Genomic DNA, 52,493 nt, shown 5'->3' with positions numbered 1-52,493 from the left:
GTCGTAGGTCTCGTAGCGGGCGACCAGGCGGTCGAGCCGGTCGTATTCCTGGTGGAACCAGCAGATGCCGAACACCCGGCCGCCGCGGCCGAGCATGCCGGCGCTCTCCAGGCGGTGCTCGCCGGGGATGCGGAAGATGGTCTCGAAGGCGGGCGGCGCGCAACGCATGGCGGTCTCCGTCGCATCAACGTCGAGGGAGCGGCGCCGGGAAGCAGAGGGCGCCCAGGTGCGGCCCGAAGGCGGCCGGGCCGGAGAGTCGCGCCGGTCCCGGAAACTCCCGGAGACCACGCGTTAAATGTTCCTTAACAATTTGTGCACTGCAACTATCCGAGGGTCAAGCCCGCACGGGGCGCAGGCCGAGGCGGGCCTGCGCGCCGCCTCAGAACCTCGCCGGGCCTCACTGCCCCCGGGCCGCGATGGCCTCGGCCCAGGCGACGGCGCGGCGGGCCATGCCGATGTGCTGGCGCTCGAACATGCGGCCGTTGATCTGGATGGCGCCGCGCTTGGCGTTCTCGGGCCGGTCGAAGGCCTCGATCACGCTGCGGGCGACCGCGACCTCGTCCTCGGTCGGCGCGAAGGCGGTGTTGGCGAGCTCGACCTGGCTCGGATGGATCAGCGTCTTGCCGTCGAAGCCGAGGATGCGCGCCTGGCGGCACTCCTCGCGGCAGCCCTCGACGTCGGAGAAGTTGTTGTAGACGCCGTCCAGGATGGTCAGGCCCTCCGCCCGGGCGCCGGCGAGCGCCGTCATCAGCCACGGCATCATCGGGGCGCGGCCCGGGACGATCTGGGTCCAAGTGTCCTTGGCGAGGTCGTTGGTGCCGAGCACGAAGCAGGTGAGCCGGGTGCCCGGGTTGCGCCGCGCCGCCGCGATCGACTGGATGTTGAGGATCGCCGCCGGGGTCTCGATCATCGCCCAGACCTTGATCCCGGGCGCGGCGTCGAGGGCCTCGAGGCGGTCGGCGATGTTCTCGAGCACCGCCGGGGACGAGACCTTCGGCATCAGGATCGCGTCGGGCTTCGCCTCCACCGCCGCCCGCAGGTCCGCCTCGCCCCACGGCGTCTGGGGGGCGTTGACCCGGATGATCAGCTCGCGCTCGCCGTAGCCGCCCTGGCGCACCGCGGCGCAGACCTGCTCGCGCGCCGTGTCCTTGGCGTCGGGGGCGACGGCGTCCTCGAGGTCGAGGATGAGCGCGTCGGCCGCGAGCGTACGCGCCTTCTCGAGGGCGCGCTGGTTCGAGCCCGGCATGTAGAGCACGCTGCGGCGGAGGCGGAGGTCGGTCATCGCGAAGTTCCCCAGAAACATCGTCCGGACGCGCGTCGTCCGGCGCGGTTGAAGCCGGCTCGTCGCGGACGGTGCGGCACGAGCGAAGGTTCGAGGCAGCGCACCCTCGTGCTGCCCCAGAGGCAGGGAGAAGCCCCGGGCCGTCCTCGCCGGATTACCGCGGGGAGTTCTCGCAGCCCTGCTTAGCCGATCGGGCCGGCGGCGCCAGCCACGGCGATCATCGATGAGCGTCCTACTCGGCGGCGATGCGCCGGGGGCCGAGGTCGAGGGCGGCGTGCCCCAGGGTCTCCGCCACCTCCGTCAGGGTCCGCGATAGCGCCTCGAAGCCGGGCCGGGGCAGGAGCTTGCGCTCGTCCATGTAGAGGGCGCGGTTGACCTCGATCTGCAGGGCGTGACGGCCGAGCGCCGGCTCGCCGTAATGCTCGGTGATGAAGCCGCCCGCGTAGGGCTTGTTGCGCACCACCCGGAGGCCGTGGCCGCGGAACGCGGCTTCCGCGCAGTCGATCAGGTCCGGCGCGCAGGAGGTGCCGAAGCGGTCGCCCAGCACGACGTCGACCATCGGCCCGTCGTCCCGGGCGAGGCTCGTCGAGGGCATCGAGTGGCAATCGATCAGGACCGCGTGGCCGAAGGCCCGGGCGGTGCGCGCCACCAGCTCCTTCAGGGTACGGTGATAGGGCTTGTACAGCTCCTCGATGCGCGCCAACGCCTCCTCGACGGGCAGGCGGCCGCGATAGATCTCCTGGCCGTCGGCCACCACCCGCGGCACCGTGCCGAGGCCGCCCGCCACCCGCATCGAGCGCACGTTGACGAAGGACGGCAGGCGCCCGTCGAACATGCGCGGGTCGAGCTCGTAGGGCTCCCGGTTCACGTCGAGATAGGCTCGCGGGAACGAGGCCTGCATCAGCGGCGCGCCGAGGCCGACGACGGGCGCGTAGAGCCGGTCGACGAAGGCGTCCTCCGAACGGCGCAGGGCCACTGCGTCGAGGCGCGAGGCCGCCACGAAGGAGGCCGGATAGACCGCCCCCGAATGGCCGGTGTTGTACACGAACGGCAGGGTCTGCCGCTCCGGCTCGTCCACCCGGAAGGGCGGCGTGAACAGGCTGGCGGGGGGAACTCGGCTCATCCGGTCGCCCGGGGCAGGGGAGCGGGGCCTGGGGCGGGACGCGATCGCACCATCATCCGGCTAATCTGGCGCCACGGCCCAGGCCTGTCCACTGCCGAGAGCGGCCGCCGCCCCTGCGATTCCGGCCTGCCGCCAGCGGCATCAACCCTCTGTTTACCAAGGCGCCGCTTTATGGAATGAACGCACCGAATCGGCATCCGGGACTTTCGTTCATGAAGATCCTCCTCGCGGAAGACGACAACGACATGCGTCGCTTCCTCGCCAAGGCGCTCCAGAACGCGGGCTACGACGTGGCCTCGTTCGACAACGGGCTCTCGGCGTATAACCGCCTTCGCGAGGAGCCCTTCGAGCTCCTGCTGACCGACATCGTGATGCCGGAGATGGACGGCATCGAGCTGGCGCGCCGCGCCACCGAGCTCGATCCCGACATCAAGGTGATGTTCATCACCGGCTTCGCCGCGGTGGCGCTGAATCCCGACTCCAAGGCCCCGAAGGACGCCAAGGTCCTGTCGAAGCCCTTCCACCTGCGCGAGCTCGTCACCGAGGTCGAGAAGCTGATGGCGGCCTGACGGCCGCTCCGGGTCGAGAACCTGATGGCGGCCTGGCGGCCGCCCTGGGTCGAGACACCGATGACGGCCCGAGGTCGCCGCTGGCGGCACGACCGCCGGGCGCCTATATCGGGCGATCCCCTCAGCGCACGAGCCGACGGATGCAGCCGGTCACGATCTACACCACCAGCTGGTGCCCCTACTGCACGGCGGCCAAGTCGCTGCTGCAGGAGAAGGGCGCCGCCTTCACCGAGATCGACGTCGAGGCCAAGCCCGGCGCCCGGCGCGAGATGGTGGAGAAGGCCGGCGGTCGCACCAGCGTGCCGCAGGTCTTCATCGGCGAGACCCATGTCGGCGGGTGCGACGACCTCTACGCCCTCGACCGCTCCGGCCGCCTCGACCCGCTGCTGGCCGGCTGACCTCCGGCAGGTCGCGGGCTCCTGACAGGTCGGGCTCCTGGCGGATCGAGCCCCTGGCGGGGCCTGGCCGTTCGGGCGTAAGCTCGCGGGGTCTTCCGGAGTCCGACGCCCATGACCGCTCCCCGCTTCGTCGCCGCCTGCGTGCAGATGCGCTCCGGCCGCGATCCCGCGCGCAACCGCGACGCCGCGGTGGCGGGCATCCGCGAGGCGGCCGAGCGCGGCGCGCACTACGTGCAGACGCCCGAGATGACCGCGCTCCTCGAGCGCGACCGGCCGAGCCTGTTCGAGAAGATCCGCGAGCCGGAGCACGATCCGACCCTCGGCGCCCTGCGGGACGTCGCCCGCGAGCGCGGCGTCGTGGTCCATGTCGGCTCGCTGGCCGTGCGGAACGGCGACAAGGTCGCCAACCGCGCCTTTGTGATCGACCGCGAGGGTGCCGTGACCGCGTCCTACGACAAGCTCCACCTCTACGACGTCGACCTGCCGAACGGCGAGAGCTACCGGGAATCGGCCACCTATACCGGCGGCGCCCGGGCGGTGGTGACAGACCTGCCCTGGGGCCGCCTCGGCGTCGCGATCTGCTACGACGTGCGCTTCCCCGCCCTCTACCGGGCGCTGGCCGAGGCGGGAGCCGAGATCCTGTCGGCGCCGGCCGCCTTCACGCGCCAGACCGGCGAGGCGCACTGGCACGTGCTCCAGCGCGCCCGGGCGATCGAGACCGGCTCGTTCATGATCTCCGCCGCGCAAGGCGGCCGGCACGAGGACGGGCGCGAGACCTACGGCCACTCCCTGATCGTCGACCCCTGGGGCCGGGTGCTGGCTGAGGCCGACGGTGCGGAGCCGGGGGTGATCCTGGCCGAGATCGACATGGCGCTCGTCGCCGACGCCCGCGCGCGCATCCCGGCCCTGCGCCACGCCCGGCCGGTGGTGGTCGAGACCGCTCGCGGTTAGACGCTTCCCAGCGGGGCGGATTTCCGCCACACGGGGCGGCTGAAGCGTCGCACAGACCTCGCAGCCGCGCGCCCGCCCACCGATATCCCGATCATGATCCGCTACGCCCTGTCCTGCGATTCCGGCCATAGCTTCGAGAGCTGGTTCCCCTCGAGCGCCTCCTACGACGAGCAGGAGCGGGCCGGGCTCGTGACCTGCCCGTTCTGCAACAGCCCGAAGGTCGCCAAGCAGATCATGGCGCCGTCCCTCGGCCGCGCCGCGGACCTGCCCGCCCCGGTCGAGGCGCCGAGCACGCCCGCGGCACCGCCCCCCGCTGAGGCGCCGGTCAGCCTGGTCTCCGAGCCCGAGCGGCAGCTGCGCGCGATGATCCGCGCCCTGCACGAGCACGTCGCCCGCACCGCCGACCATGTCGGGGAGAACTTCGCGACGGAAGCGCGGCGGATGCATTACGGCGAGACCGAGCAGCGGGCGATCTACGGCGAGGCGAGCCTCACCGAGGCGCGCTCGCTCCTTGAGGAGGGCATCGCCGTGCAGCCGCTACCGTCGCTCCCCGACGACCGCAACTGATCGTCGGCTCGCCGGATCGTCAGCTCGCCAGGAGCAGCGCCGAGCGGTCCGAGGCCTCCAGCACCGCCTCGGCGAGAGGCCCGAAGGCGGCGCCGTCGCCGGACCGGCGGGTCACCCCCATCACGATCAGGTCGTGGTCGCCGGCCTTCGCCTGGCGCAGGATCTCCCGCTCCGGCGCTCGGGCGTGGCGAAGCTCGGTCCGCACGCGCACTCCGTTCTGCTCGGCATGGTCGAGCACCTCCCGCAGGGCTGCAGCATCACCCTGGCGCAGGCCCGCGAGGCGACGCCCGGTGCCGGCGGCCTCGGCCAGGAAGAGCACCGTCAGCGGCGCGCCCGTGCCCCGGGCCAGGGTGACGGCGATCTCGGCGCCCCGGCGTGCGGCCTGCGTGCCGTCCACCACCGCCAGCAGCGAGAGCGCGGCACGTTCCGGGTCGGCGCGGTGCACTCCCCGCGCGACCGCGACGGCGAGGGGACCGTCGAAGCGCTCGGCCGCGCCGGCCACGCTCTCGGCGAGGCCGGCATGCGGCGCCACGGCCGGGTCGATGCCGACGATCAGGAGATCGTAGCCCTTGCGGGCCTCCGCGCTCAGCGCCTCGGCCGCGGGCTCGTCGCGGGTGAGTTCCGTCACCTCGACCGTCCGCGTCTCCCCATCGCCTGCTCCCTCCTGCGCTGCCTCGACCACCGCGCCGGACAGCGCCCCGCCGTCGCCGCCGCGGCCGAGCCGCACCACGGTCACCGGCATGCCGCGCGAGCCGGCGACGAGGCCGGCGATCCGGGAGGCGAAGCTCGCCGACGCGCGCTCCTCGGGACCGCCCTCGGCGGCCACCAGCAGGCGCTCGAGATTGGCGACGAAGCCGCGCTCCTCCGCCGCCTCCCGCTCCAGCCGCTCCTTCTCCTCGCCCTTGAGCGGCAGGCGGTGCAGGGCCCAGCGCAGCATCGGCGGCATCGCGAGCGTGGTGATAAGAGCCATCGCGACGATCATCGTGAACAGGTCCTGGCTCAGCGCCCCCATGCCCAGCCCGATCGAGGCGACGATCACCTCGGTCGAGCCGCGCGCGTTCATGCCGCAGGCGAGGGCCAGGGACTCGGCCGTCCTCAGGCCGCCGAGCCGCCCGCCCGCGAAGGCGCCGGCGAACTTGCCGAGGCTCGCGATCGCGATGAGCCCGAGGGTGAGGAGCAGGAGGCGCGGGTCGCGCAGGATGGTGAGGTCGGCGCTCAGGCCCGCGAGCCCGAAGAAGATCGGCGCGAACAGGGCCGTGACGACGCCGCGCAGCTGCTCGTCGATCCGCCGGGTCAGGATCGGCGACTGGCCGACGAGGAGGCCGGCCACGAAGGCGCCGAGCACCGTGTGGACGCCGAGCCCCTGCGTGACCAGCGCCAGCGCCCCCATCAGCACCAGGATCGCGGTGACGACCGCGGCCTCGCTCTGCAGGGTATCGTTGGCCCAGCGGATCAGCAGGAAGACGAGGCGCCGCCCGATCGTCAGGCTCAATCCCAGGAAGACCATGGTGCCGGCGAGGCTCCGGCCGATCTCCCACGGGTCGACGGTGCCGGCCTGGGCCAGGCTGAAGATCACCGCGATGATCACCCATCCGATCGTGTCGTCGATGATCGCCGAGGCGACGATCACCTGGCCGACGTTGCGGCGCAGGAAATTCATCTCGCGCACCACCATGGCGACGATCTTGACCGAGGAGATCGCCAGCGCGGTGCCGAGGAAGAGCGAGGTGACGAGGCGCAGCTCCGGCCGCGGCAGCATCGCGGCGGGCAGCATCTCGCCGAGGAGGAAGCCGCAGGCGAACGGCACCGCGACGCCGGTGACCGAGACGCTGAGCGCCGCGCGCCGGACCTTGCGCACCAGGGCGAGGTCGGTCTCCATGCCGGTCATCAGCAGCAGGAGCAGGACGCCGAGCTGGGCGATGCCGTCGAGCATCGCCTTCTGGTCGCGCCCGGGCGGAAACAGCCAGTGCTGCGCCTCCGGCCACACCGCCCCGAGGAACGAGGGGCCGAGGAGGAGGCCGGCCAGCAGCTGCCCCATCACTGCCGGCTGGCTGACCCGCAGCATCGCCTCGCCGAGCAGGCGCCCGGCGGCGAGGAGCACGACGATCTGGACGAGGAGCACGACCTCGGACGGGCCGCCGCCGGAGCCGATCCCGGCGGCCTGCGCAGCGGTGCCGGCCGCGACGAGCATCAGGGCGGGGAGGATCGGCCTCAAGCGGTAAGTCCGCCGGGCCGGCCTGGGGAGGAGGGCGTTGCCACGCTGCGTCGCTCGGCCTTGCTTCGTGCGAGCGTCAACCGGGCCGCGCCGACCGGGTTCCTGGGGAGATCACGGAGCGGAGGCGAACCGCCGGCCGCCGTTCCGGCCGGGGCGATGGTGGTGGGGGCTGCGGAGCGGATGCAGCCTGACGAGGCGTCCGCGCGGCAGGTCCGGCGCCCGCTCCGCCGCGGGATCCGGCGGCGCGTCCGGCCGGGCCGCGCCGCCAGGCCGGTCGATCCAGGCCACGAGGGCGGCCGCGACCGCCGCGCTGGCCACGCCGGACACCACCGCGCAGAGCGCCGCGGGCAACGGCGCGACGTGAATCAGCCACGCTCCCGCCGTCGTGGTCCCGGCGATCGCCGCCGTCGTGATGAAGAACATCCGCCGCCCCGCATTCCGTAGGGTAAGTCGGCGGGCCGCCTCCGGTTCGCACTGCCCTAGGGACATGGTGTGCGGGACCTGAACGGCGGTCCGGAGGTCGAGGGGATCGTTAAGGGGTCGGCGCCTAGGCTCCCGAATGGTCAAACGTCCCGAGTCTCCGGCCGTGTCCCTGCGTAGCAACCTCATCCTCGCATCGATCGCAGCCCTCGGCTTCGCCACGGTCTGCGCCGTCTGCTCGGCCCAGCTCGAGCGCGAGCCGCCCCGCCCGGCGCAGCTCGTCGCCGCGGCGAAGCCCGTCCCCCTCGACGAGCCCGTCACCACAGGCTCGATCGTGCCCACGCCGCCCGCCGCCAAGGTCGCCCGGCTGGCCAAGGCCGAGACGAAGCCGGAACCGCGAAAGGAGGCGAAGCCGAAGCCGGAGCCGGCGCTCGATTCCGAGCGCCTGGCCGCGCTCCTCGCCGACCCCGGCTCGATGAAGCCGAAGCGCTGATCCGCGCGGTTCAGCCGCGGCGCAGCCCCCGCAGGGCCGCCGTGCCGGCGAGGGCCGCGAGCGCCAGGCTGATCACCGCGTTCCAGCCGGCGAGCGAGATCCCGAGGAAGCGCCAGGCCGCCGCGGTGCAGTCGACCGGGCGGGTCGTCTCCAGGGACTTGAGGAAATCGTTGACGCCGGCCGGTGCAGGGCCGGCGCCGCCGCCGCAATCGCTCGGGCCGGGCCAGAATCCCCACTCGGCCCCAGCGTGGTAGAGGCCGAGGCCGGCGCCGACGAGGAAGATCACCGCCACCAGCCCGAGGAGCAGGCCGGCGAGGCGTCGCGGCAGCAAAGCGGCCGCCGCCGCGACGGGAAGGGCGAGGTAGTAGGGCTGGCGCTCGGTCAGGCAGAGCTTGCACGGCACGTAGCCGAAGCCGTGCTGGAAGATGAGCGCGCCGCCCACCGTGGCGGCGGCGCCGAGGAGCACCAGCACGGCCGCCGTCCGGGGGGTGGTCAGCCGCGCGGCGAGGGCGTGGGCCATGGGAAGAACCCTCGGAAGGACCGTCAGAACAGGTAGCGGAAGCCGACGAAGCCGAGCACGCCGACGGCCACGAACACCGCCGCCACCGCGTTCAGGTGCCGGTCGAGGACGGTGCGGATGCCGACGCCGTAGCGGCCGACCAGGCCCGCCAGGATGAAGAACCGCGCCCCGCGGGTGATCAGCGACAGGACCGTGAACCAGAACAGGTCGTAGCCGGCGAAGCCCGACGTGATGGTGACGAGCTTGTAGGGGATCGGGGTCAGGCCCTTGAGCAGGATCACCCAGTGCCCGTAATGCGCGTAGGCCTCCCGGAAGGCGTCGGCCCCCTTGTCGAGCCCGTAGAGATGGAAGAGCCAGGCACCGACCGAATCGTAGAGCAGCGCCCCGATGGCGTAGCCCGCGAGACCGCCGGCCACCGAGGTCAGGGTCGCGATGAGCGCGTAGGTCCAGGCCCGCTCGGGCCGGGTCACCGCCATCGGCACCAGCATCACGTCCGGCGGGATCGGGAAGAACGAGCTCTCGGCGAAGGAGACCGCGCCGAGCGCGTAGGGGGCCGAGGGGCGCGCGGCGAGCGCGAGGATCCACTCGTAGAGGCGGCGCAGCATCGTGGGGGAGGGCTCGTCTGGCGTGAGGTCGCCGCCCTTTGAGCACAGGATTGCGGCGCTGGCGAGGGCGCCCTCCGCGCCCCCTGGTAACGCCCGATGGCCGCGAGGATGTTACAGGCAGCAGAACGTCTGCCGGAGCGGCACAGGATCGTCCTTTCCGAACCCAGCGCATCATCCAACCGGCGGCGCGACTCGGCCGAACGGATTAGGCCCCGACGCAAACGCGGGTTTCTGCTTGACGGAACTGCACGAATCCGTCCGATCCGCGCCACGATTCTTTGTTACGAAGCAATCCAGTTCACCGAGGCCCCGCGTGATGTCGCTCCTGCGTTCGTCCCTCTTTCTCGCCCTGCTGGTCGCGGCCGCCGCTCCGGCCGCCGCGGGCGATCTCGTCTCGCGCTGGCAGCGGGCCGACGCGGCCTGCGGCCTGCCGGCCTCGCCGCTGGCCAACCAGGCCTGCGAGGACCGCGACCGTCTCGCCACGGCCCTGCACGGCCAGGGCTGGTGCGAGGCGCGCGCCGCGACCGCCTACGAGCACTGGGGCTGGCAGCGTTGCGCCCCCGCCGCCCTGACCCGGACCGCGCCGCGGCGCCGGGCCCGGCGGCACGCCTGAATCCTTACTGCAAACAGAGGATGCGGCGCCCGCACGGGCGGCACTAAGCTCGGGCTCTCTGGACCTCGACTTCAGCCCCGCCCGGCCCCCGCCGCGGCGGGGCTTCTCTCGTGGGGAGCCCTCCTCCCGCGGAGGAGGGCCGGTCGGACCGCTACACCACCCGCAGCAGCACGTGCTTCTTGCGGCCGAAGGACAGCTTCACCACGCCCTCCGGGGTGACGTCCTCGGGCCCGATCACCGCGCGCTCGTCGGTGACGGGCGCGTCGTTGACCTTGAGGCCGCCGCTCTTCACCTGCCGGCGCGCCTCGCTGGTCGAGGGAACGAGCGCCGCGTGCTCGGGCCCGAAGGCCGAGAGCACGCCGAGGCCCGCCTCGATCGCCGCGCGCGCCACCTCGACGGTCGGCAGGCTCTCGGCCAGCGCGCCCTCCTCGAAGGTGCGCCGCGCCGTCTCGGCGGCGCCTTGCGCCGCCTCGCGGCCGTGCAGCAGGGCGGTGGCCTCGGTCGCCAGCACCTTCTTGGCCTCGTTGATCTCCTGGCCGCCGAGCGCCTCGAGCCGGGCAACCTCGTCGAGCGGCATCAGGGTGAACAGGCGCAGGAAGCGGCCGACATCGGCATCCTCGGTGTTGCGCCAGAACTGCCAGTAATCGTACGGGCTCAGCATGTCCGGGTTGAGCCAGACCGCGCCCGACGCCGTCTTGCCCATCTTGGCGCCGGAGGCCGTCGTCATCAGCGGGCAGGTCAGGGCGTGGAGCTGCGGCGTGCCGAGGCGCCGGCCGAGATCGATGCCGGTGACGATATTGCCCCACTGGTCCGAGCCGCCCATCTGCAGCGTCACGCCGTAGCGACGGTTCAGCTCGACGAAGTCGTAGGCCTGCAGGATCATGTAGTTGAACTCCAGGAACGACAGCTCCTGGTCGCGCTCCAGCCGCAGCCGCACGCTGTCCATCGACAGCATCCGGTTGACCGAGAAGTGCCGGCCGATCTCGCGCAGCATCTCGATGTAGTTGAGCGTGGTCAGCCACTCGGCGTTATCGGCCATCAGCGCGGCATTGGCACCGTCGCCGAAATCGAGGAAGCGCGCGAAGGTCTTGCCGATCTCGCCCTTGTTGGCCTCGATCTGGTCGAGGGTGAGGATCTTGCGGCTCTCGTCGCGGCCAGACGGGTCGCCGACCCGGGTGGTGCCGCCGCCCATCAGCGCCACCGGCTTGCCACCGGTCGCCTGGAGCCAGTGCAGCATCATGATCGAGAGCAGGTGGCCGATATGCAGCGACGGCGCCGTGCAGTCGTAGCCGACATAGGCCGTGAGCCGGCCCTCGCGGGCGGCCTCGTCCACGCCCGCGAAGTCGGAGCACTGGTGGACGTAGCCGCGCTCCAGGAGGACGCGGAGGAAGTCGGATCGCGGCGCGAAGTCGGTGGGCACGGCCATGGAACTCTCAATCAGTCTCGCGAGGGCAATCTGGCGAGGGCAATCTGGCGGGGGAGTTGGGCGCGACAGCGACCCGCCGCCATGCTAGCTCCGTCGGATTCGGAACAGGCCGGCTCATAGCAGTGCCGGCCCCGAAAGGCACGGGGGCGATTCGGGATGGCGATGCGGCGGGCGATCGGGCTGATGAGCGGCACCTCCCTCGACGGCGTCGACGTCGCCCTGATCGAGACCGATGGCGAGACGATCCGGGTCGAGCGCAGCCACAACGGCTACCTCGAGCCCCTCGGGCCGACCGGCTACCGCGCCTATTCCGACGACGACCGGGCGCTGCTGCGCCAAGCGCTCGTCGACGCCGAGGCGGTGACCGAGCGCAGCGAGCGCCCGGGCTGCCTGCCCGAAGCCGAGGAGCTGGTCACCCGCCTCCACGCCGAGGCGGTCGAGAACTTCCTCGCCGAGAACGGGTTGAGCGCCGCCGACATCGACGTCGTCGGGTTCCACGGCCAGACCGTGGTGCACCGGCCCGACCAGAAGATGAGCGTGCAGATCGGGGACGGCGGCGCTCTCAGCCGGCGCCTCGGCATCAAGGTGGTGTCGGACCTGCGCAACGCCGACATCGAGGCGGGCGGGCAGGGGGCGCCGCTGGTGCCGGTGTTCCACCGGGCGCTGGCCCAGGCCTCAGGCTTCACCGACAGCCTCGGCATCCTCAACATCGGGGGCGTGGCCAACGCCACGCTGATCGCCCGGGATGGCCGGATCCTGGCCTTCGACACCGGCCCGGGCAACGCGCTGATCGACGACTGGATGCGCGAGCGCACCGGCCACGCCCTGGACGACAACGGCCGCACCGCTGCCCGCGGCCGGCCCGACGAGCCGCTGCTGGCCTGGCTCCTGATCCACCCGTTCTTCTCGCGCCGGCCGCCCAAGTCGCTGGACCGGAACTGGTTCTCGCACAAGCTCGCCGGCCAGCTCTCGACCGAGGACGGGGCCGCGACGCTCACCGCCTTCACGGCCCGGGCCGTCGCCCGCGCCCTCGACCACGCCTCCGACCCGCCGACCCGCTGGATCGTCTCGGGCGGCGGCGCCCGCAACGGCGAGCTGCTGCGCCAGCTGAACTACCACCTGCGCGCCGAGATCACGACCGCCGACGCCATCGGCTGGTCCTCGGCCTTCCTGGAGGCGCAGGCCTTCGCCTACCTGGCGGTGCGCTCGCTCACGGGCCTGCCGATCACCTTCCCGTCGACCACGGGCGTGCGCGAGGCGATCACCGGGGGCGTCCTGGCGCGGCCGGAGGAGTGACGGCGCGCCCGTGGATCGCGCGAGCCGGGCCGGTGCGGCACCGCAGGACGTTGCGCACCCCGCATCCCCGCCGCTAAGCGGGCGCGCATGAGCAGCACCTCCACGATCAGCATCGCTCCGCAAGCGGCGCCCGCCGCCGCGGCACCCCGGTCCCGCCGCGCCGTGCGGACCTGGCTCTTCGTCATGGCCGCCATGGTGGTCGCGATGGTGGCGGTCGGGGGCGCGACGCGGCTGACCGGCTCGGGCCTGTCGATCACCGAGTGGAAGCCCGTGACCGGCGCGATCCCGCCGCTCTCAGGCCAGGCCTGGGCCGAGGAATTCGCCAAGTACCAGGCGACGCCGCAGTACCGGCTGCTCAACCAGGGCATGAGCCTGTCCGATTTCCAGTTCATCTACTTCTGGGAGTGGGGCCACCGGCTGCTCGGCCGGCTGCTCGGCCTGGCGTTCTTCCTGCCGCTCCTGTTCTTCTGGTGGCGCGGCCAGCTCGACCGGCGCCTGTCCCTGAGCCTCCTCGGCCTCGGGCTGCTCGGCGGCCTGCAGGGCGCCGTGGGCTGGATCATGGTCGCGTCCGGCCTGCAGCCGGGCATGACCGCCGTGGCGCCCCTCAAGCTCGCCCTGCACCTGACCCTGGCGAGCGCGATCTACGCCGGCCTCGTCTGGCTCGCCTCCGGGCTCGACGCCAAGCGCGACGAGGTCGTGCCGGCGCGGCTGTCGCGCACCGCGCTCGCCCTGATGGCGCTGGTGCTGGTGCAGATCGCGCTCGGCGGCCTCGTCGCGGGCTCGAAGGCGGGGCTGACCTACAACACCTGGCCGCTGATGGATGGCGGGTTCGCCCCCGGCGGCCTGTTCGCCGTCACGCCGTGGATCGAGAACTTCGTCGACAACGTCGCCCTGGTGCAGTTCAACCACCGCCTGACCGCCTACGCGCTGCTCGCGCTCGCGGCGTTCCACGCCTTCGACGCCCGGCGCACCGCACCCGGCACCGGCGCGGCGCGGCGTGCCACCGCGCTCGTCGGCCTCGTCGCCGCGCAGGCGGTCCTGGGGATCGTCACGCTCCTCCTGGTGGTGCCGCTCTGGGCGGGCCTCGCCCACCAGCTCGCCGCGATGCTGGTGCTCGGCATGGCGAGCGCCCATGCCCGCCTCTCTCTTGCCCGGCTCTGCCGCGCGCCCGCTCCCGCCGCGCTGCGTGCGGCCTGAGCGTCGCGGGAACGTTCGTCCTACGTTCATGCTTGGAGCTTAACCTCGGTCAACCGGGAGGGGTCTCCCGGCCCGAGGAGCGGAGGCCTGATGACTGCGCAGGATCAATCCCTGGACGCTTCCTCAGTTCTGAACGCGCGCTTCGCGCCCGACGGCCGGCCCCTGAGCCTCGCCTGGACCTACACGCCGCGCGAGTTGCTCGCCGACGGCGTCATCCACGTGGTCGGCGTGAGCCTCGGCGTGATCGGCGCCCTGGCGCTGACGATCAGCGCCGCACTGTCGAACCTCGCTCCCGCCGAGCAGGTCGCGGTGGGCGTCTACGCTGCCGGCCTCGTGGCGATGCTCGGCACGTCGGCGGCCTACAACATGTGTCCGGTCGGCCGGCTCAAGTGGCGCCTGCGCCGGGCCGACCACGCGACGATCTTCCTGATGATCGCCGGCACCTACACGCCGCTCGTGACCCTCGTCGGCACCGACAGCTTCGCCTTCGGGCTGCTCGCCGGGATCTGGCTGGTGGCGACGGCGGGAGCGGCGGTGAAGCTGACGCTCCCGGGGCGCTTCGACCGGCTCGCGATCGGGCTCTACCTGGCGCTGGGCTGGAGCGGGCTGATGGCCTACGAATCGGTCATCGCCGTCCTGTCTCCGCCCGCCCTGTGGCTGCTCGCCGCCGGCGGCCTGCTCTACTCCCTCGGGGTGATCTTCCACGTCTGGCGGCAGCTGCCGTTCCAGAACGCGATCTGGCACGGCTTCGTGCTGGCGGCCGCCGCTTGCCACTACGGCGCGGTCTTCCGCAGCGTGCTCGACGCCGGGGCGTGAGGCGTCACGGGGACGGCGATACCGGGATGTCGAAGTGGTGCACGTCCTCGCGCCGGCCGAGCCCGGTGTAGAGCGCGATGGCGGGCGCGTCCCCCGGATCGGCCTGGACGAAGATCACCCAGGCGCCGCTCGTCGCCCGCAAGTGATCGATCAGGGCCGTGGCGATGCCCTGCCGCCGGTGCGAGCCTGCGACGGCCAAGTCGTAGACGTAGACTTCCCGCCGCGCCTGCTCGATCTTGTCGAGGGCGTAGGCGACGAGGCCGCCTCGCACCTCCCCGTCCGCGAGGGCCGCCAGCACGAAGACGTGCTCCTTCGCCAGCAGGCCTGCCAGGTAGGCGTCGTCGGGCGGGGCGCCCGCGTACGTGTCGGGATCGTCGAAGGCTTCGCCGAACAGCCGGTTGAGATCGCGCAGGAGCGCGAGGTCGGCGGGAGCGAGGCGGCGGACCGAGACGGGCATCCGGGCTCCTTCCGCGTCACGCCGTTCAGAAGGGCGTGTAGTCGCCGCCGTCCGTGATCGTGTCGAGGGCGCGCTCGATCGCCGTGACCGCGTCGAGCACCATCTGCACCGTGCGCTCGGCCTCCGTGCGCGGCCGGCCGAGATCGGCAGCCCGGGCACCGATGTCGTGCAGCTGCTCGGCGATCGTCACCAGGTCGGAGACGATCGCCGCGGTGGCGCGGGCGGCGGCATCGGGCGCCGGACGCGGGCGCAGCAGGGGAACGACGTTGCTCATCGGCGCGGACTCTCGCGCAAACCCGGGGCGTCCGCCAGCCGGAGAATCGCGGCCCTCCACACATTCCGCCGGCCGCGGCGCGGCGGGCACAGGGGAGGGGATTCGTCTCGGGGCGAGCCGCGGACCCCGCCCAAGAATGCACCGGACCCGGGGACACACCGGCCCGTGAACCGACCGGCCCGGCCGCCGACGCCTTGACGGGCGGGCGGGAGCCGGGCACCCCGGCTCGTACCGTCAGAGCCAGGACCCCCTCATGCGTTTCCTCCGTGTCGCCGCGGCGCTCACCCTCGCGGGCCTCGCCGCCGCCTGCACCAGCACCGATCCGCGCGGCACCGGCCTCGCCGAGACCTTCGACACCAAGAACTACGTGCGCTCGAGCGACACCAACGGCACGCAGCGCCGGCCGGACGTGAACCGCGCCTTCACCCAGCCGTCGATCCCGAGCATCTCGAACCGCGGCTTCTGACCGCCTCCCGGCGGCTCTCGCCGCCGGCCCGTCAGCGCCCGCGGAACAGCGGGTGCTCGACCCTGTCGCCGGCGCGCAGCCCGAGGCGAGCGGCGGTGCCGGCATTGAGCTCGAGCACGGCGAGAACCGGCTCGCCGGAGGAGATCGTGCGGGTGGAGAGCGGCTCGGTATCGGCCGCGATGCGGGCCACCGTGCCGTCGGCCCGGATGAACAGCATGTCGAGCGGCAGGTAGGTGTTCTTCATCCACATCGACACCGGGGCGGTGCGCTCGAAGTCGAACAGCATGCCCCGGTCCGGCGCCATGGCGCGGCGGAACATCAGGCCCTGCGCCCGCCCGGCATCGTCCCGCATCACCTCGACCTGAAAGCTGTGCTGGCCGGTGCGAGAGGCGATCGTCAGGGGCTCGAACGGCCCGTCGGCCAGCGCCCCGGAGGGCGCCAGCGCGGGCAGGAGCAGAAGGACGAGCACGGCGAGGAGCCGGCGCGGAAGGGCGGCCACGGGCCGTGCGGAGCGGAGCGACATGGAGCTGAGCTAGGGTCTCGACGGGCGACGGGGAGCCCGGGCCGTCACGGAAACGCGCGGCCGGGCCGGACGGCCTCAATGCGAGGAGGGCGGCCCACCCTCGGCCAGGCGCACCTCGGCTGCCATCAGGCCTTTCGACCCGTCGCCGTAGCGCACCATGACGTGCTCGCCCGGCTTCAGCTCGGCGATGCCGTAGCGCCGCAGGGTCTCCATGTGCACGAAGATGTCCGGCGTGCCGTCGCCCCGGCTGAGGAAGCCGAAGCCCCGCAGGCGGTTGAACCACTTCACGACCGCGCTCTCCAGCCCGCTGGTCGGCACCACGGTCACGTGGGTGCGCGGCATCGGCAGCTCGGCCGGATGGGTCGCCGTCGACTGGTCGAGGGAGACCACCCGGAAGGCCTGCCAGCCCCGCGGGCGCTGAACCGCCTCGACGACGATCCGGGCGCCCTCGCTGGCGCTCTGATGGCCGTCGCGGCGCAGGCAGGTGACGTGGAGCAGGACGTCGGGCGCGCCGCTGTCCGGAACGATGAAGCCGAATCCCTTCGCGACGTCGAACCACTTGATGCGGCCGCTGACCTCGACGAGTTCGACCGGCCGTTCCGCCGCCTCGAGCCCGGCCCGGGCCTCGCGCATGCCCTCACCGAACGGGCCTCCCGACCGCTCCCCGGCAGGGCCTGAACCGAACTCGTCCGACATCGTAAGCAACCCACTCGAATCGCGTCGCGCGCTTCACCGGCAGATTAACAAAGTCATGACTTCGGGGAAGCCCGAATCCGCCGAGTTGAGACGCCGATCCCGCATGTCCTCGCCGGATTCGCCCTTCCGCCGCGCATTCTGCAATTCGCAGAGGCAGCTTCGCAGGGCAACGCGCACCGGTTGAGGCTCCATCCGCGGCCGCGGCCCCACGCCTGCGCGTTTTCGCCGCAGGCACCGGCGCGGAGGCCGGGCTCGGCTATGACGGCACCGGTGCCGCCGTCCCGGAGAGACCCGATTCCGACCCCGACCCCCAGTGCCGCGCCGGCCCGGCGCCTCGCGATCATCGATCTCGCCCGGGGCCTCGCCCTCCTGGCAATGGCCCTCTACCACCTGACCTGGGACCTCGGCTTCCTGCGGCTGACGCCCGAGAACGCCGCCCTGTCGCCGGCGGGCCGGGCGGCGGCGCACGGCATCGCCGCGAGCTTCCTGATGCTCGTCGGGGTGAGCCTCGTGCTCGCCCGGGGACGCAGGTCAGGGTGGTGGCGCCCCTATCTCCGGCGGCTCGGCCGCATCGCGGCGGCGGCCGGGCTGATCTCGCTCGCGACCCTCTGGGCCTTTCCCGGCTCCTGGATCTTCTTCGGCATCCTGCACTGCATCGCCGTCTCGAGCGTGCTGGCGCTGCCGGCCCTGTCGGCGCCGCTGCCGCTCGTCGGGCTCGCCGCGGCGATTGTCCTCGCCGGGCCGGCGCTCGCCGCGGCGGCGGGAGTGCCGGGCTTCCTCGACACGCCGGCGCTGCTCTTCCTCGGTCTCGGCGCCACGGTGCCGACGACGAACGACTACGTGCCGCTGTTTCCCTGGTTCGGCTTCGTGCTGGCGGGGGTGGAGCTCGGGCGGATCGGGCTGCCGCGCCTCGCGGCCTCGCGGCTCGGGACCTGGGCGCCACGGCGCCCGGCGGCGCGGCTCGCGGCCGCGGCGGGGCGGCACAGCCTCGCGGTCTACCTCGTGCACCAGCCGGTGCTGCTCGGGCTGCTCTACGGGGTCGCGGCGCTCACCGGGCCGCATCCGCGGGCCGGGGAGGCCCAGTTCCTGCGCGAGTATCGGGCGAACTGCGCCGAGGCCGGCGGCGGCGAAGCGGCCTGCCGGGTGGCGGCGCGCTGCGTGCTCGAGCGGCTGCGCCGGGACGGCCTGTGGCAGGCGGCCGCGGGGAGCGCCTTCACGGCGGAGGACCAGGCGCGGGCGCTCGAGGCATCCCGGTCGTGCTTCCGGGCTGCGGGCGGCGCGTAGCCGCCCGGGGGAATCCTGCGGTCGGGCGGCGGCGCGCCGCCCGCCGGACCTCAGTCCTTGGCGCGCTCGACGTAGGAGCCGTCCGCCGTCATGATGACGACGCGGGTGCCGGTGGAGATGTGGGGCGGCACCAGGGTGCGCACGCCGTTCGAGAGCGTGGCGGGCTTGTAGGACGAGGACGCGGTCTGGCCCTTGGTCACCGGCTCGGTGTCGGTGATCTCCAGGGTCACGCGCTGGGGCAGCTCGATCGCCAGCGGCACGCCGTTATGGGTCGAGAGCATCACCGCCATGCCCTCCTGCAGGTAGGCGGCCTGGTCGCCGATCACGTCCTCCGGCACTGCGAGCTGCTCGTAGGATTCTGGATTCATGAAGTGGAACCCCTCGGCGTCGCTGTAGAGGTAGGTGTGCTCCCGGTCCTCGACGTAGGCGCGCTCGACCTGCTCGGTGGTGCGGTAGCGCTCCGAGATCTTCACCCCGTCGGTGATCCGGCGCATGTCGAGCTGGGTCACCGGCGTGCCCTTGCCGGGGTGGATGTTCTCGGCGGAGAGGATCACGTAGAGCCGGCCGTCCTTGTCGACGACATTGCCTTTGCGGAGAGAGCTGGCGATCACCTTCGGCACGGGGCGAATCCTGGTCTGAGAGCGTTGACAGGGAGCGGCGGCGTCCGCCAAGCCGCGGGCGCCTGTCTGCCGGGCCGCGGGCGCTCGGCCGCGCCGGCAGACGAAGCCTTCGGCCCGCCCTATCGCATCTCAGGCGCCACCGCCAGTCGCCCGCCACCCGATGATCGCCTCGCGCAGTGACCTCAGCATGACCGCCGCCTCGCCCTGGTGGGCCCCCCACGTCCACGCCGACCGCCGGCCGCGGCTCCTCCTGCGCAACCGCATCGCCGCGTCGCTGCGGGGCTGGTTTTCGGCCCGCGACTTCGTCGAGGTCGAGGCCGCCGCCCTCCAGATCTCGCCGGGCAACGAGGCGCATCTCTCGGCCTTCGGCACCCGGGAGATCGGGCCGGACGGCGCGGAGCGGCCGCTCTACCTGCACACCTCGCCGGAATTCGCCTGCAAGAAGCTGCTGGCGGCGGGCGAGCGGCGCCTGTTCAGCCTCGGCCCGGTCTACCGCAACCGCGAGCGCGGACCCCTGCACCACCCGGAATTCACCATGCTCGAGTGGTACCGGGCGGGGGAGACCTACGACAGCCTGATGCGCGACTGCGCCGCCCTGCTCAGCCTCGCCGCCGAGACCGCCGGTACGCGGACCTTCACTTGGCGCGGGGTCGAGGCCGACCCCTTCGCCGAGCCGGAGCGCGTGAGCGTCGCCGAGGCCTTCGCCCGCTACGCCGGCATCGACCTCCTGGCGACGGTCGCGCCCGATGGGAGCACGGACGGCGCGGCGCTCGCCGCGGCGCTCGGGCGGGCGGGCATCCGGACCGCCCCCGACGACACCTGGGCCGACCTCGTGAGCCGGGTGATGGTGGAGCGGGTCGAGCCGATGCTCGGCCGGGGCCGGGCGACGATCCTGTGCGAGTACCCGATCCCCGAGGCGGCGCTCGCCCGGCCGAGCCCCGGCGACCCGCGGGTGGCGGAGCGCTTCGAGCTCTATTGCTGCGGCGTCGAGCTCGCCAACGCCTTCGGCGAGCTGACCGATCCGGCAGAGCAGCGCCGGCGCTTCGCCGCCGAGATGGACGAGAAGGAGCGGATCTACGGCGAGCGCTACCCCCTCGACGAGGATTTCCTCGCCGCCCTCGGCCGGATGCCCGAGGCGAGCGGCATCGCGCTCGGCTTCGACCGCCTCGTGATGCTGGCGACCGGCGCCCGCCGGATCGAGGAGGTGATCTGGACTCCCGTGGCCGAGGGCCCGCGATGACCGGTGCGGTGCGCGCGCCGTTGCGCGGCCCGGCGGCGCTCGCGGAGCGGGGCCTCGTGACGGCCGAGCGGCTGCCGGCGCTGGAGCGGGTCGCGGCGCGCTACGCAGTGTCGATCACCCCCGCGATGGCGGACCTGATCGAGGACCCGGACGACGGCGTCGGCCGCCAGTTCGTGCCGCGGGCGGAGGAACTCGTCACCGCCCCGGAGGAGCGGGCCGACCCGATCGGCGACGGGGCCCATGCCCCGCTGCCCGGCATCGTCCACCGCTACCCCGACCGGGTGCTGCTCAAGCCGCTGCACGTCTGCCCGGTCTATTGCCGCTTCTGCTTCCGGCGCGAGGTGGTCGGGCCGGAGGGGCAGGGGAGCCTCACCGAGGCGGAGCTCGACGCCGCGCTCGCCTACATCGCCGACCACCCGGAGATCTGGGAGGTGGTGATCACCGGCGGCGATCCGCTCGTCCTCTCGCCCCGGCGGCTCGGCCGCATCGCCGCCGCCCTGCGGGTCGTGCCCCACGTCCGCGTGCTGCGCCTGCACACCCGCGTGCCCGTCGTCGATCCGGCCCGGGTCGACGCGGACCTGATCGGGGCGCTCAAGGCGTTCGGCGGCGCGGTGTTCGTGGCGCTCCACGCCAACCACCCGCGGGAATTCTCGGAAGGGGCCCGCGCCGCCATCGCCCGCCTCGTCGATGCCGGGATCCCGATGGTGAGCCAGTCGGTGCTGCTCAGCCAGGTCAACGACGATCCCGAGACCCTGGCGGCGCTGATGCGCGCTTTCGTCGAGAACCGGATCAAGCCGTACTACCTGCACCACGGCGACCTCGCCCCGGGTACGCGCCACCTGCGCACGACGCTCGAGGCCGGCCAGGCCCTGATGCGGTCCTTGCGCGGCCGGGTCTCGGGCCTCGCCCAGCCGACCTACGTCCTCGACATCCCGGGCGGATACGGCAAGGTGCCGGTGGGGCCGGGCTACCTGGCCGGCGGCCCCGCGGGCTGGACCGTCACCGACCCTCGCGGCGGGACGCACGCCTACCCGCCGCGAGACGATCCGAAGCAAGACGATCCGACGGGAGGGGACGCGGGATGCGCAGGCTCTGGGGACGGCTGAGCTCCGTCAACGTGCAGAAGGCGGTGTGGGGACTGGAGGAGCTGGGCCTCCCCTACGAGCGGGTCGAGGCCGGCGGCGCCTTCGGCCGGGTGGGAGACCCGGACTACCTGGCGCTGAACCCCAACGGCCTCGTGCCGGTGATGGAGGAGGACGGCTACGTCCTCTGGGAGTCGAACGCGATCCTGCGCTACCTCGCCCGCCGACACGGCACCGGCGGCCTCTGGCCGGAGGATCCGCGGGAGGCGGGCCTCGTCGACCAGTGGCTCGACTGGCAGGCGACCCGCTTCACCCCCTCGACACGGGACGCGTTCTGGCAGACGGTCCGCACCCCGCCCGAGCAGCGCGACCAGGCGGTCATCGACCGCTCGGTCGAGGCCTCGGAAGCCTGCGCAGGCCTCCTCGACGCCCATCTGGCGGGGCGCGCCTACGCGGTCGGCGACCGGTTCACGGCGGCCGACATCGCGCTTGGCGCCGCCACCCACCGCTGGCTCCACCTCGACGTGCCGCGGACCGAGCGGCCGGCCCTGCGCGCTTGGTACGAGCGCGTGCGGGCCCGGCCGGCCGCCGATGTTGCGCTGCCGCCGCTGAGCTGAGCCGGCACGGGCCGATCCGCGCGGCCATGCGCCCACGGCGTGGCCGCGCGCGCCAGGATCGGCTAGGTCTGACTTCGTCACTCCCCACGCCCCCGAAGGCCCGATGCCGCTCGACAAGACGCTCCTCGACGCCCTGCAGGCCGTCACCACCGCGACCCTCACCACCGTGCTCCTCAAGAAAGGCATCCGGCGCTGCTGGATGCGCGGGCCGATGCCGCGCTTCGCCGCCGGGCAGCGGGTGGTCGGCCCGGCCTTCACCCTGCGCTTCGTGCCGGCCCGCGAGGATCTGGCGACCCCCGAATCCTGGTCGAGCCCGACCTCGACCCGCGCGGCGATCGAGGCGATGCCCGAGGGCTGCATCGCGGTGGTGGACGCGATGGGCGTGCAGGATGCCGGCATCTTCGGCGACATCCTCTGCGCGCGGATGAAGAAGCGGGGCGTCGCGGCGCTCGTCACGGACGGCGTCGTGCGCGACGGCGAGGGTGTCGACGGCACCGGCCTGCCGGTCTGGTGCTCCGGCGTCGCGGCGCCGGCCTCGGTGGCGGGCCTGACCTTCGTCGGCTGGGGCGAGCCGGTCGGCTGCGGCGGCGTCGCGGTCTATCCCGACGACATCGTGGTGGCGGACGGCGACGGGGCGGTGCTGATCCCGGCGGCCCTCGCCGAGGAGGTGGCGCTCGCCGCCGTCGAGCAGGAGCGCCTCGAGCTCTGGATCATGCGCGAGGTCGACAAGGGCGTGTCCCTGCCGGGCCTCTACCCGCCGAACGCCGAGACCCGGGCCCGCTACGAGGCCGAGACCGGCAAGGCCTGACGATCGGCAAGGCCTGATCCGCGCCGGCCGGGACCATCCCGGTGTTCTTCGTGCTCTCGAAGGTGCTGTGGTTCCTCACGGCACCCTCGAACCTGCTCCTGCTCCTGGTTCTGACCGGGGCAGGGCTCAGCGTGCGCTGGCGGCGCCTCGGCCTCGGGCTCTGCGCCGCCTCCGGCCTTATCCTGCTCGCGGGCGGGCTCTCGCCCCTGGCGTCGCTCGTGTTCGGGCCGCTCGAGAACCGATTCCCGGAATTCCGCGACGACGGCGCCCCGGTCGCCGGGATCGTGGTGCTCGGCGGCGCCGTCGAGACCGGGCTGTCGGCGGCCCGCGGCCAGCTCGTCCTCAATGACGCCGGCGAGCGCATGGTGGCCCTTGGCGACCTCGCCCGCCGGTATCCGGAGGCCACGGTCGTCTTCGCCGGCGGCTCCGGCCGGCTCACCGGCGACGGCGCCGTCTCCGAGGCCGCGATCGTGCGCCGTCGCGCCGCGTCGCTCGGCGTCGCGCCGGAGCGGATCACCTACGAGGACCGCTCCCGCAACACCCGGGAGAACGCCGCCTTCAGCGCCGAGCTGGTGAAGCCGAAGCCCGGCGAGCGCTGGCTCCTCGTCACCTCGGCCTGGCACATGCCGCGGGCGATGGGCTGCTTCCGCCACGCCGGCTTCACGGTGACGGCCTACCCGGTCGACTACCGCACCAGCCCCCGCGTCGTCGCCATCCACTCCACCGCCGGGGACGGACTGTTCGAGCTCGACATCGCGGTGCGCGAGTGGCTCGGCCTCGTGGCCTACCGGATGTCCGGCTACACCGCGACGGTGTTTCCGGGTCCGTGAGTCCCGCTACCGCGGCAGCGACAGCCGGTAGACGCCCCGGAAGTCGTCCGGGTCCGGCACGACCTTGCCCTTGCGCAGGATGGCGATGCGGCCCTCCTTCATCAGCCGCACCGCCTGGCGGCGGATCGGCTGCATCAGCGGGCCCCATCCGTCCGGATGCGGCCCGCCGAGAGCCCGGGCGACCTCGGAAGGGCAGACGGTCTTGTCGGCGCCGCGATCGGTCACGAGGCGCAGGATGGTGAGCTCGAGCTCGTAATCGTCAGGGATCATCGTGGTCCTGCAGGGCGCGGCGGGCGTCGGAGGCGAACTGGCGCTGCCACATCACCGTGAGCACCATCGCGGTGGTGACGAGCAGCACGTAGCCGCTGACGAACCAGCCCAGATAGGCCAGCGCGAAGAAGAAGGCGCGCTGGCCGCGGTTGAAGTGGCCGCCCGCCACCACGTTCATGGCGGCGGCCCGGCGCGCCGCCCGGGCGATCCGCACCGGGTCGCCGTCATGGGGCGGCACGGCGCCGATCAGGATGGCGCCGTAGTTGAACAGCCGGTAGGCCCAGGCGAACTTGAAGAACGCGTAGACGAAGATCAGGGCGAGGCCCGCCACCTTGATCTCCCACACCGCCCGGGTCATCGGCGCCCCGAGCGGCAGGGTCGAGAACAGCGTCAGGGCGTCGTCGGCGGAGCGCGACAGGGTGAGCGCGCTGCCGAGCGCGATCAGCGCCGTCGAGGCGAAGAAGGCGGTCCCGTTCTGGAGCGAGGCGTTGATCGTGGTGTCGACCACCCGGTTCTCGCGCACCATCTGCTGGTCGGCCCAGGCGTGGCGGTAGCGGTTCATCATGCCGTTGAGGCTGCGCTTGCCGCCGCCGAGGTGCTCGACCGCGTAGGAGTAGCCGAACCAGGCCGAGAGGAAGCAGACGAGGGCGGCGGCATCGACGAGCGAGAAGCTGCTCAGGCCGAGATCAGGGAACATGCCGGGGGCCGTCAGGCCGTCGGCAGGATCTGCACGCCGCGCGGGCCAGCGGCGTCCGGGCGGTCGCTCGCGGCCAGATCCCCGACGGTGACGTCCTCGACCCTCGCCCCGGGCGGTCCCTCGCGGCAGGCCTCGATCATCGCCGCGACGGCGTCCTCCGGCCCGGACAGGCGGGCCTCGACGCTGCCGTCGCGCCGGTTGCGCACGGTGCCGGAGAGGCCCCGCGCCTCCGCCACGCCCTTGGTCCAGGCCCGGTAGCCGACGCCCTGGACGCGGCCCCGGACGATGATCTCCACGCTGCGGTGCCCGCTCACGATCGCCCGCTCCCCGCACGGCCTCTGCTCGGGCGGGCTCTAGAATACTTTTCGCCGCGAGGGGAGAGCGGATGCGCGGGCGCCGCCGCGATCAGGCGCTCGCCGCGACCAGCGGACGGATCGCGGGGGCGGGGCGCAGCGCGGGCGCGCGGGGGCGCACCAGGTCGGCGAGGGGTACGAACGCGTCCGGCGCCGCACCGCCCACCCGGGTGCCGAAGCCGAGGGCGAAGGAGAGCGTGAGCTTGCGGTCGGGCACGATGCCGAAGGCGGCGAGCGCCGCGGCGAAGGCCTCGCGGAAGCTGCGCACGCCGCACCAGCTCTTCTCAGAGAGGTGCAGCGGCCACTCCCAGTAGCCGTCGGGCCGCCGGGCGTCCAAGGCGTCGCGGTCGATGAAGTAGCCGGTGTCCCGGTGCTCCAGGCCGTCCGCATGGAGGCGCCAGTCCCGGTTCTCGAACAGCGGGGCAGCCTCGGCCGCGGCGTCGTCCAGGCGGATGGTCTCCATGCGGGTCTCCCGAGGTTCCACCGCGACGCCGCGCCGCCTCCCGGGTCGGCTCACCACGTGGAACATTACCGGAACACTGGGCTGATTTGCACAGGCCGTCAACAGGGCCGGACGAACATTTCTCGAACGCCGGCGCCGTTGCCAAAGCGCGGGCCGGATGCCACCTCAGGCCGATGACGACGAGGAGCGAGATGGAGCGCAGCCGCAAGGGGCAGGAGCCGCGGGACGCGAGCCCGGACGTCGAGGCGCTGCGCCGCCTCGAGGCGCTGCAGCCGGCCTACGAGCGCCTGCGGGCCGACCGCATCCGGGCCGAGAGCGACGTCGAGCGGCTGACCGCCGAGCTGGCGGCGGCCCGGGCCCAGGCCAGGGAGGAGCTCGGCACCGACGACGAGGCCGAGATCCGGCGCATGATCGAGGAGGCCCGGGCCGAGAACGCCCGCCGGGTCGAGGCTTTCGCGCAGGCCCTGCGGGCGGTGCAGGACCGCCTCGCCGCCCTCGACACGGCCCGCTGACCGGCCGGCCCCAGGCGTGACCCCGACCGACACCCAGGACGGCCTGCCTCAGGGCGGCGTCTCTCACGACGACCTCGCGCGCGCCGCCCGCATGCTCGCCCGCCTCGAGGCGGCCCGCGACCGCGACCGGGCCGACCTCGCGGCCCGGACCCGGGCGGTCGCGGCCGCCAAGGGCCGGCTCGCCCAGCGCGACGCCGTCGACACCTACCTGCGCGAGCTGCAGCAGGACGCCAACCGGCGCAGCGTCGCGACCTTCGAGACGCTGCTCACCGCCCTCGTCCGCGAGGTCCTGCCCGGCGAGAAGCCGGTGCGCCTCGACCTCACCACGGAGCGCGGCCTGCCGGCCCTCGACATCGCGGTCGAGCGCCCGGACGGCGGCCGCGAGGACGTGCTGGAGGACAACGGCGGCGCGATGACCAACGTGGTCGGCATGGCCCTGCGCCTGATCGCGGTGGTCAAGGCCGGCGTCGGCCGCTTCCTCGCCCTCGACGAGGCGGATTGCTGGATCGCGCCGGACCGGGTGCCGGCCTTCTACCGGGTGCTCGACGACGGCGCCGCCCGGCTCGGCGTGCAGTGCCTGGCGATCTCGCACCACGACGTCGCGGGGTTCGACGCCGGCCTGACGGTCAGCCGCATCGCCGGGCGGCCGGAAACCGGGGTCGCCATCGACGGGTCGGCGGCTTCCTGCGCGGCGGCGTGGTCGCCGGAGATGCCGGGCTTCCGCTTCGTGCGCCTCGTCGACGTCCAGGGCTTTTCCGACGCGACGCTGCCGCTCAGTCCCGGGGTCAACGCCCTGGTCGGGCCGAACAACCACGGCAAGTCGACGGTGATCCGGGCCCTGCGCGCAGTGTTCTACGGCGAGGTGCGCGACAGCCTGGTGCGGGCGGGCGCAAGCGCGGCGCGGGTCGAGATCGGCGTCGCCGGCGGGCGCATCCTGCGCTACGTCCGCCAGCCCAGGCGCACCCCGGTCAACCTGTGGTCGCTGCACGAGGCGGACGGCTCGCTGGTGCAGGAGAACGGCGCGACCCTCGAGACCGGCGGCCGCGACGTGCCCTCTTGGGTCGAGCGCCTGTTCGGCATCACCCGGGTCGAGGAACTCGACGTCCACGTGGCGCACCAGAAATTTCCGGTCTTCCTGCTCGGCGAGAAGCCGGCCCGGCGCTCGGCGGTGCTGTCGATCGGCCGCGAGGCCGGGCTGATCCGCGACATGCAGGCGCTCCAGCGCGAGCGCGTCACCGAGGACCAGCGCACGGTCCGCGAGGGCGAGCGCGAGATCACCCGCCTGCGGGAGAGGCTCGGTCACCTCGACGGGCTCGACGCCCTCGCGGAGGCGCTGCAGGACCTCCGGGCGCAGGCGGTCAGCCTCGATGCGGAGGCGGCGCGCCTGCGCGACCGCGAGGCGCTGCGCGACCGCCTCGCCCGCGCCGCCCGCCTCGCCGCCGGCGCCGCGGCCCGCGCCAGCGCGCTGGCGGCGCTGCCCGGCCCCGAGATCGGCGCAGAACTCGGGCGCGCGCTCGCGGAGGCGCGCCACCGCGAGGCGGTGGGGCGCCGGGTCCTCGGCGGCGCCCGCGACCTTGCCGCCGCGCAGGCGCGGCTCGCCGCCCTCGCGGAGCTGCCGCGGGAGGCGCCGGTGCCGCGGGACTCGCGGGCGGCCACCGCCCACGCCGCCCGGCTGCGCCGCCTGACGCGCGACCTCGCCGATGCCGAGGGCCGGGCGGCACTCCTCGAGACCCTGCCCGACGCGGCACCGCAGCCGGTGCTCCGGCCGGACGCCGCGGCGACGGCCCGGCGCCTCGCCGAGATCGGCCGCCGCCTCGCCGAGGCCCGGGCCCGGGCGGACGCGGCTCGAGACGGCCTCGCCGCGACGGAGGCCGCGATGGCGGAGGTGCTGGCCGCGACCGGCGGGCGCTGCCCGGCCTGCGGCACGCCCACGGCCCCGGCCGCTCTGCTCGCCGGGCATCGCCACGGCACCCGGCCGGAGGAAGCGGCGTGATCCTCGGACACGAGCGGCTCGACGCCGCGCCGGTTGAGTGCGCCGGCCTCCTGGTGATCGGCGACCCGCACGTCTCGTCGCGCCGGCCCGGCCGGCGCAAGGATCCCGACTGGCCGGCGCCGGTGCTGGCCAAGCTCGATCACTGCGTCGCGCTGGCCAATGCCCGGGACCTCGCGCCCCTGCTCCTCGGCGACCTGTTCGAGCGGCCGGTGGAGCCGGACGAGAGCCTGAAGTCGCGCCTCATCCGGATCCTCAAGGGGTTTCGCCACCGGCCGCTCGCCAATGTCGGCAACCACGACATCCGCCACACCCGCCTGTCGGACGGCGACAGCCTGGCGATGCTGGCGGTGAGCGACGTCCTCGACGTGGTTCCCGAATCCGGCCCGGCGGCGCATTACCGGGTCGACGGGCGCCACCTCGGCCTGGGTGCCACGCCGTTCGGCCAGGCGATCCCGGCGGATGCGCGCGGGCTCTTTCCCGCGGCGGACAAGGTCGTCTGGCTCACCCACCACGACCTCGCCTTCGGGGCCGGCTATCCCGGCGCGGTGCCGCCCGACGCGATCCTCGGCTGCGACCTCGCCATCAACGGCCACGTCCACAAGCGCCACGCGCCGGTGCGGGTCGGCGCGACGCTGTGGTTCAACCCGGGCAACATCACCCGGGCCTCCGTCGACCTGATCGCCCACGTCCCCGCCGCCTTCGTGCTCGCCGGCGACCTCTCCTTGAGCGAGGAGCGCCTGCCCTTCGCGGCTGACGTGTTCGACCTCACCGGCCGTCAGGTCGCCGTAGACATCGCCGCCGACGCCTCGCCGGAGGCCGCCGGCCGAGTCGAGAGCGCCTTCGTGTCCCTGCTGCGGGCCGAGACCGCGACGGACCTCGCCCGCAGCGACGATGGCGCCCTGATCCGCGAGGAGATCGAGGCGAAGTTCACGCGCGACGACACGCCGGAACCGGTGCGGGCGGCGATCCGCTCGCTCGTCGAGGCGGCGGTGGCGCGGCGGGGGACCTGACGGCGCTCAGCCCGCGGCCGCCAACCCCCTCATCCGAACTGAGCGGCATCCGGGCTGAAAGGACGAGACGCTCGTCATGAGGCTCTTCCCCTTTCCCGGACGACTGGGGCGTCGGCGGAAGGAGATTCGGGACAGGGGGTGCTTGGCTGGAGCACCGGTCCAGCGGGTTCTGGCCTCTGTCGTGTGCCGTGGCGTGCAACGCCGCGTCCGACCTGCTCAGAAGCCGAACGGATCCGGATAGGGCAGCGGGCGCCGGCGCACCGGGGTCTCGGGCAGGATCGGGCGGCTGATGTCGACCGCCACCAGCCCCTCGACGGCGAGCGCCAGCACCGCGGCGACGCCGTCCTGGGCGTTGATCGCCATGGCGGCGCACTCGACCAGGCGGCCGGTGCCGCACTCGTCGAGGTGGTGGAGGACCCGCACCCGGTCGCCGGCCGAGACGTAGGTGCGGCGGCAGGCCATGATCAGGCGCACGGTCGAGATGCGGGGCTCGGCCCGCAGGGTCGCGGCGCTCTCGATCACGAAGCGGCGGCCGTCCTCGGCCAGCACCGGCTCACCGGCCACGTAGGCGGTGCGAAACGGATGACGGCCGAGATCGGCCTCCGCCACCACGTCGATGAGGAGGCCCGGCTCGTCGGTCCGGACCTGCTCGAAATCGGCGGCGTGCTCGACCGTCGCGTCGCCGAGCTGCAGGCGGACCGGAGCCGGGGCGGCGCGCAGGCGCTCCACCACCGGGTCGAGGGCCGCGATGGCGAGGAAGTCGGCGACCAGGGCCGGGCGGGGCACCGACGGCGCGAGGGCGCCGCCGCGCCGGGGCGCAACGCCCCGCACCGCGCTGCGGCGCTGGCCGGGCCGCTCGAGCAGGGTCGCGGGGTCGAGGAGGGCAGGGGTGCTCATGCGGGGCTCCGGAGCGGCGGGCGGCGCGCACCGAGCGACCTGCTACAGTCTTGCTCGTGCGTCTCTGAAGGAACATTTAGCGAACGAGATCCTTGCGAGCAACGGCGCGGAAATCGACGTCACAACGGCGCGGCGGTTCTGATCGGGGACTCGTCGCCGCTCAGCCTCGGCACGCGGCGGCGATGCGACAAAACATCATCGCGGCCGGCCGCATCCTCTGGCCTTGCTGAGGCGAAAACGCTCGCGAATCGCCATATGCCGTGCTAGAGAGAACAAACAGGGAACCGGCCGTCCCGTCCAGCCCGGAGCCCGCTGTCAGCAGGTGAGATCGATCGACATGAGCGCAACCACGGACAAGCAGATCGCGGACATCCTCGCCACCTACGGCGAGCCCCTGGCCGGCAACGTCTGGCGCGTGCAGGGCACGGCCGTGATCTATCACAAGGCCCTGGAGCGGATCGCCGTGCAGGCCCGCATCCGCTTCGACGCCCCGGTGATCGTGCGGGCCGAGCGGGACGAGGCGGTGATCCTGGTGACCGGCCACATGCCGGGCCCGAACGGCGACCGCACCGAGTGGTCGATCGGCGAGGCCCTGATCGGCGTGAACTACCGGGTCTCCGGCAAGCAGGCGGCCTACGTCTTCGCCATGGCGGAGAAGCGGGCGAAGGACCGGGTGATCCTGAAGCTCGCCGGCCTGCACGGCCTGCTCTATTCCGAGGACGAGGCCGACGAGTTCAAGGCGAGCCGACCCGATCTCGTGGCGGCGAACACGCAGGCCCGCAAGGCCGGTCCGGCACCCGCGCCGGAGGAGGGCGAGGCGGCGGACGACGCCGAGGCGCCGCGGGCCGCGCCGGAATCGGCGGCCGGCTCGGCGGAGGCCGACCTGACGGCGCGCATCGACGAGGCGCAGTCGATCAACGCGGTGACCGACCTGATGCTCGCCCCCGAGACGCAATCCGCGCTCGCGGCGATGCCGTCGGGCCTGCGCGACGAGGTGCGCGAGCACGCCAAGGCCCGGCTCGTGGCCCTCGGCTGGCCCGCCCGCAGCGCCGCCAAGGCCCGCAAGGCCGCGGTAGCCTGACCGCGACCCGCCGATCGTGCCGAACGACAGGGCCGTCCGCCGCGCGGAGGGCCCTTCTTTCGTCGCGCCTGACTGGATCGTGACCGTGGACGGCGCATGTTCGCCCTTGCCCCCCGGGCGCCGGCACGCATGATCGCGCCCCGGCGCGAACCTGCGCCGGCACGGGGAGGGCAGGCGGATGGCGAACAGCGACGAGGCACGGGCGGGCGCGGCAACGGACCTCGAGCAGCTCGACGGCTTGGTGATCCCGCCCTTCTCCCGGCGCGGCTTCGTGATGACGGGCCTGATGAGCGGCCTGACGCTGGCCACCACCCGGGTCGAGGCGCAAGCGATCCGCACCGACGAGGCCGGCATCGTCGCCGGCGAGGTGCGGATCCCGGTCGGCGACGGGCCGATGCCGGCCTACCGGGCGATGCCGGAAGGGCCCGGGCCGTTCCCGATCGTCCTCGTGGTCGAGGAGATCTTCGGAGTCCACGAATACATCAAGGACATCTGCCGGCGGCTCGCCAAGGCCGGCTACACCGCGGTGGCGCCCGAGCTGTTCGCCCGCCAGGGCGACGTCTCGAAGATGACCGACGTGCAGGAGATCGTCCGCGAGGTCGTGTCGAAGACGCCGGACGCGCAGGTGATGGGCGACCTCGACGCCTCCGCCGCCTGGGCGGCCGCGGAGGCCAAGGGCGATCCGGGCAAGCTCGGCATCACCGGCTGGTGCCGCGGCGGCCGCACCGTGTGGCTCTACGCCGCCCACAGCGCCAGCCTGAAGGCGGGCGTGGCCTGGTACGGCAATTTCGGCGGCAACCGCACCGGCATCCAGCCGAAGACCGCTGCCGACGTGATCCCGGACATCCGCGCCCCGATCCTCGGCCTCTACGGCGCATCTGACGCCGGGATCCCGGTCGCCGACGTCGAGAAGGCGCGCGACGCGGCGAAGGCCGCCGGCAAGACCGTCGACATCGTGATCTTCCCGGACGCGCCGCACGGCTTTCACGCCGATTACCGCCCGAGCTACCGCAAGGGCCCGGCGGAGGATGGCTGGGCGCGGATGCTGGCGTGGTTCCGCCAGCACGGTGTCGCCTGATTTCCGATGCGATTCGACCGGGGCGTTGCGGCCGCCCTTGCATGGCCGCAACACCTCGGGTGAGATTGTTCCAGGGCCCCGGGAGCTATGCAACCACTGGGCCGTCCGCTCGTTCCCTGCTCATGACCGAGTCCAGCGCCGCCGCGAAGACCCAGCCCGTGATCCTGGTCGTCGAGGACGAACCGGAGGAGCGCTTCCTCGCGGCCACGCTGCTGGAGGAAACGGGCTTCCGCGTCATCGAGGCCGAGACGGCCGAGAAGGCCCTCGCCATCCTGCGCGAGCGGGGCGAGGAGGTGAACGTCGTCTTCTCCGACGTGCGCACGCCGGGCCAGATCGGCGGGTTCGAGCTGGCGCGGATCATCGGCGTCACCTGGCCGCGGGTCCACGTGCTGCTCACCTCCGGCGATGCCGGCGACCAGCCGAGCGACCTGCGCATGTCGGCCACCTTCATCCCGAAGCCCTGGCGCGCCCTCGACATCCTCACCCTCGTCGAGCAGGCGGCCGGCTACCACACCGGCCGCGCGACGGGCGACGCGCACTAACCCTCACCTCACCTCGAAGATCCCGTCGACCTCGACGCTGGCATTGGCCGGCAGGCTCGCGACGCCGATCGCCGTGCGGGCGTGGCGGCCGGCCTCGCCGAAGAGCTGCGCCATCAGGTCGGAGGCGCCGTTGACCGCCTTCGGCACGTCGGGCCAGCCTTGGTTCACCTGAACGAAGCCGCCGAGGCGGTGGCAGCGCACCACCCGGTCGAGTTCGCCGTCGAGGGCGAGGCTCAACGCCGCGAGCAGGTTGAGGGCGCAGACCTGCGCCGCTTCGCGGCCGGTGGCGATGTCGGTCACCGGGCCGGTGAACCGCACCTCCCCCTCCCACTCGCAGATCTGCCCGGCAAGCCACAGCGTCGGCCCGATGCGCGAGAACGGCAGGAACGCGCCGCGGGGCTCGGGCACGCGCGGCAGCGTCAGGCCGAGATCGGCGAGGCGGCGGGCAGCCTCGCCGCGGGGGGTGGGAGCTTGGCTCATCGGACGACCTCTCGGAATCAGCGGGAGCCCGCCCCGGGAATCGGCGGCGGAACGACGAAGACGCCGCCGGGCGCGGGCGCGGGACCGATCACCCGTCCGTAGGGCTCGGGATAGGAACCGTAGCGGTCGTCGCGGCGGTAGCCCGGAGGCGCCACGTCCCGCCACCGGCGGGAGCGGCCATCCGCGTCGCGGCGGTCCCGCTCGTCCCAGTCGCGGCGCCCGCGGCCGCCGACGTCGCGATCCCGGTCGTCGCGATCGCGGCGCCGCGGCAGGATCTCGTCAGGGTCCCGGCGATCGGCCTCCCGCCGGTCGAACTCCCTCCGGTCGACGTCGCGCCGGTCGCCGTCCCGAAGGTCGCGGTCGTCGCGCGAGCACGAGTCGGCGCGACGGCCGTCATCGTCGCCGTAGCCGCGCCGGGGGCGCGGGCTGTCGTCGTCCCATTGCGCCGCGGCGGGACAGGCGGAAAGGCCGGCGAGCAGGGCGGCGGCGAGCAGGAATCTCATCGGGGTGGGCGGTCTCTCGGCACGGCGAATCAGGAGACGGGCCGGTCGTCGCCCGCAGTATACTCGCGCCACAGCAGCACCAGGGCCGCCATCACGGCCGGCCCGAGGAAGAGGCCGAGGAGCCCGAAGCTCTCGACGCCCCCGAGAATGCCGAGCAGCACCCACAGGAAGGGCAAGCGGGTGGCGCCGCCGATCAGCGCCGGGCGGACGAAGTGGTCGGCCACGAAGGTCACGACGAGGCCGGCGACCACCACCACCACCGCCGCGGTGACGCTGCCCTGGGCGCCGGCGAGCAGGGCGGCGAGGCCGAAGGCCACCGGGGCCGCGAACGGGATCATGGCGGCGAGCGCGGTCGCGGCGCCGAGGAGCACCGGGTGCGGCACCCCCGCGAAGGCGTAGACCACGCCCAGCAGGAAGCCCTCGCCGAGGCCGACCAGCACCAGACCGTCCACGGTGCCGTGGACCGAGGCCACCATCTGGCGCGCCACCCGCTCGCCGCGCGGGCCGAACAGCCGGCGCGCCGCCGACAGCGCCTGCGCCGCGACCGCCGACCCGTCGCGGAACAGGAAGAACAGGGTCAGCAGGGTGAAGCCGAACAGCACGGCCCGGTGGACGATCTGGCTGCCGAAGGTGCGCCCGAAACCGACGACCGATGAGTGGTTGAGCGACTGGTCGAGGCGGTGCAGCACCTCGGACGAGCCCTGCGGGTGGCTCAGGTTCTCCTGCCACCAGGCCGAGACCTGCGCGGCCCCGAAGGGCAGGCGGGCGACGAAGTCCGGCACCGGCCAGCCCTGCTCCTCGATCCGGCGCCAGAACCCGATCGCGTCGTGCGCCTCCCGCGCCGCCTGCACGGCGGCCACCACGAGCGGCACCAGGATCACCAGGGCCACCACCAGGGTGAGGAGGGCGGGCCAGAGGACGTTGTGCCGGCCCGGCGGCGCGATCCGCACCAGCCGCTCGCGCAGCGGCCACAGGGCGATCGACAGGATCACCGCCCAGGCGAGAGCCGGCAGGTAGGGGTGCAGCACCCAGACGCCGAGGCCGGCGAGGCCGACGACCAGCGCAGCGCGGGCGAAGGCGGAGGTGCCCGTCGCAGCCGGCAGCGTGGCCGCCGGTCCCGGCCCGGACTCCGCCGGGGGCTTCACGTGTTCCATGCCGGTCGTTCCTCGGGTTGGTCCTCGGCCGGTGCTCCGCGGGTGCGTCATCCGGCCTGACCTAGGGCGTGGCGCGGCCGCGGAAACGCCGCGCGGTTGCCGGCCCGGCCCCCCTCGTGTATGCGGGCCCCTCGACCGGGCGCGGCCCGGCGGACCCGTTTCGGGTAGGCGGTTTCGTGGCCGGGGCGCGGGCGGTGTCCGGAGGTCGCGCCGTTCGAGCCAGACCTCAGCAGGAAGACGGCTGCACGTCCATGTCCGACACCTTCGACCGCGTCGCCACCATCATCGCCGACGTCGCCGACATCCCGCGCGAGAAGATCACGCCGGAGAGCCACGCCATCGACGACCTGGGCATCGACAGCCTGGCCTTCCTCGACATCGCCTTCGAGATCGACAAGACCTTCGGGATCAAGCTGCCCCTCGAGCAGTGGACCCAGGAGGTCAACGAGGGCAAGGTTCCGGCCGAGCAGTACTTCGTGCTGAAGAACCTGTGCGAGCGCATCGACGGACTGGTGGCCGAGAAGGCCGCCAAGGTCTGAGACCGGCTGAGGCAGTCGCGGGGATGCGCCTCGAATACTTCGACATGATCGATCGGGTCGTGAGCCTCGACCGCGCCGCCGGGCGCATCGAGGCGCTGGCCACGGTGCCGATGGCGAGCCCGGTCTTCGAGGGGCACTTTCCCGGCCACCCCCTGGTGCCGGGCGTGCTCCTCACCGAGACCATGGCGCAGGCCTCCGGCTACCTGCTGCTCGCCCGTGCGTCGTTCAGCCACATGCCGTTCCTGATGGGCGTCGACAAGGCGCGCTTCCGCTCGTTCGTCGGCCCCGGCGCCGTGCTCGAGGTCGAGGCGAGCCTGGAGCACGACGGCTCAGGGTACGCCGTGACGAAGGCGGCGATCCGGGCCGAGGGCAAGCCGCTCTGCAACGCCGAGCTGCGCTTCAAGACCATGCCGTTCCCGGACGGCCTCGACGCACCGATGCGCGAGCGCGCCGCCCGCATCGGCCTCCTCGACGGAGCGGCCGCGTGACCCGTCTGACTGACCCCCGCAACGTCGTGGTCACGGGCCTCGGGCTCGTTTCCTGCGCCGGGGAGGGCGTCGCGGCCCATCTCGCCGCCTTCCGGTCCGGAGAGGCGCCGCGCACCGACGCCGAGACCTTCGCGCCCTACCCGGTTCACCCGGCCGCTCCTCTCGTCCTCGACGGGCAGATCCCGAAGAAGTCCGACCAGCGCCAGATGGAGCCGTGGCAGCGCCTCGGCGTCTACGCCGCGGGCCTCGCCCTCGACGCGGCCGGCGCCAAGGCGGATGCGGGCCTGAAGGCCGCCATGCACCTCGTGGTGGCGGCGGGCGGCGGCGAGCGCGACTACGCGGTCGACGGCCAGATCCTCACCGGGCTGCGCGGGGCCGCCGATCCCGGCGCCTACCTCAACGAGCGGCTGCAGAACGACCTGCGCCCGACGCTGTTCCTGGCCCAGCTCTCGAACCTGCTCGCCGGCAACATCGCCATCGTGCACGGGGTCACGGGGGCCTCGCGCACCTTCATGGGCGAGGAATCGAGCGGCGTCGACGCCCTGCGCATCGCCCAGGCCCGCATCGCTGCCGGCCAGCTCGACGTTGTCCTGGTGGGCGGATCGTACAACGCCGAGCGCGCCGACGTGCTGCTGATCCACGAGATGGGCGGGTATCTCAGCAAGCCCGATTACCGGCCGGTCTTCGCGCGCGGCGACGCCCCGGGCTTCGTCCTGGGCTCCGGCGGGGCCTTCCTGGTGCTGGAATCCGAGGAGCATGCGAGGAATCGCGGCGCCCGGGCGCTGGCCCGGCTCGACGCGGTGGCGAGCGATCGCACGAAGCGTGTGCCCGGCAGCGTGGCAAAGAGCCTCGCCGGCCTCTGGAGCACGGCCGGGCTCCGGGCGCCCGACGCCGTGATCTCCGGTGCCACCGGCTGCGCCGGCATCACCGAGGAGGAGCGCGACGCCCTGAACGACCTCGCGCCCGGCGCGCCGGTCCGCGCGCTCGGCGACCTCACTGGCCACACGCTCGAGGTCGCGGCGCCCTTCGGCGCCGCCCTCGCGACCGCCCTGGTGGCGGCAGGGGAGGCCCGCGAGGTCGCCGTCACGGCGGTCGGCCATCGCCGGGGCGAGGGCGTGCTTCGCATCACCGCCGCAGGTGAGGCCGCAGGCACCGCAAGGGAGACGTCATGAGCCGCGACCGCGACGCGATGGGCCGCCCGCTGGTGGCGGTCACCGGCATCGGCGTGGTGACCTCGCTCGGCCAGGGTACGGCGGATAACTGGGCCGCCCTGACCGCGGGCCGCTCCGGGATCCACGCCATCACCCGCTTCCCGACCGAGGGCCTGCGCACCCGCATCGCCGGCACGGTCGACTTCATCCCCGCCGACCCGATGGTGGCGCCGCTCCTCTCCGAGCGCTTCGCCGAGGCCGCCGCCGAGGAAGCGGTGTCGCTGGCCGGTCTCGCCGGGGACTTCCCGGGCGCGCTGTTCATGGCGGTGCCGCCGGTCGAGATCGAGTGGCCGCAGCGCCAGGCGCTCGCCGAGGCGGCGGCGACCAACGGCGACGTGACCTACTCCGACCTGCTGCGGGCGGCGGCGAGCCGGCGCTTCGACGACTGGCACGACCTGTTCATCTTCGGCACGGTGGCCGACCGCATCGCCGACCGCTTCGGCACCAGGGGCTCGCCGATCTCGCTCTCGACCGCCTGCTCCTCGGGCGCGACCGCGATCCAGCTCGGCGTCGAGGCGATCCGGCGCGGCGAGGTCGAGGCCGCGCTCTGCATCGGCACCGACGGCTCGGTGAACCCGGAATCGCTGATCCGGTTCTCGCTGCTCTCCGCCCTCTCGACCCAGAACGACCCGCCGGAAGGCGCCGCCAAGCCCTTCGCCAAGAACCGCGACGGCTTCGTGATGGGCGAGGGCGCCGCCGCCCTCGTGCTCGAGGACGCCGCCCGGGCGCGCGCCCGCGGCGCCCGCATCCTCGGCTACGTGCTCGGCTGCGGCGAGAAGGGCGACGGCTTCCACCGCACCCGTTCGAGCCCGGACGGCGCGCCGATCATCGCGGCGATCCAGGCGGCCCTCGACGATGCCGGCCTCCACCCCGACCGGATCGACACGGTGAACGCTCACGGCACCGGCACGCCGGAGAACGACAAGATGGAGGCGATGGGCTGCCTCGCGGTGTTCGGCGAGCGCATGCGGGGCGTGCCGATCTCCTCGAACAAGTCGATGATCGGCCACACCCTCACGGCGGCCGGCGCGATCGAGGCGGCGTTCTCGCTCCTCACCATCGCCCACGGCCGGGTGCCTCCGACCCTGAACTACGCGGTACCCGATCCGGCGATCCCCCTCGACGTGGTCACGAGCGCCCGCGACGTGCCGGTGACGACCGTGCTGTCGAACTCCTTCGGCTTCGGCGGCCAGAACACCTGCCTGGTGTTCGGGGCGGAGCCAGCATGAGCGCCCCCGCGACAGGCGCGCGGCGCGTCCTCGTCACCGGAGGCGGGCGGGGGTTGGGGGGCGCGATCGTGCGGGCGCTGGCGGCGGCCGGGCACGACGTTGACTTCACCTACCGGGACTCGCGGGAGGCGGCCGAGGCGCTGGCCCTCGAACTCACCGCCCTCCACCCCGAGCGGCGCCTGCGGCCCCACCCGCTCGACCTGTCGGATCGGGCGGCGCTCGACGATTTCTGCGCCGTGATGGAGGGCGAGGAGATCTTCGGCCTCGTCCACAATGCCGGCCAGCCCTGCGACAGCCTCGCGGCGGTGCTCGACCAGGACCGGGCCGAGGCCGCCATGCAGGTGAACTTCTGGTCGCTGACCCGCCTCGCCAAGGCGCTGGTGCGGCCGATGACCCGGGCAAGGGCCGGGCGCATCGTGGCGATCGGCTCGGTGGCGGCGCTCCAGGCCAACCCGGGCAACGCGGCCTACGCCGCCACCAAGGGCGCGCTCATCGCCTATTGCCGGACGCTCGCCATCGAATCGGCCCGCCGCGGCGTGACCGTCAACGTGGTGGCCCCGGGCTTCATAGACACCGACATGATGGCCCCCTACGCCGCCCACCGCGCCGGGATGGAGAAGCAGATCCCGACCGGGCGCTTCGCCGCGCCGGCGGAGGTGGCGGACCTCGTCGCGTTCCTGCTCGGCCCGGGGGCGGGCTACATCACCGGCGCGGTGCTGCCGGTGGATGGCGGACTCACCGCGATGATGGGCATCCACCGCATCTGACGAAGCTGTCTCATCCCATGCGGCTCCCACAAGTGCGCGCCGTCGCTGCGGCGGCGCTCCTCCTCGCACCGGCCTGGGCCTTCGCCCAGGAACCGGGTCGGCAAGAGCCCGGCCGGCAAGAGCCCGGTCGACAGGAGTTCGGCCGGCCGGAGTTCTTCCGGGTCGAGGGGCTGCCCCGGGGCGACACGCTCAGCATCCGCGAGGCGCCGGACGCCGACTCGCCGGCCCTTGGGCAGGCGCCGGCCCGCGGGCGCCTGCGCGGCTTCGGCTGCACCAACGACACCCCGAGCGGACTGACCTGGTGCCGGGTGAAGCTCGGCCCGATCGTCGGCTGGGCGCGAAGGCGGTATCTGACGCCGGAGTGACGGGTGCGTTGTCGTCCCGGCCCCGCCGGTTTAAGTCCCCGCTGACACGAAGGCGCGGAATCGCCTCTCCCATGTGGGAGAGGGAGGGGAACCGCGCGAGCCCAGAGACGGTCGCGCCTGCGCCCCGGGTCGAGTCCGTGAGACCGCCCCGCGAGACACGATAGGACCCTGATGAAAGCCCTCCAGCTCTTCGGCGACCGCGACCTGCGCCTGACCGAGGTCCCGGACCTGGATCCGCCCGGCCCGGACGAGGTGCAGATCCGGGTGCGCGCCGTCGGCCTCAACTTCATCGATGTCTGGGGCTTTCGCGGCATGGCCTTCGCCAAGCGCAAGCTGCCGCTCACCGTCGGGGCTGAGGCGGCCGGCGAGATCGCGGCCGTCGGCGAGGGCGTCGAGGGCCTGAAGGCGGGCGACAAGGTCGCGCCCTACGGCGCCCTGACCTGCGGCCGATGCCGCGCCTGCCGCGAGGGCCGCGACAACCTGTGCGAGGATGTCGGCGGGGTGCTCGGCTTCCACGTCGACGGATTCGCCCGGGAATACGTCAACCTGCCGGCCCGCCTGGTGGTGCCGGTGCCCGAGACCGTGAGCTTCACCGACGCAGCCTGCGCGCCGATCGCCTTCGGCACGGTGCAGCACATGCTGTTCGACAACGCCCGGCTCGAGCCCGGCGAGACGATCCTGGTCCATGCCGGGGGCTCCGGCATCGGCACCACGGCGATCAAGATGGCGAAGGCCATCGGCTGCACGGTGTTCACCACCGTGGGCGACGACGCCAAGGGCGAGAAGGCGCGGGCTCTCGGGGCCGACCACGTCATCAACTACCGAAACCAGCGCTTCGAGGGCGAGGTCCGCAAGGCCACCAGGCGCAAGGGCGTCGACGTGGTGTTCGAGCATGTCGGCCCCGAGACCTGGAACGGCTCGCTGCTCTGCCTCAAGCGCGGCGGCCGGCTCGTCACCTGCGGGTCGACCTCCGGCGTCTCCACCACCATGAACCTGATGCAGCTGTTCCAGCAGCAGTACCGCATCACCGGCTCGTTCGGCTGCCGCATCGCCAACATCCGCGATGCGCTGGCGAAGATGGCGGACGGGATGAATCCGGTGATCGACAGCGTCCTGCCGCTCGCCGATTTCGCGCAAGGGCTGGAGCGGCTCGAGTCGCGCAAGGTGTTCGGGAAGATCCTTGTGACCCTCTGAGGCTATCCGGTGCCCGCGACGGGCACGGGTATGGCCGTGGTGCTCTTGCGCAAATGGGTCCGGCCGTGGAAGAGGCGGGGTGCAGGGCTCGGGAATCCTGCGTGATCCCGCCTCCCGTCCCCCCGGAATGCTTGGTGAACTCCTCGTGCTGCGCCTGAAGCTGAGGCTCTACCGCGCCCTGTCCCGCCTCGCCGGCCTGCCGATGGTCCTGCTGGTCCGGGCCCTGTTCGTGCTCGCCCGGTGGCTCGGCCCGGCGCGCGCCGCGGCGGCCGGGGCGGCAATCGCCCGCGCGGTCGGCCCGCTGCTGCCCTCCCACCGCACGGCGCTCGCCAACCTGCGCCGGGCCTTCCCGGAGCGCAGCGAGGCCGAGATCGCCGCCATCGCCCTGGGTTCCTGGGACAATCTCGGCCGCACCGGCGCCGAGTACGCCCATCTCGGCGAGATCTTCGACTACGATCCGGAGGCCGCGACGCCGGGGCGGATCGAGGTCGAGGGCATCGAGCACTTCTTCGCGCTGCGCGATGACGGCGAGCCGGGCCTGATCTTCTCGGCCCATCTCGGCAACTGGGAGCTGCCGGCGATCTGCGCCGCCCGGTTTGGGCTGGAGGCGAGCGCGGTCTTCCGCCCGCCGAACAGTCCGGCCGCCGCGCAGCTGGTGCAGGAGGTGCGCCGCGCCACGATGGGCGGGCTCACGGCGGCCGGGCCCGGGGCCGCCTTCGCGATGCAGGGCGTGGTCGAGCGCGGCGGCCATCTCGGCATGCTGGTCGACCAGCACTTCACCCGCGGGGTGGTGGTGGACTTCCTCGGCCAGCCCGCCCTGGTCAACCCGCTGCTCGGAAAGCTCGTGCGGCACTACGATTGCCCGGTCCACGGGGTGCGGGTGATCCGGCTGCCCGGCGACCGCTTCCGCCTCGAGCTGACCGCGGCCCTCGACCTGCCGCGGGACGCGAGCGGCGCAGTCGACGTGCAGGGCGCCATGCAGGCGATGACCGACGTGATCGCCGGTTGGGTGCGGGACCATCCCGAGCAGTGGCTGTGGATGCACCGGCGCTGGCGCCCCGCCATGCTGCCGCGCGCCGCGGCGGCCCGGGCGCCGGCCCCGACCACTCAAGCCTCAAGCTAACGTGACTTCCGTCCGCCCGTCCGCCGGGTGTTGATGCCACATGACGCGCGTACTCCCCCACCGTCTGCTCGCCGGCCTGGTCCCGGCCTGGCTCGGCCTCGCCGGCCCGGTGCGCGCCGAGGACGCTCCTCCGCGGGCGGTGGTCGAGCTGTTCACCAGCCAGGGCTGCTCCGCCTGCCCGCCGGCGGACCGGCTGGTGAGCGAGCTCGCCCGGGATCCGGGGGTGATCGCCCTGACCCTGCCGGTCACCTACTGGGATTACCTCGGCTGGAAGGACACGCTGGCCAGCACCTCGTTCACCGCGCGCCAGCGGGCCTATGCGGGCATGCGCGGCGACCGGCAGGTCTTCACGCCCCAGGCGGTGGTGAACGGCGCCGCGACGGTGGTCGGGTCCGACCGGGCGGCCCTGGAGCGCAGCATTCGCGACCCCGGCACCGCGGCGAGCCTGCCGGTGAGGATCCGCAGCGAGGCAGCCCCTGACCGCATCGTGATCGATGTCGGCCCGGCGCCCGAGGCCGGCCGTACCGCGGAGCTGTGGTTGCTGCCCGTCGCGCGCACCCGCGAGGTCGCGATCGGCCGCGGCGAGAACCGGGGCCGCACCGTCACCTACCGCAACGTGGTGCGGGGGATGCACCACGTCGGCTCCTGGCACGGCGCTCCCGCACGTTACGAGATGCCCCGCGCCGTGCTGGCGACGGCGGACGCCGACTCGTACGTGCTGGTGCTCCAGGCCGAGAACAACGGGCCGGGACGCATCCTCGGAGCGGCCAAGGGGCCCGGGCTCTGACAGTTGCTTCCTCTCCGGTGCCCTGTGAGGCACCGCGCTTTCCGGGCCCGGACCAGGCCTGCACGACTGAGACGAAGTGGAAGGAGATGCGGGATCCAGACGCGAGATATGCCGCGAAGCGACTCTGCATGGTGCAACGCTTCCTTCATGCCGGCGCTTCGCGAAGTTTGATTGCTGGATCCCGGATCTCCTTTCGCTGACGCTTCAGTCGTGCAGGCTCGTTCCGGGCCCGAAAAGGGGATGTGCTGACAACAGAGAGGCCTATAGCCTGTTCGCGGCCGCACTATCGTGTACGGTGTGAGCTTCGCGACCGAGCGGCTGCCGCGCCGGATCGCGAGAAGCGGCGCCGGACGAATGCGTCGCCAGGAGGAGACGACCGTTGACCGGCCCGACCGACATCCCCGCCTACAGCCTGCCTGACCGCAACCGCCGGGTGCTCCTCTCCCGCCGCCCCGCCGGCATCCCGCAGGCCGAGGATTTCAGCCTCGACGCCGTCCCGGTGCCGGAGCCGGGCCCGGGCGAGATCCTGGTGCGCAACCTCTACCTGTCGGTCGACCCGGCGCAGCGCGGCTGGGCCAGCGCAGAGGCGAACTATTCCCAGCCCGTCCCCCTCGGCAGCCCGATGCGGGCGCTGGCGGTCGGGATCGTCGTCCGCTCGAACGCCCCCGAGGTAGCGGAGGGCGAGTTCCTGTACGGCTGGTTCGGTTGGCAGGACTACGCCGCGGTGCCGGTCTCGGCGATCTTCCGGCGTGCCACGGAGGCCGTGCCGCTCTCGGCCCATGCCGGCCTGCTCGGGCTCAACGGGCTCACCGCCCATCTCGGGCTGACGGTGCTCGGCCGGCCGCAACCGGGCGAGACGGTGCTGGTCTCGACCGCCGCCGGCGCGGTCGGCAGCCTCGTCGGCCAGATCGCCCGCAATCTCGGCTGCCGCCCGATCGGGCTCACCGGCGACGACGCCAAGGTCGCCCGCTGCCGGGAGGCCTTCGGCTTTGCGGCCGCCTACAACTACCGGACCGAGGACTGGGCCGCCGCTCTCGCCCGGGAGGCACCGGACGGCGTGAACGTGTACTTCGACAATGTCGGCGGGCCGATCCTCGACGCCGCCTTGCGCCGGATGGCGGTGGGTGGGCGGATCGTCCAGTGCGGCACCGCCTCGGTGGCGAGCTGGGCCGAGACGCCGACCGGGCCCCGGGTCGAGCGCGAGATCCTGACCCGGCGCCTGGTCTGGAGCGGCTTCGTGGTGCTCGACCACAAGTCCCGCCTCGAGGACGCGGTCGCGGCCCTGGCCGCCTGGTACGCGGACGGGCGCATCACCCTCGACGAGGACATCTCCGAGGGCATCGAGGCCGCCCCCGGCGCGATCGCCTCGCTATACCGCGGCGAGAACCGCGGCAAGAAGCTCATCTTCGTGGGGTGAGGCTCAGTCGACCCACTCGCCCCGGCGCATCAGCGGCTCAGGCCTGCCCTCCGGCGTGACGCCGTCGACGTCGACCTCGGCCGAGCCGATCATCCAGTCGATGTGGATCAGGCTGCGGTTGGCGCCGCGGGCGATAAGGTCGAGCTCCGTCAGCCCGGCACCGCCGTCGCGGAAGCACTTGCTGTAGGCCTGGCCGAGCGCGATGTGGCTCGCGGCGTTCTCGTCGTACAGGGTGTTGCAGAACAGGAGCCCCGAGGCCGAGATCGGCGAGGAGGCCGGCACCAGCGCCACCTCGCCGAGGCGGCGCGCGCCCTCGTCCGTGTCGATGACCTTCGCCAGCACGTCGCCCCCGGTCCGGGCCCGCGCCTCGACGATGCGGCCCTCCTCGAAACGCACCGCGATGCCGTCGATCAGGGTGCCCTGGTAGGAGAGGGGTTTCGTCGCGCTGACGTGGCCCTGCACCCGCAAGCGGTGCGGCGTCGTGAACACCTCCTCGGTCGGGATGTTGGCGTTGCAGACGATCCCGTTCTTCGCCGTCGTGGCGCCGCCGCACCACTCGTGGTCGTCGGCGAGGCCGACCGTCAGGTCGGTGCCCGGGCCGCGGAAGTGCAGGGCGGCGTAGCGGCGGGCGTTGAGATAGGCGGTGCGGTCGCTCAGCGCTCGGTTGTGGGCCTCCCAGGCGCCGACCGGATCGGGGCCGTCGACCCGCGAGGCGGAAAAGATCGCGTCCCACAGCCGGACGACCGCCTGGTCCTCGGGCAGGTCCGGAAACACCGTGCGGGCCCAGGCCGGGGTCGCCGCCGAGACGATGGTCCAGTTGGTCGAGAAGTTGGCGATCTGCTCCAGCGCCGGCATGTAGGCCTTGGACCGGGCCCGGTTCGCCCGCGCCACCTTGTCCGGGTCCTGGCCGGCGAGCAGGGACGGGTCGTCGCCCGCGATGGCCAGGCGCGCCGCGCCGCCGCGATAGGCGTTGGCCATGCCCTCGTAGAGCCAGCCGGCGGCGTGGTCGAAGGCCTCGTCGTGGCCGTGCTCGAACCGGGCGAGGGTGGCCTGGTCGTCGGCGAGCAGCGTCGTCACCACCGAGGCGCCGGCCTTGTAGGCCTGGGCGGTGATGCGGCGGGCGAGCGGCAGCGCGTCGAGGGGCGCCGTCATCACCAGCTCCTGCCCGGGCCGGAGCCCGAGCCCGACCCTCACGGCGACCTCGGCGAGCCGGTCGAGGCGGGCGTCGTGCGTGCTCATGCGAAATCGTCTCCTGCGGGCGAGCGGTGTCCTCGTGCTGCGATCAGTGGGGCCTCACCCCACCCGCGTCCAGGCGATGCCACCCAGATCCTCGCGGAAGGCGAAGCGGGCGAGGTGCTCGGCCACCACGCCCTGCATCCGGGTGAGGCTTTCCAGGTCCGGCGCCTCGACCCGCAGGGTCAGGCCCTCGGGGTCGGCTTCCGCCGTGAAGCGGCGGCCTTCCCCGAACGGCACCACGCCGCGCTCCGGCGTGAAGGTCGTGTCGGGGAACTTGTGGCTCCAGTGCTTGCAGAGCTGGGTCAGGTACCGGCTGCCCTGCGGGGTGTCGACGCGGGCCTGGGCCGCCAGGGTCACGGGGTCGCTCACGCGCGGCCTCCCGCCGTTCCGGCCTCCTGCAGCGCCGACCAGATCGCCTGCGGGGTCGCCGGCATGTTGATGTGGCGGATGCCGCGGGGGCGCAGCGCGTCGACGAGGGCGTTCATCACCGAGGGCAGCGAGCCGGCGCAGCCCGCCTCGCCGCAGCCCTTCACCCCGAGGGGGTTGGTGGTCGCCGGCACGGCGTGGCTCTCGAAGCCCATGAACGGCGCGTCGGAGGCCCGCGGCAGGCAGTAATCCATGAACGAGCCGGTCACGAGCTGGCCCTGCTCGTCGTAGGCGGTGCGCTCCATCAGGGCCTGGCCGATGCCCTGGACCACGCCGCCGTGGAGCTGGCCCTCGACCAGCATCGGGTTCACCAGCGTGCCGAAGTCGTTGACCGTGGTGTAGCGCACCACCGTGGTGACGCCGGTCTCGGGATCGACCTCCACCTCGGCGACGTGGCAGCCGTTCGGGAAGGCCGAGGGCGATTCCTTGTGGGTGTGGGCGACATCGAGGCTCTTCGGCGCGGACGGGTCGGGCAGGCCGGCGCGCACCTTGGCGGCGAGCTCGAGGAGGCCGATGCCCCGGTCGGTGCCCGCGATGGTGAAGCGCCCGTCGCGGAACTCGATGTCGGCGGGGCCGGTCTCGAGCACCGAGGCCGCGGCCTCGCGCCCCTTGGCGATCACGAGGTCGCCGGCCTCGACCAGCGCCGTGCCGCTTGCCATCAGCGATTTCGAGCCGCCGGTGCCGCCGCCGGCGATGAGCTGGTCGCTGTCGCCCTGGAGCAGGCGGATGCGGTCGAGCGGGATGCCGAGGCGGTCGTGCAGCACCTGGGCGAAGGGCGTCAGGTGGCCCTGGCCGTAATCGAGGGTGCCGGTGATGATCGTCACCGTGCCGTCGGCCTCGAAGCGGATGCCGCCCATCTCGTTCTGCGGCGGCGCCGTGATCTCGAGGTAGTCGCCGATGCCGATGCCGCGGAGCTTGCCGTGCGCCTCGCTCTCGGCGCGCCGGGCCGGGAAGCCGTCCCAGTCGGCGGCCTGGAGCGCCCGGTCGAGCACCGCCGGGAAGTCGCCGCTGTCGTAGGTGAGGCCCGACGGGGCCTTGTAGGGCATGTCGGCCGGGCGGATGTGGTTGCGGCGGCGCAGCTCCACCCGGTCGAGGCCGGTCTCGGCGGCGGCCGTGTCGATCAGGCGCTCGATGAAGTAGTTGCCCTCGGGGCGCCCGGCGCCCCGGTAGGCGCCGATCGGCGTGGTGTTGGTGAACAGGCAGGCGACCGTCACGTCGAAGACCGGAGTGCGGTACACGCCGACCATGTTGCGGGCAATGTTGACGGTCTGGAACAGGGGCGCCAGCGGGTTGAGGTATCCGCCCATGTTGGCGCGGCCCGTCACCCGGAAGGCCAGGAAGGTGCCCTCGGCGTCGAGCGCCAGTTCCGCATTCACCGCGACGTCGCGGCCGTGATGGTCGGACAGGAAGCTCTCGGAGCGCAGGTCGGTCCACTTCACCGGCCGGCCCAGGAGCTTCGCCGCCTGGAGCAGCGGCAGATACTCGGGATAGACCGGCGCCTTCATGCCGAACGAGCCGCCGACATTGCCGGTGAGCACCCGCACCTTGTCGCGGGGCAGCTTCAGCACGCCCTCGGCGAGGTTGTTGCGCAGGCCGAACACGCCCTGCGAGCCGACATGGAGGGTGAAGCGGCCGTCCTCGGGCTCGTACACGCCGATGGCCGAGCGCGGCTCCATCGGGTTGATGACGAGGCGGTTGTTGAGAAGGTCGAGGGAGACGACGTGGGCCGCCTTGGAGAAAGCCGCCTCCGTCGCCGCCTGGTCGCCGGTGCGGAAGTCGAGGGCGAGGTTGCCGGGCGCGTCGTCGTGGAGGAGGGGGGCGCCCTCGGCGGCGGCCTCGTCCGGGGTCGTGACGACGGGCAGGTCCTCGATGTCGAGCACCACCGCCTCGGCGGCGTCGCGGGCCTCGGCCAGGGTCTCGGCCACCACGAGGGCGACCGGCTCGCCGACGTAGCGCACCCGGTCCACGCTCAGGGAATGCTGGGGCGGCTTGCGCATCGGCGTGCCGTCCTGGTTCTTGAACGGCAGGGCGTTGCCGATCGGCCCGTAGCCCTCGAGGTCGGCCGCGGTGACGACCTTGAGGACGCCCGGCATCGCGAGCGCGGCCTCCGCGTCGATGCCCCGCAGGTATCCGTGGGCGATCGGGCTGCGCACGAACACGCCGTAGGCCTGCCCGTCGAGGGCGAGGTCGTCGGTGTAGCGCCCTTCGCCCCGCACCAGCACCGGGTCCTCCGCCCGCGGCACGGGCTGGCCGATGCCGAATTTCTGCGGGCTGGCGAAGTCGCGGGCGTCGGGACGGGCGTTCATGCCGGGGCTCTCCGGGAGTCTCTTGACGCTCTGAGCTAGCAACTCAGTCAGTCCATGCAAGACGCGGGCGAACAGGCCACCCCGGCGCGGGGAACACGGCTGCGCGCGGGCACCGGCCCGCTCACCGCGTCACGCGACGAAGCGATGTCCGCCCGGGCTACGAAAGCGGTGCAGGACGCGAGGATCCCGGCAGACTCGCGCGATGCGATTCCCCTTAAGATCGCGGCGACCCGGTTCGCGCTGGATCGCCGCGGCACTGTCGAGGACCCCACCATGACCGAGGACGCCGTGCTGGCGGAGCTGGGCCCGCTGTTCGAGGAGATCTTCGGCGAGCCGATCGCGCTCTCGCCCGGGCTGACCGCCGAGGACGTCGAGGGCTGGGACTCGACACGGATGATCGAGATCATCGTCGCGGTCGAGGCGCATTTTCGGATCACCCTCACCACCCGGGAGGTCGACGGCCTCCGAAGCGTCGGCGACCTCGCGGCGGTGATCGTTCGCAGGAGCGCGGGGCGGCTGACGGGCGGCTGAGGCCACGCGAGTCCTGTGCCCGCTCGCGGGGTCGGCGACCTCACGCCAGCCCCGGCAGGCAGCCCTCCGTCACCCGCCAGCGGCGCGCCTCGGCCGCCGTCCCGGCGGGGCCGGCCAGCATCAGCCCGAACTCGGCCTCGGTCTGGCGCTTGCGCGTCTTGATGGCGGTGTAGACCGTCTGCCAGGTGCCCCGGCGGGCGGGATCCGCCTCGCTGCGGGCGTGGGCCGGGGAGTCGACGACCGCGAGGGCGGCCCGGATCCCGGGAAAATCCTCCGGCAGCCGGATCTCGGCCGAGACGACGTGGAGGCGGTTCGGGCGCAAGCCGGTGACCGGGCGGGGTCCCACGAGGAGGCCAGGATCGGGTGCGGCGGCCGGCAGGACGTGGCGGGTGGTCCCGGGCGCGTCGAGGAGCGGCGGGCCGGCCGGCGCCAGGTCCGGCGGCGCGACCAGGCTGTGGCGCAGGGCGTAGGCCCGGCCGCAGACGGCGAGCCAGCCCTCGATGTCGGCATCCGTCGCGGCGGCGTAAGGGGCGAAGCGCGGCAGCGCTCCCTGCATCAGGCCCTCGCCGCGCCAGGCGACGGGGCCGGGCGGACGGTCTGCCTCGGCCTCGCACACCCGCAGCAGCGTCACCGGGCCGATCGCCCGCAGGGCGGCGAGGAGGCGCCGCACCGCCTCGTCCGTCTCCCCCGGCGGGCCCTTGCGGACGAGGATCTTCTCGCCCTCGGCGAGGTCGGCGAGCAGCCGCTGCTTCAGGTAGTCGATCCGGCGGATCTCCCGCTGGAGGATGTCCGCCGGCCGGGTGCGGGGCGCCATGTCGCCGGTGTGGTAGGCGAAGCCGTAGGCCCGGCTGTGGCAGAACAGGTAGCCGCCGGCGCCGACCCGGACCTCGATGTCGTCGGGCCCGCCGTAATGGGCGAACCGGGTCTCGACCGCGTGGGTGAGGTCGGCGATCGGCGCCGAGGACAGGCGGAACAGCCCGAGGGGATCGGCTCCGGCGTAGCGCTGGGCGATGCCGAACTCGCAATTGTCGCCCAGGCTCTCGAAGGCGCCGAGCAGGGCCGCCGCGGTGAAGCCCGCCGGCTCCGGAGGCGCCGAGCGGAACAGCGAGATCATGCGGCCGTATCCGACCGTGCGGCCGGATACGGCCGCACGGCCTGCGCGACCGGCAGCGCCTCCGGGCCTTCGCCCGCGGGTGCCAGCACCTTGCCGGGATTGAGGATGCCCTTCGGATCGAGGGCGCCCTTGAGGCGGCGCATCAGGTCGAGGGCGACCGGGTCCTTGTAGCGGGGCAGCTCGTCGCGCTTGATGAGCCCGACGCCGTGCTCGGCCGCGATCGAGCCGTCCATGGCGTGGACGATGTCGTGGACGATGCGGTTGAAGTGCGGCCACTCGGCCAGGAAGGCCGCCTTCTCGGCCCCGACCGGCTGGGTCAGGTTGAAGTGGATGTTGCCGTCGCCGAAATGCCCGAAGGCGCAGACCCGCACGCCGGGAAGCGCCGCCTCGCAGGCGGCGGTGGCCCGCTCCAGGAACTCCGCCACCCGGGACACCGGCACCGAGACGTCGTGCTTGATCGAGCCGCCCTCGTATCCTTGCATCTCCGACAGGCTCTCGCGCAGGCGCCAGAGGGCCGAACCCTGCGCCTCGCTCTGGGCCAGCACCGCGTCCTCGGCGAGCCCGGCCTCGATCAGCTCGGCCAGCTGCGCCTCGAGCTCGCCGCCCGCGTCCGGAGCCGGGGAGGAGATCTCGACGAGGGCGTAGGCCGCGTGGTCGCCGACGAGCGGGCGCACGGCGCCGGGCAGGTGGCGCAGGACGACCTCGAGAGGGAAGCGCGGCACGTACTCGAAGGCGGTGAGCCGGGGCCCGAGCCCGTCGCGCAGGCGCCCGAATGCGTCGAGCGCCGCCCGCGCCGAGGCGAGGCCGAGGAACGCGGTGGCCTTCGACACCGGCTTCGGGTGCAGCCGCAGCACCGCCGCCGTGATGATGCCGAGGGTGCCTTCCGAGCCGATGAAGAGGTTCTTCAGGTCGTAGCCGGAATTGTCCTTGCGCAGGGCCCGCAGGCCGTTCCAGACCTGCCCGTCCGCCAGCACCACCTCGAGGCCGAGCGTCAGCTCGCGGGCGTTGCCGTAGGCCAGCACCGCCGTGCCGCCGGCGTTGGTGGCAAGGTTGCCGCCGATGCGGCAGGAGCCCTCAGAGGCGAGCGAGAGCGGAAACAGCATCCCGGCCGCGTCCGCCGCCTGCTGCACGGTGGCGAGCACGCAGCCGGCCTCGACCGTGATGGTGGCGTCGAGCGGATCGACCGCCCGCACCCGGTCGAGGCGGGTGAGCGAGATCACCACGCCCCCGAACGGCACACCACCGCCGACGAGCCCGGTATTGCCGCCATGGGCCACCACCGGCACCTGCGCCGAGGCGCAGGCCCGCACCACGAAGGCGACCTCCGCGGTGTCGCGCGGGCGCACGACCGCCAGGGCCCGGCCGTGGTAGAGGCCGCGGGTCTCGGCAAGGTGGGGGGCGAGGTCGGTCTCGTCGGTGAGGACGTGCGCGGGCCCGAGGCGGGCCGCGAGGGTGGCAAGCAGGCTGTGGGTCACGGGCGGGAGCTTGGCGGAGGAGGGTTGCGGCGGGCCGGGATGGCGCGCCGCCGGGCCGCCCTCTAGATAGCGGTCGGCCGGCCCTTTTTCCAAGACGCGCGGCTCCATCGCGAAACCCTGCCCGAGACAGCAGACCCATGCTCTCCGTGATCCCGAACCCGCCGCGCGTCGCGCTCCCGATCGACGGCACCGAAGACCTGTTTCCCGTCCGCCGGGTCTACTGCGTGGGGCGCAACTTCGCCGCCCATGCCCGGGAGATGGGCGCCGACCCGACCCGCGAGCCGCCGTTCTTCTTCATGAAGCCCGCCGACGCCCTGCAGGTGGTGCCGGAGGGCGTGACGGTGGAGCACCCCTACCCGCCGAAGACCGCGAACTACCACCACGAGGTCGAGCTGGTGGTGGCGCTCTCCAAGGGCGGGCGCGACATCCCGGTCGCCCAGGCCCTCGACCACGTCTACGGCTACGCGGTCGGCCTCGACATGACCCGGCGCGACCTGCAGGACGACGCCAAGGCCCTGCGCCGCTCCTGGGAGCTCGGCAAGGCCTCCGACCTGTCGGGCCCTGTCGGCACCCTCAAGCCCGCCTCCGTCATCGGCCATCCGGCGAAGGGCGCCATCACCCTCTCGGTCGACGGCACCGTCCGCCAGAAGGGCGACCTCTCGGACATGATCTGGTCGGTGGCCGAGCAGATCGCCTACCTGTCGACCTACTTCGCCCTCGAGCCCGGCGACGTGATCTTCGCCGGCACGCCGGAGGGCGTCGGCGCGGTCTCCCGCGGCCAGACCATGGTCGGGACGATCGAGGGCGTCGGCGAGATCCGCCTGACCGTGGTCTAGGAACCGCCGGGGAGCCGCGGGATGACGCGCAAGCAGGCCCTGCTGATGCGGGGCGCCCACTTCGTCTGGCGCTTCACCCGCGGCATGACCCTCGGCGTGCGCGGCGCGGCGATCGATGCCGAGAACCGCGTCTGCCTCGTGCGCCACACCTACATGGACGGCTGGCACCTGCCGGGCGGCGGCGTCGAGCCGGGCGAGACCGCGATCGAGGCCATCACCCGTGAGTTTCGGGAGGAGGCCGAGATCGTCCTCGACCCTGGCGCGACGCCGGCGCTGCACGGCTTCTACTACAACCGGCGCGCCTCGAAGCGCGACCACGTCGCGCTCTACGTCGCCCGCGCCTTCACGGTGCCGGTGCCGAAGCGTCCCGACCGCGAGATCGCCGCGGCCGCGTTCTTCCCCCTCGACGCCCTGCCGCCGGAGACCACCCCGGCGACCCGGGCGCGCCTCGCCGAGATCGCCGGCGACGCGCCGCCCGCCGCCACCTGGTAGGAGGCCCGGAAGCCGGCTCCGGAACCCCTTGCGCTGCCCGGCGGAATGGTGTTTATGCCGCTCATCGGCGCCGCTACGGTGTCGCCGCGGAAAACAGCGAGCGGGTGTAGCTCAGGGGTAGAGCACAACCTTGCCAAGGTTGGGGTCGAGGGTTCGAATCCCTTCGCCCGCTCCAGTTTTCCACAGAAGGCCGAACGGGTTTGGGCGGGTGTAGCTCAGGGGTAGAGCACAACCTTGCCAAGGTTGGGGTCGAGGGTTCGAATCCCTTCGCCCGCTCCAAGTTCGTCGGGCCTCGCAGAGTGAGCGGGTGTAGCTCAGGGGTAGAGCACAACCTTGCCAAGGTTGGGGTCGAGGGTTCGAATCCCTTCGCCCGCTCCATTTCTCCCCATGACGATCTAATCAAGCGCAGCCTCATACCCTCGCGCCTTCGCATCGACACGTCGATGCGAAGGCGTCCGGCGCATCAGCGCCGGCGCCCGTTCGGGCTTGCCTTGCGCCTCCGAACGAGTCCGTTCGAAGGCGCGGCGGTATTACCC

The 52,493-nt window shown here is 73.1% G+C and carries 61 protein-coding genes and 3 tRNA genes (1 of these 64 running past the window's edge); 38 read left to right on the top strand and 26 right to left on the bottom strand.

Annotation, left to right across the window (positions count from 1 at the left end; genetic code table 11):
• The 3 genes from VQ02_RS09005 to VQ02_RS08995 all read right to left on the bottom strand — a co-directional run.
• Window positions 1-168, bottom strand: partial view of a hypothetical protein gene (locus VQ02_RS09005; RefSeq protein WP_048443834.1) — the start only. It extends 189 nt beyond the left edge of the window; only the first 168 of its 357 coding nucleotides appear in the window; it begins with the start codon at window positions 166-168; its stop codon lies off the left edge, out of view.
• A gap of 229 nt (window positions 169-397) precedes the next feature.
• Window positions 398-1,282, bottom strand: a complete 885-nt coding sequence (locus VQ02_RS09000) for an HpcH/HpaI aldolase/citrate lyase family protein (protein WP_048443833.1) — start codon at window positions 1,280-1,282, stop codon at window positions 398-400.
• A 232-nt stretch (window positions 1,283-1,514) separates the two neighbouring features.
• The gene (locus VQ02_RS08995) at window positions 1,515-2,405 is read right to left on the bottom strand and encodes an N-formylglutamate amidohydrolase (RefSeq protein WP_048443832.1); all 891 of its coding nucleotides are present in this window, start codon (window positions 2,403-2,405) and stop codon (window positions 1,515-1,517) included.
• A gap of 212 nt (window positions 2,406-2,617) precedes the next feature.
• On the opposite strand from VQ02_RS08995, the gene cpdR reads away from it, so the two are divergent.
• From cpdR to VQ02_RS08975, 4 genes are all read left to right on the top strand, one after another.
• A complete protein-coding gene (cpdR, locus tag VQ02_RS08990; RefSeq protein WP_048427828.1) occupies window positions 2,618-2,974 on the top strand; it encodes a cell cycle two-component system response regulator CpdR in 357 nt (118 codons plus the stop codon).
• Window positions 2,975-3,114: 140 nt separating this feature from the next.
• Window positions 3,115-3,372 (top strand): glutaredoxin 3, encoded by a 258-nt coding sequence (gene grxC, locus VQ02_RS08985; RefSeq protein WP_048443831.1) that lies wholly within the window; start codon window positions 3,115-3,117, stop codon window positions 3,370-3,372.
• A gap of 111 nt (window positions 3,373-3,483) precedes the next feature.
• Window positions 3,484-4,323, top strand: a complete 840-nt coding sequence (locus VQ02_RS08980; protein ID WP_048443830.1) for a carbon-nitrogen hydrolase family protein — start codon at window positions 3,484-3,486, stop codon at window positions 4,321-4,323.
• A gap of 93 nt (window positions 4,324-4,416) precedes the next feature.
• Complete coding sequence (locus VQ02_RS08975; RefSeq protein ID WP_048443829.1) at window positions 4,417-4,890, top strand: DUF1178 family protein; 474 nt, start codon at window positions 4,417-4,419, stop codon at window positions 4,888-4,890.
• A 19-nt stretch (window positions 4,891-4,909) separates the two neighbouring features.
• On the opposite strand, the gene VQ02_RS08970 is transcribed toward VQ02_RS08975, so the two are convergent.
• Window positions 4,910-7,105 (bottom strand): cation:proton antiporter domain-containing protein, encoded by a 2,196-nt coding sequence (locus tag VQ02_RS08970; RefSeq protein WP_245239667.1) that lies wholly within the window; start codon window positions 7,103-7,105, stop codon window positions 4,910-4,912.
• Window positions 7,106-7,216: 111 nt separating this feature from the next.
• Window positions 7,217-7,528: a hypothetical protein gene (locus VQ02_RS08965; protein WP_048443827.1), complete on the bottom strand. Its 312-nt coding sequence runs from the start codon at window positions 7,526-7,528 to the stop codon at window positions 7,217-7,219.
• Window positions 7,529-7,691: 163 nt separating this feature from the next.
• On the opposite strand from VQ02_RS08965, the gene VQ02_RS08960 reads away from it, so the two are divergent.
• Window positions 7,692-8,018, top strand: coding sequence for a hypothetical protein (locus VQ02_RS08960; protein ID WP_048443881.1), 327 nt, complete (start codon window positions 7,692-7,694; stop codon window positions 8,016-8,018).
• Between the two features lie 10 nt (window positions 8,019-8,028).
• On the opposite strand, the gene VQ02_RS08955 is transcribed toward VQ02_RS08960, so the two are convergent.
• Window positions 8,029-8,538, bottom strand: coding sequence for a disulfide bond formation protein B (locus VQ02_RS08955; protein WP_048443826.1), 510 nt, complete (start codon window positions 8,536-8,538; stop codon window positions 8,029-8,031).
• Between the two features lie 23 nt (window positions 8,539-8,561).
• The gene (locus tag VQ02_RS08950; protein ID WP_048443825.1) at window positions 8,562-9,143 is read right to left on the bottom strand and encodes a YqaA family protein; all 582 of its coding nucleotides are present in this window, start codon (window positions 9,141-9,143) and stop codon (window positions 8,562-8,564) included.
• 316 nt (window positions 9,144-9,459) lie between these two features.
• On the opposite strand from VQ02_RS08950, the gene VQ02_RS08945 reads away from it, so the two are divergent.
• Entirely contained in the window at window positions 9,460-9,756 is a 297-nt protein-coding gene (locus VQ02_RS08945) for a hypothetical protein (RefSeq protein ID WP_048443824.1), read from the top strand.
• A 151-nt stretch (window positions 9,757-9,907) separates the two neighbouring features.
• On the opposite strand, the gene tyrS is transcribed toward VQ02_RS08945, so the two are convergent.
• On the bottom strand, window positions 9,908-11,182 hold the full coding sequence (gene tyrS / locus VQ02_RS08940; RefSeq protein WP_048443823.1) for a tyrosine--tRNA ligase: 1,275 nt from the start codon (window positions 11,180-11,182) through the stop codon (window positions 9,908-9,910).
• Between the two features lie 156 nt (window positions 11,183-11,338).
• Here tyrS and VQ02_RS08935 point away from each other — a divergent pair, with 156 nt between their 5' ends.
• The 3 genes from VQ02_RS08935 to trhA all read left to right on the top strand — a co-directional run bounded on the left by VQ02_RS08935 (window position 11,339) and on the right by trhA (window position 14,491).
• Complete coding sequence (locus VQ02_RS08935) at window positions 11,339-12,478, top strand: anhydro-N-acetylmuramic acid kinase (protein WP_209436988.1); 1,140 nt, start codon at window positions 11,339-11,341, stop codon at window positions 12,476-12,478.
• An 87-nt stretch (window positions 12,479-12,565) separates the two neighbouring features.
• Complete coding sequence (locus VQ02_RS08930) at window positions 12,566-13,675, top strand: COX15/CtaA family protein (protein ID WP_048443822.1); 1,110 nt, start codon at window positions 12,566-12,568, stop codon at window positions 13,673-13,675.
• Window positions 13,676-13,765: 90 nt separating this feature from the next.
• A complete protein-coding gene (gene trhA, locus VQ02_RS08925; RefSeq protein WP_048443821.1) occupies window positions 13,766-14,491 on the top strand; it encodes a PAQR family membrane homeostasis protein TrhA in 726 nt (241 codons plus the stop codon).
• A 4-nt stretch (window positions 14,492-14,495) separates the two neighbouring features.
• On the opposite strand, the gene VQ02_RS08920 is transcribed toward trhA, so the two are convergent.
• Window positions 14,496-14,948, bottom strand: a complete 453-nt coding sequence (locus VQ02_RS08920; RefSeq protein ID WP_048443820.1) for an AAC(3)-I family aminoglycoside N-acetyltransferase — start codon at window positions 14,946-14,948, stop codon at window positions 14,496-14,498.
• 25 nt (window positions 14,949-14,973) lie between these two features.
• Entirely contained in the window at window positions 14,974-15,222 is a 249-nt protein-coding gene (locus tag VQ02_RS08915) for a hypothetical protein (RefSeq protein WP_048443819.1), read from the bottom strand.
• 253 nt (window positions 15,223-15,475) lie between these two features.
• On the opposite strand from VQ02_RS08915, the gene VQ02_RS08910 reads away from it, so the two are divergent.
• Window positions 15,476-15,688 (top strand): hypothetical protein, encoded by a 213-nt coding sequence (locus tag VQ02_RS08910; protein ID WP_048443818.1) that lies wholly within the window; start codon window positions 15,476-15,478, stop codon window positions 15,686-15,688.
• Between the two features lie 31 nt (window positions 15,689-15,719).
• Here the strand turns inward: VQ02_RS08910 and VQ02_RS08905 are convergent, their stop codons facing one another.
• Together VQ02_RS08905 and VQ02_RS08900 are read right to left on the bottom strand one after the other, a co-directional pair.
• Complete coding sequence (locus VQ02_RS08905) at window positions 15,720-16,211, bottom strand: DUF192 domain-containing protein (RefSeq protein WP_048443817.1); 492 nt, start codon at window positions 16,209-16,211, stop codon at window positions 15,720-15,722.
• 75 nt (window positions 16,212-16,286) lie between these two features.
• Window positions 16,287-16,844: a cold-shock protein gene (locus VQ02_RS08900; protein WP_209436987.1), complete on the bottom strand. Its 558-nt coding sequence runs from the start codon at window positions 16,842-16,844 to the stop codon at window positions 16,287-16,289.
• A gap of 321 nt (window positions 16,845-17,165) precedes the next feature.
• Between VQ02_RS08900 and VQ02_RS08895 the strand changes: the two genes are divergently transcribed.
• Window positions 17,166-18,191 carry an acetyltransferase domain-containing protein gene (locus VQ02_RS08895; protein ID WP_048443815.1) on the top strand — a complete coding sequence of 342 codons (1,026 nt, stop codon included), beginning with the start codon at window positions 17,166-17,168 and terminating at the stop codon, window positions 18,189-18,191.
• Between the two features lie 50 nt (window positions 18,192-18,241).
• On the opposite strand, the gene efp is transcribed toward VQ02_RS08895, so the two are convergent.
• Complete coding sequence (gene efp, locus VQ02_RS08890) at window positions 18,242-18,811, bottom strand: elongation factor P (RefSeq protein WP_048443814.1); 570 nt, start codon at window positions 18,809-18,811, stop codon at window positions 18,242-18,244.
• A 187-nt stretch (window positions 18,812-18,998) separates the two neighbouring features.
• Here efp and epmA point away from each other — a divergent pair, with 187 nt between their 5' ends.
• The 5 genes from epmA (at window position 18,999) to VQ02_RS08865 (ending at window position 23,388) form a co-directional block, all read left to right on the top strand.
• The gene (gene epmA, locus VQ02_RS08885) at window positions 18,999-20,051 is read left to right on the top strand and encodes an EF-P lysine aminoacylase EpmA (RefSeq protein WP_048443813.1); all 1,053 of its coding nucleotides are present in this window, start codon (window positions 18,999-19,001) and stop codon (window positions 20,049-20,051) included.
• On the top strand, window positions 20,048-21,157 hold the full coding sequence (locus tag VQ02_RS08880; protein ID WP_048443812.1) for a lysine-2,3-aminomutase-like protein: 1,110 nt from the start codon (window positions 20,048-20,050) through the stop codon (window positions 21,155-21,157). The genes epmA and VQ02_RS08880 overlap by 4 nt, the downstream gene beginning before the upstream one ends.
• The gene (locus VQ02_RS08875) at window positions 21,133-21,750 is read left to right on the top strand and encodes a glutathione S-transferase family protein (RefSeq protein WP_048443811.1); all 618 of its coding nucleotides are present in this window, start codon (window positions 21,133-21,135) and stop codon (window positions 21,748-21,750) included. The genes VQ02_RS08880 and VQ02_RS08875 overlap by 25 nt, the downstream gene beginning before the upstream one ends.
• A gap of 103 nt (window positions 21,751-21,853) precedes the next feature.
• A complete protein-coding gene (locus VQ02_RS08870) occupies window positions 21,854-22,558 on the top strand; it encodes a ribonuclease activity regulator RraA (protein WP_048443810.1) in 705 nt (234 codons plus the stop codon).
• A gap of 41 nt (window positions 22,559-22,599) precedes the next feature.
• Complete coding sequence (locus VQ02_RS08865; protein ID WP_048443809.1) at window positions 22,600-23,388, top strand: YdcF family protein; 789 nt, start codon at window positions 22,600-22,602, stop codon at window positions 23,386-23,388.
• A 6-nt stretch (window positions 23,389-23,394) separates the two neighbouring features.
• On the opposite strand, the gene VQ02_RS08860 is transcribed toward VQ02_RS08865, so the two are convergent.
• From VQ02_RS08860 to VQ02_RS08845, 4 genes are all read right to left on the bottom strand, one after another.
• On the bottom strand, window positions 23,395-23,658 hold the full coding sequence (locus tag VQ02_RS08860; protein WP_048443808.1) for a DUF3253 domain-containing protein: 264 nt from the start codon (window positions 23,656-23,658) through the stop codon (window positions 23,395-23,397).
• Window positions 23,648-24,355 (bottom strand): DUF599 domain-containing protein, encoded by a 708-nt coding sequence (locus VQ02_RS08855; RefSeq protein WP_048443807.1) that lies wholly within the window; start codon window positions 24,353-24,355, stop codon window positions 23,648-23,650. The genes VQ02_RS08860 and VQ02_RS08855 overlap by 11 nt, the downstream gene beginning before the upstream one ends.
• An 11-nt stretch (window positions 24,356-24,366) precedes the next feature.
• Window positions 24,367-24,669, bottom strand: coding sequence for an acylphosphatase (locus VQ02_RS08850; RefSeq protein WP_048443806.1), 303 nt, complete (start codon window positions 24,667-24,669; stop codon window positions 24,367-24,369).
• A 91-nt stretch (window positions 24,670-24,760) separates the two neighbouring features.
• Window positions 24,761-25,171 carry a hypothetical protein gene (locus VQ02_RS08845; protein WP_048443805.1) on the bottom strand — a complete coding sequence of 137 codons (411 nt, stop codon included), beginning with the start codon at window positions 25,169-25,171 and terminating at the stop codon, window positions 24,761-24,763.
• A gap of 173 nt (window positions 25,172-25,344) precedes the next feature.
• Here VQ02_RS08845 and VQ02_RS08840 point away from each other — a divergent pair, with 173 nt between their 5' ends.
• From VQ02_RS08840 to VQ02_RS08830, 3 genes are read left to right on the top strand one after another with little or no spacing between them, the layout of a single operon-like run.
• On the top strand, window positions 25,345-25,683 hold the full coding sequence (locus VQ02_RS08840; RefSeq protein ID WP_245239666.1) for a hypothetical protein: 339 nt from the start codon (window positions 25,345-25,347) through the stop codon (window positions 25,681-25,683).
• 16 nt (window positions 25,684-25,699) lie between these two features.
• Window positions 25,700-27,676 (top strand): AAA family ATPase, encoded by a 1,977-nt coding sequence (locus VQ02_RS08835; protein WP_245239665.1) that lies wholly within the window; start codon window positions 25,700-25,702, stop codon window positions 27,674-27,676.
• Window positions 27,673-28,686, top strand: a complete 1,014-nt coding sequence (locus VQ02_RS08830; protein ID WP_048443803.1) for a hypothetical protein — start codon at window positions 27,673-27,675, stop codon at window positions 28,684-28,686. The genes VQ02_RS08835 and VQ02_RS08830 overlap by 4 nt, the downstream gene beginning before the upstream one ends.
• Before the next feature lie 216 nt (window positions 28,687-28,902).
• Here VQ02_RS08830 and VQ02_RS08825 read toward each other — a convergent pair whose 3' ends face one another.
• Window positions 28,903-29,583 (bottom strand): hypothetical protein, encoded by a 681-nt coding sequence (locus VQ02_RS08825; protein ID WP_048443802.1) that lies wholly within the window; start codon window positions 29,581-29,583, stop codon window positions 28,903-28,905.
• Window positions 29,584-29,920: 337 nt separating this feature from the next.
• Between VQ02_RS08825 and VQ02_RS08820 the strand changes: the two genes are divergently transcribed.
• The 3 genes from VQ02_RS08820 to VQ02_RS08810 all read left to right on the top strand — a co-directional run bounded on the left by VQ02_RS08820 (window position 29,921) and on the right by VQ02_RS08810 (window position 32,284).
• On the top strand, window positions 29,921-30,664 hold the full coding sequence (locus tag VQ02_RS08820) for a hypothetical protein (RefSeq protein WP_048443801.1): 744 nt from the start codon (window positions 29,921-29,923) through the stop codon (window positions 30,662-30,664).
• A 178-nt stretch (window positions 30,665-30,842) separates the two neighbouring features.
• Complete coding sequence (locus VQ02_RS08815) at window positions 30,843-31,742, top strand: dienelactone hydrolase family protein (RefSeq protein ID WP_048443800.1); 900 nt, start codon at window positions 30,843-30,845, stop codon at window positions 31,740-31,742.
• Between the two features lie 122 nt (window positions 31,743-31,864).
• Window positions 31,865-32,284: a response regulator gene (locus VQ02_RS08810; protein WP_048443799.1), complete on the top strand. Its 420-nt coding sequence runs from the start codon at window positions 31,865-31,867 to the stop codon at window positions 32,282-32,284.
• A 3-nt stretch (window positions 32,285-32,287) separates the two neighbouring features.
• Here the strand turns inward: VQ02_RS08810 and VQ02_RS08805 are convergent, their stop codons facing one another.
• From VQ02_RS08805 to VQ02_RS08795, 3 genes are read right to left on the bottom strand one after another with little or no spacing between them, the layout of a single operon-like run.
• On the bottom strand, window positions 32,288-32,764 hold the full coding sequence (locus VQ02_RS08805) for a RidA family protein (RefSeq protein WP_048443798.1): 477 nt from the start codon (window positions 32,762-32,764) through the stop codon (window positions 32,288-32,290).
• Between the two features lie 17 nt (window positions 32,765-32,781).
• Window positions 32,782-33,267: a hypothetical protein gene (locus VQ02_RS34675; protein WP_053080291.1), complete on the bottom strand. Its 486-nt coding sequence runs from the start codon at window positions 33,265-33,267 to the stop codon at window positions 32,782-32,784.
• A gap of 29 nt (window positions 33,268-33,296) precedes the next feature.
• Window positions 33,297-34,421: an AI-2E family transporter gene (locus VQ02_RS08795; RefSeq protein WP_083469123.1), complete on the bottom strand. Its 1,125-nt coding sequence runs from the start codon at window positions 34,419-34,421 to the stop codon at window positions 33,297-33,299.
• Window positions 34,422-34,672: 251 nt separating this feature from the next.
• On the opposite strand from VQ02_RS08795, the gene VQ02_RS08790 reads away from it, so the two are divergent.
• The 10 genes from VQ02_RS08790 to VQ02_RS08745 all read left to right on the top strand — a co-directional run bounded on the left by VQ02_RS08790 (window position 34,673) and on the right by VQ02_RS08745 (window position 43,541).
• A complete protein-coding gene (locus VQ02_RS08790) occupies window positions 34,673-34,960 on the top strand; it encodes an acyl carrier protein (protein WP_048443797.1) in 288 nt (95 codons plus the stop codon).
• Between the two features lie 23 nt (window positions 34,961-34,983).
• Window positions 34,984-35,448: a 3-hydroxyacyl-ACP dehydratase FabZ family protein gene (locus VQ02_RS08785; protein ID WP_048443796.1), complete on the top strand. Its 465-nt coding sequence runs from the start codon at window positions 34,984-34,986 to the stop codon at window positions 35,446-35,448.
• Window positions 35,445-36,620 carry a beta-ketoacyl-ACP synthase gene (locus tag VQ02_RS08780; protein ID WP_425339888.1) on the top strand — a complete coding sequence of 392 codons (1,176 nt, stop codon included), beginning with the start codon at window positions 35,445-35,447 and terminating at the stop codon, window positions 36,618-36,620. The genes VQ02_RS08785 and VQ02_RS08780 overlap by 4 nt, the downstream gene beginning before the upstream one ends.
• Window positions 36,617-37,888, top strand: a complete 1,272-nt coding sequence (locus tag VQ02_RS08775) for a beta-ketoacyl-ACP synthase (protein ID WP_048443795.1) — start codon at window positions 36,617-36,619, stop codon at window positions 37,886-37,888. The genes VQ02_RS08780 and VQ02_RS08775 overlap by 4 nt, the downstream gene beginning before the upstream one ends.
• Complete coding sequence (locus VQ02_RS08770) at window positions 37,885-38,655, top strand: SDR family oxidoreductase (protein WP_048443794.1); 771 nt, start codon at window positions 37,885-37,887, stop codon at window positions 38,653-38,655. The genes VQ02_RS08775 and VQ02_RS08770 overlap by 4 nt, the downstream gene beginning before the upstream one ends.
• A 17-nt stretch (window positions 38,656-38,672) precedes the next feature.
• Entirely contained in the window at window positions 38,673-39,020 is a 348-nt protein-coding gene (locus tag VQ02_RS35465; RefSeq protein WP_048443793.1) for an SH3 domain-containing protein, read from the top strand.
• A 171-nt stretch (window positions 39,021-39,191) separates the two neighbouring features.
• On the top strand, window positions 39,192-40,214 hold the full coding sequence (locus VQ02_RS08760; protein WP_048443792.1) for a zinc-binding dehydrogenase: 1,023 nt from the start codon (window positions 39,192-39,194) through the stop codon (window positions 40,212-40,214).
• Window positions 40,215-40,359: 145 nt separating this feature from the next.
• Window positions 40,360-41,337 (top strand): lipid A biosynthesis lauroyl acyltransferase, encoded by a 978-nt coding sequence (locus tag VQ02_RS08755; RefSeq protein WP_048443791.1) that lies wholly within the window; start codon window positions 40,360-40,362, stop codon window positions 41,335-41,337.
• A 40-nt stretch (window positions 41,338-41,377) separates the two neighbouring features.
• Complete coding sequence (locus VQ02_RS08750; RefSeq protein ID WP_048443790.1) at window positions 41,378-42,124, top strand: DUF1223 domain-containing protein; 747 nt, start codon at window positions 41,378-41,380, stop codon at window positions 42,122-42,124.
• Between the two features lie 379 nt (window positions 42,125-42,503).
• Window positions 42,504-43,541, top strand: a complete 1,038-nt coding sequence (locus tag VQ02_RS08745; RefSeq protein ID WP_209436986.1) for an NADP-dependent oxidoreductase — start codon at window positions 42,504-42,506, stop codon at window positions 43,539-43,541.
• A gap of 3 nt (window positions 43,542-43,544) precedes the next feature.
• Here the strand turns inward: VQ02_RS08745 and VQ02_RS08740 are convergent, their stop codons facing one another.
• The 3 genes from VQ02_RS08740 to VQ02_RS08730 are packed head-to-tail and all read right to left on the bottom strand — an operon-like array spanning window position 43,545 to window position 47,509.
• Window positions 43,545-44,780: an aminopeptidase gene (locus tag VQ02_RS08740; RefSeq protein WP_048443789.1), complete on the bottom strand. Its 1,236-nt coding sequence runs from the start codon at window positions 44,778-44,780 to the stop codon at window positions 43,545-43,547.
• A 54-nt stretch (window positions 44,781-44,834) separates the two neighbouring features.
• Window positions 44,835-45,146 carry a DUF2218 domain-containing protein gene (locus VQ02_RS08735; RefSeq protein ID WP_048443788.1) on the bottom strand — a complete coding sequence of 104 codons (312 nt, stop codon included), beginning with the start codon at window positions 45,144-45,146 and terminating at the stop codon, window positions 44,835-44,837.
• The gene (locus VQ02_RS08730; protein ID WP_048443787.1) at window positions 45,143-47,509 is read right to left on the bottom strand and encodes a xanthine dehydrogenase family protein molybdopterin-binding subunit; all 2,367 of its coding nucleotides are present in this window, start codon (window positions 47,507-47,509) and stop codon (window positions 45,143-45,145) included. The genes VQ02_RS08735 and VQ02_RS08730 overlap by 4 nt, the downstream gene beginning before the upstream one ends.
• A 54-nt stretch (window positions 47,510-47,563) precedes the next feature.
• On the opposite strand from VQ02_RS08730, the gene VQ02_RS38695 reads away from it, so the two are divergent.
• A complete protein-coding gene (locus tag VQ02_RS38695; RefSeq protein ID WP_209436985.1) occupies window positions 47,564-48,040 on the top strand; it encodes an acyl carrier protein in 477 nt (158 codons plus the stop codon).
• Window positions 48,041-48,080: 40 nt separating this feature from the next.
• On the opposite strand, the gene VQ02_RS08720 is transcribed toward VQ02_RS38695, so the two are convergent.
• Entirely contained in the window at window positions 48,081-49,154 is a 1,074-nt protein-coding gene (locus VQ02_RS08720; protein WP_053080290.1) for a hypothetical protein, read from the bottom strand.
• Complete coding sequence (locus VQ02_RS08715; protein ID WP_048443872.1) at window positions 49,151-50,629, bottom strand: FAD-binding oxidoreductase; 1,479 nt, start codon at window positions 50,627-50,629, stop codon at window positions 49,151-49,153. Before VQ02_RS08715 ends, VQ02_RS08720 begins: the two co-directional genes overlap by 4 nt.
• A 137-nt stretch (window positions 50,630-50,766) precedes the next feature.
• Here VQ02_RS08715 and VQ02_RS08710 point away from each other — a divergent pair, with 137 nt between their 5' ends.
• From VQ02_RS08710 to VQ02_RS08690, 5 genes are all read left to right on the top strand, one after another.
• Window positions 50,767-51,465 (top strand): fumarylacetoacetate hydrolase family protein, encoded by a 699-nt coding sequence (locus tag VQ02_RS08710; RefSeq protein ID WP_048443786.1) that lies wholly within the window; start codon window positions 50,767-50,769, stop codon window positions 51,463-51,465.
• A 21-nt stretch (window positions 51,466-51,486) separates the two neighbouring features.
• Window positions 51,487-51,957: an NUDIX domain-containing protein gene (locus VQ02_RS08705; RefSeq protein WP_048443785.1), complete on the top strand. Its 471-nt coding sequence runs from the start codon at window positions 51,487-51,489 to the stop codon at window positions 51,955-51,957.
• A gap of 100 nt (window positions 51,958-52,057) precedes the next feature.
• Window positions 52,058-52,132, top strand: a tRNA-Gly gene (locus tag VQ02_RS08700).
• A 29-nt stretch (window positions 52,133-52,161) separates the two neighbouring features.
• Window positions 52,162-52,236 (top strand) — tRNA-Gly (locus VQ02_RS08695).
• 24 nt (window positions 52,237-52,260) lie between these two features.
• Window positions 52,261-52,335: transfer RNA gene (locus VQ02_RS08690), tRNA-Gly, on the top strand.
• The last annotated feature ends 158 nt before the right edge of the window (window positions 52,336-52,493 follow it).

It is taken from the genome of Methylobacterium variabile (genome assembly GCF_001043975.1).
Classification (GTDB): Bacteria; Pseudomonadota; Alphaproteobacteria; order Rhizobiales; family Beijerinckiaceae; genus Methylobacterium; species Methylobacterium variabile.
This window is presented reverse-complemented; position numbering and strand designations above follow the sequence as displayed.

Coding starts and splice junctions, on each gene's coding strand:
- VQ02_RS09000 (WP_048443833.1), bottom strand. CDS start 1,282: ATGACCGACCTCCGCCTCCGCCGCAGCGTGCTCTACATGCCGGGCTCG.
- VQ02_RS08995 (WP_048443832.1), bottom strand. CDS start 2,405: ATGAGCCGAGTTCCCCCCGCCAGCCTGTTCACGCCGCCCTTCCGGGTG.
- cpdR (WP_048427828.1), top strand. CDS start 2,618: ATGAAGATCCTCCTCGCGGAAGACGACAACGACATGCGTCGCTTCCTC.
- grxC (WP_048443831.1), top strand. CDS start 3,115: ATGCAGCCGGTCACGATCTACACCACCAGCTGGTGCCCCTACTGCACG.
- VQ02_RS08980 (WP_048443830.1), top strand. CDS start 3,484: ATGACCGCTCCCCGCTTCGTCGCCGCCTGCGTGCAGATGCGCTCCGGC.
- VQ02_RS08975 (WP_048443829.1), top strand. CDS start 4,417: ATGATCCGCTACGCCCTGTCCTGCGATTCCGGCCATAGCTTCGAGAGC.
- VQ02_RS08965 (WP_048443827.1), bottom strand. CDS start 7,528: ATGTTCTTCATCACGACGGCGGCGATCGCCGGGACCACGACGGCGGGA.
- VQ02_RS08955 (WP_048443826.1), bottom strand. CDS start 8,538: ATGGCCCACGCCCTCGCCGCGCGGCTGACCACCCCCCGGACGGCGGCC.
- VQ02_RS08950 (WP_048443825.1), bottom strand. CDS start 9,143: ATGCTGCGCCGCCTCTACGAGTGGATCCTCGCGCTCGCCGCGCGCCCC.
- VQ02_RS08945 (WP_048443824.1), top strand. CDS start 9,460: ATGTCGCTCCTGCGTTCGTCCCTCTTTCTCGCCCTGCTGGTCGCGGCC.
- tyrS (WP_048443823.1), bottom strand. CDS start 11,182: ATGGCCGTGCCCACCGACTTCGCGCCGCGATCCGACTTCCTCCGCGTC.
- VQ02_RS08935 (WP_209436988.1), top strand. CDS start 11,339: ATGGCGATGCGGCGGGCGATCGGGCTGATGAGCGGCACCTCCCTCGAC.
- VQ02_RS08930 (WP_048443822.1), top strand. CDS start 12,566: ATGAGCAGCACCTCCACGATCAGCATCGCTCCGCAAGCGGCGCCCGCC.
- trhA (WP_048443821.1), top strand. CDS start 13,766: ATGACTGCGCAGGATCAATCCCTGGACGCTTCCTCAGTTCTGAACGCG.
- VQ02_RS08920 (WP_048443820.1), bottom strand. CDS start 14,948: ATGCCCGTCTCGGTCCGCCGCCTCGCTCCCGCCGACCTCGCGCTCCTG.
- VQ02_RS08915 (WP_048443819.1), bottom strand. CDS start 15,222: ATGAGCAACGTCGTTCCCCTGCTGCGCCCGCGTCCGGCGCCCGATGCC.
- VQ02_RS08910 (WP_048443818.1), top strand. CDS start 15,476: ATGCGTTTCCTCCGTGTCGCCGCGGCGCTCACCCTCGCGGGCCTCGCC.
- VQ02_RS08905 (WP_048443817.1), bottom strand. CDS start 16,211: ATGTCGCTCCGCTCCGCACGGCCCGTGGCCGCCCTTCCGCGCCGGCTC.
- VQ02_RS08900 (WP_209436987.1), bottom strand. CDS start 16,844: ATGCGCGAGGCCCGGGCCGGGCTCGAGGCGGCGGAACGGCCGGTCGAA.
- VQ02_RS08895 (WP_048443815.1), top strand. CDS start 17,166: ATGACGGCACCGGTGCCGCCGTCCCGGAGAGACCCGATTCCGACCCCG.
- epmA (WP_048443813.1), top strand. CDS start 18,999: ATGACCGCCGCCTCGCCCTGGTGGGCCCCCCACGTCCACGCCGACCGC.
- VQ02_RS08880 (WP_048443812.1), top strand. CDS start 20,048: ATGACCGGTGCGGTGCGCGCGCCGTTGCGCGGCCCGGCGGCGCTCGCG.
- VQ02_RS08875 (WP_048443811.1), top strand. CDS start 21,133: ATGCGCAGGCTCTGGGGACGGCTGAGCTCCGTCAACGTGCAGAAGGCG.
- VQ02_RS08870 (WP_048443810.1), top strand. CDS start 21,854: ATGCCGCTCGACAAGACGCTCCTCGACGCCCTGCAGGCCGTCACCACC.
- VQ02_RS08860 (WP_048443808.1), bottom strand. CDS start 23,658: ATGATCCCTGACGATTACGAGCTCGAGCTCACCATCCTGCGCCTCGTG.
- VQ02_RS08855 (WP_048443807.1), bottom strand. CDS start 24,355: ATGTTCCCTGATCTCGGCCTGAGCAGCTTCTCGCTCGTCGATGCCGCC.
- VQ02_RS08845 (WP_048443805.1), bottom strand. CDS start 25,171: ATGGAGACCATCCGCCTGGACGACGCCGCGGCCGAGGCTGCCCCGCTG.
- VQ02_RS08840 (WP_245239666.1), top strand. CDS start 25,345: ATGACGACGAGGAGCGAGATGGAGCGCAGCCGCAAGGGGCAGGAGCCG.
- VQ02_RS08825 (WP_048443802.1), bottom strand. CDS start 29,583: ATGAGCACCCCTGCCCTCCTCGACCCCGCGACCCTGCTCGAGCGGCCC.
- VQ02_RS08820 (WP_048443801.1), top strand. CDS start 29,921: ATGAGCGCAACCACGGACAAGCAGATCGCGGACATCCTCGCCACCTAC.
- VQ02_RS08815 (WP_048443800.1), top strand. CDS start 30,843: ATGGCGAACAGCGACGAGGCACGGGCGGGCGCGGCAACGGACCTCGAG.
- VQ02_RS08810 (WP_048443799.1), top strand. CDS start 31,865: ATGACCGAGTCCAGCGCCGCCGCGAAGACCCAGCCCGTGATCCTGGTC.
- VQ02_RS08805 (WP_048443798.1), bottom strand. CDS start 32,764: ATGAGCCAAGCTCCCACCCCCCGCGGCGAGGCTGCCCGCCGCCTCGCC.
- VQ02_RS34675 (WP_053080291.1), bottom strand. CDS start 33,267: ATGAGATTCCTGCTCGCCGCCGCCCTGCTCGCCGGCCTTTCCGCCTGT.
- VQ02_RS08795 (WP_083469123.1), bottom strand. CDS start 34,421: ATGGAACACGTGAAGCCCCCGGCGGAGTCCGGGCCGGGACCGGCGGCC.
- VQ02_RS08790 (WP_048443797.1), top strand. CDS start 34,673: ATGTCCGACACCTTCGACCGCGTCGCCACCATCATCGCCGACGTCGCC.
- VQ02_RS08785 (WP_048443796.1), top strand. CDS start 34,984: ATGCGCCTCGAATACTTCGACATGATCGATCGGGTCGTGAGCCTCGAC.
- VQ02_RS08775 (WP_048443795.1), top strand. CDS start 36,617: ATGAGCCGCGACCGCGACGCGATGGGCCGCCCGCTGGTGGCGGTCACC.
- VQ02_RS08770 (WP_048443794.1), top strand. CDS start 37,885: ATGAGCGCCCCCGCGACAGGCGCGCGGCGCGTCCTCGTCACCGGAGGC.
- VQ02_RS35465 (WP_048443793.1), top strand. CDS start 38,673: ATGCGGCTCCCACAAGTGCGCGCCGTCGCTGCGGCGGCGCTCCTCCTC.
- VQ02_RS08760 (WP_048443792.1), top strand. CDS start 39,192: ATGAAAGCCCTCCAGCTCTTCGGCGACCGCGACCTGCGCCTGACCGAG.
- VQ02_RS08750 (WP_048443790.1), top strand. CDS start 41,378: ATGACGCGCGTACTCCCCCACCGTCTGCTCGCCGGCCTGGTCCCGGCC.
- VQ02_RS08740 (WP_048443789.1), bottom strand. CDS start 44,780: ATGAGCACGCACGACGCCCGCCTCGACCGGCTCGCCGAGGTCGCCGTG.
- VQ02_RS08730 (WP_048443787.1), bottom strand. CDS start 47,509: ATGAACGCCCGTCCCGACGCCCGCGACTTCGCCAGCCCGCAGAAATTC.
- VQ02_RS38695 (WP_209436985.1), top strand. CDS start 47,564: ATGCAAGACGCGGGCGAACAGGCCACCCCGGCGCGGGGAACACGGCTG.
- VQ02_RS08720 (WP_053080290.1), bottom strand. CDS start 49,154: ATGATCTCGCTGTTCCGCTCGGCGCCTCCGGAGCCGGCGGGCTTCACC.
- VQ02_RS08710 (WP_048443786.1), top strand. CDS start 50,767: ATGCTCTCCGTGATCCCGAACCCGCCGCGCGTCGCGCTCCCGATCGAC.
- VQ02_RS08705 (WP_048443785.1), top strand. CDS start 51,487: ATGACGCGCAAGCAGGCCCTGCTGATGCGGGGCGCCCACTTCGTCTGG.